41 protein-coding genes (1 of these 41 running past the window's edge) are annotated in these 43154 nt (G+C 67.0%); 26 read left to right on the top strand and 15 right to left on the bottom strand.

What is annotated here, in order from left to right; genetic code table 11:
- Positions 1 to 403 precede the first annotated feature (403 nt).
- From ACODRX_RS15485 to ACODRX_RS15475, 3 genes are all read left to right on the top strand, one after another.
- Positions 404 to 1030 carry a TRAP transporter small permease subunit gene (locus tag ACODRX_RS15485; RefSeq protein ID WP_488872413.1) on the top strand — a complete coding sequence of 209 codons (627 nt, stop codon included), beginning with the start codon at positions 404 to 406 and terminating at the stop codon, positions 1028 to 1030.
- A gap of 22 nt (positions 1031 to 1052) precedes the next feature.
- Entirely contained in the window at positions 1053 to 2879 is a 1827-nt protein-coding gene (locus ACODRX_RS15480; protein ID WP_488872412.1) for a TRAP transporter large permease, read from the top strand.
- Positions 2880 to 3021: 142 nt separating this feature from the next.
- A complete protein-coding gene (locus ACODRX_RS15475; protein ID WP_488872411.1) occupies positions 3022 to 3369 on the top strand; it encodes a hypothetical protein in 348 nt (115 codons plus the stop codon).
- Between the two features lie 322 nt (positions 3370 to 3691).
- Here ACODRX_RS15475 and ACODRX_RS15470 read toward each other — a convergent pair whose 3' ends face one another.
- A complete protein-coding gene (locus tag ACODRX_RS15470) occupies positions 3692 to 4672 on the bottom strand; it encodes a tripartite tricarboxylate transporter substrate binding protein BugE (RefSeq protein WP_488872410.1) in 981 nt (326 codons plus the stop codon).
- A gap of 135 nt (positions 4673 to 4807) precedes the next feature.
- Positions 4808 to 5779: a tripartite tricarboxylate transporter substrate binding protein BugE gene (locus ACODRX_RS15465; protein ID WP_488872409.1), complete on the bottom strand. Its 972-nt coding sequence runs from the start codon at positions 5777 to 5779 to the stop codon at positions 4808 to 4810.
- 386 nt (positions 5780 to 6165) lie between these two features.
- On the opposite strand from ACODRX_RS15465, the gene ACODRX_RS15460 reads away from it, so the two are divergent.
- Positions 6166 to 7083: an AEC family transporter gene (locus ACODRX_RS15460; protein ID WP_488872408.1), complete on the top strand. Its 918-nt coding sequence runs from the start codon at positions 6166 to 6168 to the stop codon at positions 7081 to 7083.
- Positions 7084 to 7152: 69 nt separating this feature from the next.
- On the opposite strand, the gene queG is transcribed toward ACODRX_RS15460, so the two are convergent.
- Entirely contained in the window at positions 7153 to 8190 is a 1038-nt protein-coding gene (gene queG, locus ACODRX_RS15455; RefSeq protein ID WP_488872418.1) for a tRNA epoxyqueuosine(34) reductase QueG, read from the bottom strand.
- 74 nt (positions 8191 to 8264) lie between these two features.
- On the opposite strand from queG, the gene tsaE reads away from it, so the two are divergent.
- On the top strand, positions 8265 to 8750 hold the full coding sequence (tsaE, locus tag ACODRX_RS15450) for a tRNA (adenosine(37)-N6)-threonylcarbamoyltransferase complex ATPase subunit type 1 TsaE (RefSeq protein ID WP_488872417.1): 486 nt from the start codon (positions 8265 to 8267) through the stop codon (positions 8748 to 8750).
- A gap of 17 nt (positions 8751 to 8767) precedes the next feature.
- Positions 8768 to 10339: an N-acetylmuramoyl-L-alanine amidase gene (locus ACODRX_RS15445; protein WP_488872416.1), complete on the top strand. Its 1572-nt coding sequence runs from the start codon at positions 8768 to 8770 to the stop codon at positions 10337 to 10339.
- Between the two features lie 149 nt (positions 10340 to 10488).
- Here the strand turns inward: ACODRX_RS15445 and ppsA are convergent, their stop codons facing one another.
- Positions 10489 to 12879, bottom strand: a complete 2391-nt coding sequence (gene ppsA / locus ACODRX_RS15440) for a phosphoenolpyruvate synthase (protein WP_488872407.1) — start codon at positions 12877 to 12879, stop codon at positions 10489 to 10491.
- A 207-nt stretch (positions 12880 to 13086) separates the two neighbouring features.
- Here ppsA and ppsR point away from each other — a divergent pair, with 207 nt between their 5' ends.
- From ppsR to ACODRX_RS15425, 3 genes are all read left to right on the top strand, one after another.
- Positions 13087 to 13908, top strand: coding sequence for a posphoenolpyruvate synthetase regulatory kinase/phosphorylase PpsR (gene ppsR / locus ACODRX_RS15435; protein ID WP_488872406.1), 822 nt, complete (start codon positions 13087 to 13089; stop codon positions 13906 to 13908).
- A 16-nt stretch (positions 13909 to 13924) separates the two neighbouring features.
- A complete protein-coding gene (locus ACODRX_RS15430) occupies positions 13925 to 14368 on the top strand; it encodes a hypothetical protein (RefSeq protein ID WP_488872405.1) in 444 nt (147 codons plus the stop codon).
- Positions 14369 to 14479: 111 nt separating this feature from the next.
- A complete protein-coding gene (locus tag ACODRX_RS15425; RefSeq protein ID WP_488872404.1) occupies positions 14480 to 15283 on the top strand; it encodes an enoyl-CoA hydratase in 804 nt (267 codons plus the stop codon).
- Between the two features lie 30 nt (positions 15284 to 15313).
- Here ACODRX_RS15425 and ACODRX_RS15420 read toward each other — a convergent pair whose 3' ends face one another.
- On the bottom strand, positions 15314 to 16234 hold the full coding sequence (locus tag ACODRX_RS15420) for a LysR family transcriptional regulator (protein ID WP_488872403.1): 921 nt from the start codon (positions 16232 to 16234) through the stop codon (positions 15314 to 15316).
- A 114-nt stretch (positions 16235 to 16348) separates the two neighbouring features.
- On the opposite strand from ACODRX_RS15420, the gene ilvD reads away from it, so the two are divergent.
- A complete protein-coding gene (gene ilvD, locus ACODRX_RS15415; protein WP_488872402.1) occupies positions 16349 to 18217 on the top strand; it encodes a dihydroxy-acid dehydratase in 1869 nt (622 codons plus the stop codon).
- 262 nt (positions 18218 to 18479) lie between these two features.
- Here the strand turns inward: ilvD and ACODRX_RS15410 are convergent, their stop codons facing one another.
- Together ACODRX_RS15410 and ACODRX_RS15405 are read right to left on the bottom strand one after the other, a co-directional pair.
- Complete coding sequence (locus tag ACODRX_RS15410; protein WP_488872401.1) at positions 18480 to 19676, bottom strand: MFS transporter; 1197 nt, start codon at positions 19674 to 19676, stop codon at positions 18480 to 18482.
- Between the two features lie 130 nt (positions 19677 to 19806).
- Positions 19807 to 20787, bottom strand: a complete 981-nt coding sequence (locus tag ACODRX_RS15405; protein WP_488872415.1) for a GlxA family transcriptional regulator — start codon at positions 20785 to 20787, stop codon at positions 19807 to 19809.
- Between the two features lie 321 nt (positions 20788 to 21108).
- Here ACODRX_RS15405 and ACODRX_RS15400 point away from each other — a divergent pair, with 321 nt between their 5' ends.
- On the top strand, positions 21109 to 21414 hold the full coding sequence (locus ACODRX_RS15400; protein WP_488872400.1) for a c-type cytochrome: 306 nt from the start codon (positions 21109 to 21111) through the stop codon (positions 21412 to 21414).
- A 67-nt stretch (positions 21415 to 21481) separates the two neighbouring features.
- Here the strand turns inward: ACODRX_RS15400 and ACODRX_RS15395 are convergent, their stop codons facing one another.
- From ACODRX_RS15395 to coaBC, 5 genes are all read right to left on the bottom strand, one after another.
- Positions 21482 to 22255, bottom strand: a complete 774-nt coding sequence (locus ACODRX_RS15395) for a transporter substrate-binding domain-containing protein (protein ID WP_488872399.1) — start codon at positions 22253 to 22255, stop codon at positions 21482 to 21484.
- A gap of 53 nt (positions 22256 to 22308) precedes the next feature.
- On the bottom strand, positions 22309 to 22854 hold the full coding sequence (locus tag ACODRX_RS15390; protein WP_488872398.1) for a glycine zipper 2TM domain-containing protein: 546 nt from the start codon (positions 22852 to 22854) through the stop codon (positions 22309 to 22311).
- Positions 22855 to 22917: 63 nt separating this feature from the next.
- On the bottom strand, positions 22918 to 23367 hold the full coding sequence (gene dut, locus ACODRX_RS15385; protein WP_488872397.1) for a dUTP diphosphatase: 450 nt from the start codon (positions 23365 to 23367) through the stop codon (positions 22918 to 22920).
- Between the two features lie 170 nt (positions 23368 to 23537).
- Positions 23538 to 24023 (bottom strand): hypothetical protein, encoded by a 486-nt coding sequence (locus ACODRX_RS15380; protein ID WP_488872396.1) that lies wholly within the window; start codon positions 24021 to 24023, stop codon positions 23538 to 23540.
- A 2-nt stretch (positions 24024 to 24025) separates the two neighbouring features.
- Entirely contained in the window at positions 24026 to 25252 is a 1227-nt protein-coding gene (coaBC, locus tag ACODRX_RS15375; RefSeq protein WP_488872395.1) for a bifunctional phosphopantothenoylcysteine decarboxylase/phosphopantothenate--cysteine ligase CoaBC, read from the bottom strand.
- 109 nt (positions 25253 to 25361) lie between these two features.
- On the opposite strand from coaBC, the gene pyrG reads away from it, so the two are divergent.
- From pyrG to ACODRX_RS15335, 8 genes are all read left to right on the top strand, one after another.
- Positions 25362 to 27020 carry a CTP synthase gene (pyrG, locus tag ACODRX_RS15370; protein WP_488872394.1) on the top strand — a complete coding sequence of 553 codons (1659 nt, stop codon included), beginning with the start codon at positions 25362 to 25364 and terminating at the stop codon, positions 27018 to 27020.
- 114 nt (positions 27021 to 27134) lie between these two features.
- A complete protein-coding gene (gene kdsA, locus ACODRX_RS15365) occupies positions 27135 to 27992 on the top strand; it encodes a 3-deoxy-8-phosphooctulonate synthase (RefSeq protein ID WP_488872393.1) in 858 nt (285 codons plus the stop codon).
- A gap of 17 nt (positions 27993 to 28009) precedes the next feature.
- Positions 28010 to 28300 (top strand): DUF1330 domain-containing protein, encoded by a 291-nt coding sequence (locus ACODRX_RS15360; protein WP_488872392.1) that lies wholly within the window; start codon positions 28010 to 28012, stop codon positions 28298 to 28300.
- A 220-nt stretch (positions 28301 to 28520) separates the two neighbouring features.
- Positions 28521 to 29807 (top strand): phosphopyruvate hydratase, encoded by a 1287-nt coding sequence (eno, locus tag ACODRX_RS15355; RefSeq protein ID WP_488872391.1) that lies wholly within the window; start codon positions 28521 to 28523, stop codon positions 29805 to 29807.
- 31 nt (positions 29808 to 29838) lie between these two features.
- A complete protein-coding gene (locus ACODRX_RS15350; RefSeq protein ID WP_488872390.1) occupies positions 29839 to 30117 on the top strand; it encodes an FtsB family cell division protein in 279 nt (92 codons plus the stop codon).
- Positions 30118 to 30198: 81 nt separating this feature from the next.
- A complete protein-coding gene (locus ACODRX_RS15345; RefSeq protein WP_488872389.1) occupies positions 30199 to 30723 on the top strand; it encodes a hypothetical protein in 525 nt (174 codons plus the stop codon).
- Between the two features lie 81 nt (positions 30724 to 30804).
- Entirely contained in the window at positions 30805 to 31104 is a 300-nt protein-coding gene (locus ACODRX_RS15340; protein ID WP_488872388.1) for a DUF3800 domain-containing protein, read from the top strand.
- Between the two features lie 165 nt (positions 31105 to 31269).
- Positions 31270 to 31668 carry a DUF3800 domain-containing protein gene (locus ACODRX_RS15335; protein ID WP_488872387.1) on the top strand — a complete coding sequence of 133 codons (399 nt, stop codon included), beginning with the start codon at positions 31270 to 31272 and terminating at the stop codon, positions 31666 to 31668.
- A 188-nt stretch (positions 31669 to 31856) separates the two neighbouring features.
- Here ACODRX_RS15335 and ACODRX_RS15330 read toward each other — a convergent pair whose 3' ends face one another.
- A complete protein-coding gene (locus ACODRX_RS15330) occupies positions 31857 to 33110 on the bottom strand; it encodes a urate hydroxylase PuuD (RefSeq protein ID WP_488872386.1) in 1254 nt (417 codons plus the stop codon).
- A 204-nt stretch (positions 33111 to 33314) separates the two neighbouring features.
- Positions 33315 to 34184, bottom strand: a complete 870-nt coding sequence (xdhC, locus tag ACODRX_RS15325; RefSeq protein ID WP_488872385.1) for a xanthine dehydrogenase accessory protein XdhC — start codon at positions 34182 to 34184, stop codon at positions 33315 to 33317.
- Between the two features lie 74 nt (positions 34185 to 34258).
- Here xdhC and ACODRX_RS15320 point away from each other — a divergent pair, with 74 nt between their 5' ends.
- Positions 34259 to 34729 (top strand): hypothetical protein, encoded by a 471-nt coding sequence (locus ACODRX_RS15320; protein WP_488872384.1) that lies wholly within the window; start codon positions 34259 to 34261, stop codon positions 34727 to 34729.
- Between the two features lie 205 nt (positions 34730 to 34934).
- Here the strand turns inward: ACODRX_RS15320 and uraH are convergent, their stop codons facing one another.
- Complete coding sequence (gene uraH / locus ACODRX_RS15315) at positions 34935 to 35285, bottom strand: hydroxyisourate hydrolase (protein WP_488872383.1); 351 nt, start codon at positions 35283 to 35285, stop codon at positions 34935 to 34937.
- 94 nt (positions 35286 to 35379) lie between these two features.
- Here uraH and ACODRX_RS15310 point away from each other — a divergent pair, with 94 nt between their 5' ends.
- The 6 genes from ACODRX_RS15310 to ACODRX_RS15285 all read left to right on the top strand — a co-directional run.
- Positions 35380 to 36057, top strand: a complete 678-nt coding sequence (locus ACODRX_RS15310; RefSeq protein ID WP_488872382.1) for a GntR family transcriptional regulator — start codon at positions 35380 to 35382, stop codon at positions 36055 to 36057.
- Entirely contained in the window at positions 36054 to 37013 is a 960-nt protein-coding gene (gene puuE / locus ACODRX_RS15305; protein ID WP_488872381.1) for an allantoinase PuuE, read from the top strand. The genes ACODRX_RS15310 and puuE overlap by 4 nt, the downstream gene beginning before the upstream one ends.
- A 4-nt stretch (positions 37014 to 37017) precedes the next feature.
- Positions 37018 to 38790: a 2-oxo-4-hydroxy-4-carboxy-5-ureidoimidazoline decarboxylase gene (uraD, locus tag ACODRX_RS15300; RefSeq protein WP_488872380.1), complete on the top strand. Its 1773-nt coding sequence runs from the start codon at positions 37018 to 37020 to the stop codon at positions 38788 to 38790.
- Positions 38787 to 40046, top strand: coding sequence for a M20 family metallopeptidase (locus tag ACODRX_RS15295; RefSeq protein ID WP_488872379.1), 1260 nt, complete (start codon positions 38787 to 38789; stop codon positions 40044 to 40046). Before uraD ends, ACODRX_RS15295 begins: the two co-directional genes overlap by 4 nt.
- A 352-nt stretch (positions 40047 to 40398) precedes the next feature.
- The gene (locus ACODRX_RS15290) at positions 40399 to 41886 is read left to right on the top strand and encodes a nucleobase:cation symporter-2 family protein (RefSeq protein ID WP_488872378.1); all 1488 of its coding nucleotides are present in this window, start codon (positions 40399 to 40401) and stop codon (positions 41884 to 41886) included.
- A 202-nt stretch (positions 41887 to 42088) separates the two neighbouring features.
- Positions 42089 to 43154 carry the beginning of an NADP-dependent malic enzyme gene (locus ACODRX_RS15285; protein ID WP_488872377.1) on the top strand. Its footprint extends 1247 nt past the window's final position, so 1066 of the gene's 2313 nt are visible here — the first part of the coding sequence; its start codon is at positions 42089 to 42091; the stop codon falls past the right edge of the window.

Genomic DNA, 43154 nt, shown 5'->3' with positions numbered 1-43154 from the left:
CATCGCAGCTTGCCCCAGCGCCTTCAGGCGCTGGGGTCACGGATAGCCGGGGCGCGTTTCTTTGGGTACTTTCTTGCTGCGCGGCAAGAAAGTACCTCGCCCGCCGGGGCGAGTCCCGGCCTCTGGCCTCAAAACATGGCCCTGCGCTTGCCCGCTACGCGGGGGCTCCCGAGGAGCTCATGCCGTTTACTGGCCTAAGTGAACGGCATTACCCCGAGGGGGCTCTTTTTGCCTTGGGGCGGCCCGGCGATAAAAAAACCCGCATTCCTGCGAGTTCATGCTTAAGTGCTCTCCATAATTTCGCAGTAAACGTACCGATTCGTAAAATCGGCAGGTTTTCGCAGGCGCCAGCGCAGCCCACCGGTTGCCCAACGCCCCATCAAAGCCATTCATTGGAGACACCATGCAGGCTCTTCTTGCCCTATCCAGGGCCATCGACAGGCTCAATGCCTTCGTCGGCAAATACGCCATCTGGCTGATCTTTGCCTCCACCTTCATCAGCGCCGCCAACGCCATAGTGCGCAAGGCCTTCGACACCAGCTCGAACGCCTTCCTCGAAGTGCAGTGGTACCTGTTCGCCTGGTCGTTCCTGATCGCCGCGGGCTTCACGCTGCTGCACCGCGAGCATGTGCGCATCGACGTGGTCAACAGCCGCCTGTCCAAGAAGACCCAGGTGTGGATCGACATCCTCGGCTTCGCCTTCTTCCTCACCCCGCTGTGCATCGCCATCCTGGTGCTGGCCACGCCCGAGGTGATCCAGAAATACGTGTCCGGCGAAATGTCGGGCAACCCCGGCGGCCTGATCCGCTGGCCCGTGTGGTTCGCCATCCCGGTCGGCGTCACGCTGCTGATGCTGCAGGGCTGGTCGGAGCTGATCAAGCGCATCGCCTACCTGGCAGGCAAGGGGCCCGACCCCATGGGCAAGCTCGGCGAAAAGACCGCCGAGGAAGAGCTGGCCGAGGCCCTGCGCGCCGAAGCGCAGAAGAAGCAGGCCGAAGCCGCTCAGGCCGCGCCCGCCGCCCCCCGATAAGCCCGGCCAGGAGCTCTACAAGATGGAATTCATTACCACCAACTTCGCCCCGATCATGTTCGCGGGGCTGATCGCGTTCCTGCTGCTCGGCTTTCCGGTGTCGTTCAGCCTCGGCGCCTGCGGCCTGATGTTCGGCTTCATCGGCATCGAGCTGGGCGTGTTCCCCGCGTCGGTGATGGCGTGGCTGCCCCAGCGCCTGATCGGCATCATGGCCAACGACACACTGCTGGCCGTGCCCTTCTTCACGCTGATGGGCCTGATACTGGAGCGCAGCGGCATGGCCGAGGACCTGCTCGACACCGTGGGCCAGGTGTTCGGCCCGGTGCGCGGCGGCCTGGCGCTGGCGGTGATCTTCGTCGGCGCGCTGCTGGCCGCGACCACCGGCGTGGTGGCCGCCTCGGTGATCTCCATGGGCCTGATCTCGCTGCCCATCATGCTGCGCTATGGCTACGACCGGCCGCTGGCCAGCGGCGTGATTGCCGCGTCCGGCACGCTGGCGCAGATCATCCCGCCGTCGCTGGTGCTGATCCTGATGGCCGACCAGCTCGGCAAGAGCGTGGGCGACATGTACAAGGGCGCCTTCATCCCCGGCTTCATGCTGATGGGCCTGTACGTGGTCTGGGTGGCGCTGCTGGCCGTCTTCAAGCCCAAGGCCGTGCCCGCGCTGCCGCCCGAGGCCCGCATCTACCGCGAAGCCAACGGCAGCGGCGGCTATCCCTCGCTGATCGTGGTGATGGCCCTGTCGACCGCCGTCTCCCTCTTCCTGGCCGAGCACCTGGCCAGCATCCACACCTGGTGGCAAGGCACGGAAGTCACCTCGGTGCCCACCGACGAGAAGATCGTCACCGCGATGTGCGGCGGCACCTTCCTGGCCTTTGTGCTGGCCGGCCTCAACCGCGTGTTCAAGCTCGGGCTGCTGTCGCGCCTGGCCGAGCGCGTGACCTTCGTGCTGATTCCGCCGCTGCTGCTGATCTTCCTGGTGCTGGGCACCATCTTCCTGGGCATCGCCACGCCCACCGAAGGCGGCGCCATGGGCGCGATGGCCGCGCTGGTGATCGGCTTCGCGCGCGGGCGGCTGAACATGCAACTGCTCAAGCAGGCGCTGGCCTCGACCACCCGGCTCGCCAGCTTCGTGATGTTCATCATGATCGGCGCCACCGTGTTCAGCATGGTCTTCCAGGCGGCCGACGGCCCGAAGTGGGTGGAGCACCTGCTGTCCAGCCTGCCGGGCGGCCAGGTGGGCTTCCTGATCGTGGTCAACATCATGATCTTCTTCCTGGCCTTCTTCCTGGACTACTTCGAGCTGTCGTTCATCGTGGTGCCGCTGCTCGGTCCGGTGGCCGAGAAGATGGGGATCGACCTGATCTGGTTCGGCGTGCTGCTGGCAGTGAACATGCAGACCTCGTTCATGCACCCGCCGTTCGGCTTCGCGCTGTTCTTCCTGCGCTCGGTGGCGCCCGACAAGGCCTACACCGACCGGGTGACGCACCAGCGCATCGAGCCGGTCACCACCATGCAGATCTACAGGGGCGCGATTCCCTTCGTGCTGATCCAGCTGGTGATGGTGGGCACGCTCATCGCCTTCCCGGGCATCGTGACCGGCAACCTCGACAAGAAGGTCGAAGTCAACATGGACGCGGTGGGCGCGCAGATGCTCAATAGCCTCGAAAACCAGGGCGGCTACGACACCCCGGCCGACCCGATGGCCAGCCCCGACGGCGCGGCGCCCGAGGCGCAGGACTCGTCCGCCACGCCGCAGCCCGAGGCCCCGGCCGATGGCGGCTACGGCTCGGACGACCCGGCCAAGGAACTGCAGCAGGCACAGCCAGCCGAGCCTGCCGCCAAGTAGGCCAGGCCAAGGCCTCGCCCCAGCCCCGGCTTGCCGGGGCTTTTTCCTTTTTTGACACCAGGTGCCGCCCGGCCCCGCTTGCGCGACAGCGGCGCGGCATACACAATGCACCGGGCCACCATGGAAAGGCAGGTACGCCGGCATGCATTTTCTTCTTGCCATCAAGCGCTCCGCGATCGCGTGTGCGGTGGCGCTGCTCCTTGGCTTTCTCGGCATGGGCGCCCTGGGCGCGCTGCTCTACTATGCCGCCTACCCCGTGCTGGCCCCCTTCTACCGCAGCCTGAACGACTGGCAGGGCGACTGGGTCTGGAGTGCGACCATCTGGGCCGGCATGCTGTGGTCGGCCAGCTTTCTTGCCGCCGGCTGGCTCGGGCTGCGGCTGCAGCGGCAAGGCACCCCGGCCGGATGGCGCCGCGCCGCCTACGCAGCCGTGCTGTGGCTGGGCGCGGTGCTGGCGTGGGCGCTTGTCCTGGCGGTCGCCCACGAGTAAAAAAGACACCCCACGCTCCCCACTGCGTTGGGTCGCTGCCCCTCCGAGAGGGGTGCTTTTTCATCTTGGGGCGGCCCGGCGATGAAAATGGCTCCCCACGCTCCCCACTGCGTTGGGTCGCTGCCCCTCCGGGAGGGGCGCTTTTTTATCTTGGGGCGGCCCGGCGATAAAAATGGCTCCCCACGCTCCCCACTGCGTTGGGTCGCTGCCCCTCCAGGAGGGGCGCTTTTTTATCTTGGGGCGGCCCGGCGATAAAAAAAACGCCTTCCAGCGGAAGGCGGCACAGAGAGCGGCGGCGGCAATGGCGGCCGCGGGCACGGCCTTATTCCAGCTTCAGGTTCTGCTTCTTCACCACGTCCTTATAGACCGCGAACTCGGCCTTGATCTGTTCGGCGAACTGCTCGGGCGTGTTGGCGATCACCAGCGAGCCGGTGTCTTCGATGCGCTTTTTCACCGCCGGGTCGGCCAGCACCTTCTTGACCGCGGCGTTGAGCTTGTCCACGATCTCCTTGGGCGTGCCCTTGGGGCCAAGCAAGCCGTAGAAGGCCAGGCGGTTCACCGGCTCCAGCCCCACCTCCTTGAAGGTGGGCACATTGGGCAGCACCGCCAGGCGCTGGGGTGCGGCCACCACGATCGGGATCAGGCGGCCGTCCTTGATGAAGGGCAGCGACGACGGCAGGTTGTCGAGGTTCATGCTCACCTGGCCGGACACCACGTCGTTGAGCGCCGGGCCCGCGCCGCGGTAGGGGATGTGCGTCATGTGGGTGCCGCTCAGGTTCTTGTACAGCTCCATCAGCATGTGCTGGATGCCGCCGGTGCCCGAGGATGCGTACGAGTACTTGCCGGGGTTCTTCTTCAGCTCGGCGACGAAGCTCTTGTAGTCATGCCCGGGGAACTTGGGATTGACCGCGATGACGTTGGGCGTGCCGGCGATGTTGATGATCGGCACGAAGTCCGTCTCGGGGTTGTACGGGAACTTGGGCGTGATGGCCGGGTTGGTGGCCATGGTGGAGACGGTGGCGATGCTCAGCGTGTAGCCGTCGGGCGCGGCGCGCATGGCCTCGACCGCGCCGATCGTGCCGCCGGCGCCGCCCTTGTTGTCGACCACCACCGCCTGGCCCAGCTCGCGCCCCAGCGGGTCGGCGACCACGCGGGCGATGATGTCGGTGGTGCCGCCTGCAGCAAAGGGAACGATCAGGCGGATCGGCTTGCTCGGGTAGCTGGCATCGGCCAGCGCCGGGGCGCTGGCACAGGCCGCGGCTGCGGCGATCAGGGCCAGGCCCACCAGGTTTCTGCGTTGCATAAAGGATCTCCTTATTGTGAAAAGCGGCCATGGTCTCGCGCTGGGTAAGCGCAGAGCCACATGGCCGCGAAACGCGGATGCGAGTTGCGTTTATACCGGAGAAACGCACATGGCTTTTGCGGGCAAGCCCTAGATTTATTGATCCAGCGTAATGCCCTGCTTGTCCACCACCGCCTTGTAGGCGACGTATTCATCCTTCATCTGCTGCGCGAACTGCTCGGGCGTGTTGCCGAAGATCACCGAGCCGGTGTCTTCGATGCGCTTGCGCACCGCGGGGTCCTCCAGCGCCTTGCGCACCGCCGCGTTGACTTTGTCAACAATCTCCTTGGGCAGGCCGCGCGGCCCGACCAGGCCGTAGTAGGCCGAGCGGTTGGCCACGGCCACGCCCACCTCCTTGAAGGTGGGCACATCGCCCAGCCCGGCCACGCGCTGCGGCGCGGCGACGACGATGGCGTTGAGGCGCTTTTCCTTGATGAACGGCAGCGCCGAGGGCAGGTTGTCGAAGATCATGTTCACCTGCCCGGCCACGGTGTCGTTGAGCGCCGGGCCCGCGCCGCGGTACGGCACATGCTGCACGTCCACATGCTCCTCGCTCTTGACCATCTCCATCAGCAGGTGGCCGATGCTGCCGGTGCCCGGCGAGGCGTACGAGTACTTGCCGGGGTGCTTCTTCAGCTCGGCGATGAAGCCCTGGTAGTCCTTGGCCGGAAAGCTGGGATGCACCGCGATCACGTTCGGCGTGGCCGCGATGTTGATGATGGGCGTGAAGTCGCGCTGCACGTTGTACGGCATCTTGGGGTTGACCGCCGGGTTGGTGGCGGTGGTGGAGACGGTGGCCATGCCCAGCACATAGCCATCGGGCTGGGCGCGGGCCGTCTCGGCCGCGCCCACGGTGCCGCCGCCGCCGGAGCGGTTTTCCACCACCACCGGCTGCCCCAGCGCCTTGGCCAGCGGCTCGGAGATGACGCGGGCGATGATGTCGGTGGTGCCGCCCGCGGCAAAGGGCACGAGCAGGCGGATCGGCTTGCTCGGGTAGGCGGCCTGCGCCATGGCGGCGCTGCTGGCCAAGGCCAGCGCCAGGGCCATGCAGTGGCGGCGATCGATCATGGGGGAGCTCCTGTGGTTGGGGTTCGAACGCGCAATGCTAGGGCGTGTCATCAATCAAATCCCCCCGGCGAAAGCCGTGCGGGCGGTGCAGTGCAAGGCGCCCTGAGCGCGGTGTAGCCAGCTACATGAGCGAGGGGCAACGCCGCAATGCGCCGCCCGCACGGCTTTCCCTTCGGGCTGCTCGGCCATGCGGCGTCTGCTTTGTCGCACGGCTGGCCCATAGATGGCTATGGGCTGCGCCGCGCTTCGCGCATCCATCCGCATGGCCGAGCCAGCGCCGGGGGAATTTGATTGATGACACGCCCTAAAAGTAATCGCTTCCTCGCACCGCTTCTGGGGGACAGTGTTTTCCCGAAGCCGGGCATGCCTTCGGCTATGCTCGCGCGGTGAACTACGCCCAGCTCCTGTTCCCCGATTTCGCGCTGATCCTGATCGGCCACCTCATCTGCCGCTTCACCGCGCTCAACCGCAGCATCTGGCAGCCGGTGGAGGGGCTGGTCTACTACTTTCTGTTTCCCACGCTGCTGTTCTATTCGATCATCCGCTCGCCCATCGACTGGCAGGGCACCTCGAACCTGATGGCGGCCGGCGTGCTCGGCGGCGTGTGCGCCATAGCGCTGGCCTTCAGCCTGCCGCACCTGCCCTGGCTGGGCCGGCGGCTGAACGCGCAGGATGCCGCCGCCAGCGCCCAGGTGTCGTTCCGCTTCAACTCCTTCATCGGGCTGGCGCTGGCCGACCGGCTGGCCGGCGCCCAGGGCCTGCAGCTGATCTCGGTGCTGATCGGCGTGTGCGTGCCCATGTTCAACATCGCCGCGGTCTACCCGATGGCCCGCGGCTCGCAGGCCGGCTTCGTGCGCGAGCTGGCGCGCAATCCGCTGATCGTGGCCACCATCGCGGCACTGGCCTGCAATCTGCTGGGCATCCGGCTGCCGGCCTTGGTGGAGCCCACCGTGGCCCGCATCGGACAGGCATCGATCGCGCTGGGCCTGATGTCGGCCGGCGCGGGCATGCAGCTGGGGCTGCTCGCGCGGGGCAAGTGGCTGAGCGTGTCGGTGCTGTCCATCCGCCACCTGGTCTCGCCGCTGCTGGCCCTGCTGCTGGCGCACCTGCTGCGCCTGTCGCAGCTGCAGGCCACCATCTTGCTGACCTTCTCGGCCCTGCCCACCGCCTCGACCTGCTATGTGCTGGCCGCGCGCATGGGCTTCAACGGCCCCTTCGTGGCCGGGCTGGTGACGCTGTCCACGCTCGCCGGCATTGCCAGCCTGCCGTTTGCGCTGACGCTGCTGCAGTGGTGGCCGGCCTGAAGGAGCGTTGAGCGTTATGGGTTGAGCGTATTGCGTCAAGGCCCAATGCAGCGCGTGCTCGCCAAACGCTCAACGCTCCTTCAGCCCCCAGGCCACGTGCTCGCGCACCAGCGCGCTGGCATCCTGCGCGCGGCTTTGCAACGCATCGCGATAGCGCGCATCGCCCGTCTCGCGCCAGGCATTGCCCAGCGCCACCGCGATGTTGCGCAGCCAGCGCTCGTGGCCGATGCGGCGGATCGGGCTGCCCTCGGTGCTGCGCAGGAAGGTGGCTTCGTCCCAGGCGAACAGCACGGGCAGCTGCGCATTAAGCAAGGCGCCGCGCGCATCGAAGTCGGGCAAGGCGCTGCGCCCGGCGAACTTGTTCCAGGGGCAGGCCAGCTGGCAGTCGTCGCAGCCGTAGATGCGGTTGCCCATCGCGGCGCGGAATTCCTCGGGGATCGCGCCGTGCAGCTCGATCGTCAGGTACGAGATGCAGCGCCGCGCATCCACCTCGCCCGGCGCCACGATGGCCTCGGTGGGGCAGGCCCGCAGGCAGGCGGTGCAGGCGCCGCAGTGATTGCTCACCGCCGCGGTAGCCGGCAGGGCCATGTCCACGAAGATCTCGCCCAGAAAGAACATCGAGCCCGCATCGCGGCTGAGCAGCAGCGTGTGCTTGCCGCGCCAGCCCAGGCCGCTTTGGCTGGCGAGCTGCACCTCCAGCACCGGCGCCGAGTCGGTGAACACCCGGTGCTGCAGCGGCCCCACCGCTTCGGCGATGCGCTCGGCCAGCTTTTGCAGCCGGCTGCGCAGCACCTTGTGGTAGTCGCGCCCCCGGGCATAGACCGAGACCACCGCCTCGCCGGGGCGCGCATGGCGCTGCCACTCGATATCCTGCCAGCCCCCGGGCGTGCCGGCGGGCAGGTAGTCCATGCGCGCGGTGATCACGCTCACCGTGCCCGGCACCAGCTCGGCCGGGCGCGCCCGCTTGGCGCCATGCGACTGCATGTAGTGCATCTCGCCGTGGAAACCTTTTTCCAGCCAGCGCATCAGACCGGGCTCGGCTGCGGACAGGTCCACGCCGGACACGCCGATTTGAGAGAATCCCAACTCGCGCGCCCAGCCCTGGATTTGCAACAACAATCGATCGCCCTGCGTCATCGCCCTGCATTGTAGAAACTGCCGTGAGCCCCCTGCCCCAACCCATGCCCGCTTCTTCGCCCCTTGCCACCCACCGCTGCACCTGGCTCGGCGAGGAAGACACCCAGGCCTTCGCCCAGGCGCTGGCGGCGCAGCCCGCGCTTGCCAATGCCTTCATCACGCTGCACGGCGAGCTGGGCGCGGGCAAGACCACCTTCGTGCGCCACCTGCTGCGGGCGCTGGGCGTGCAGGGCCGCATCAAAAGCCCCACCTACGCCGTGGTCGAGCCGCACGAGACGCCGCAGCTGGCGATCTGGCATTTCGACTTCTACCGCTTCGACGATCCGCGCGAATGGGAGGATGCGGGCTTTCGCGATATCTTCGCCAGCCCCGGCCTCAAGCTGGCCGAATGGCCCGAGAAGGCCGCGGCGGTAATGCCGGTGGCGGATCTAGCTATTAGAATTGAAGTAAACTTCAGCGCACAACGTCTGGTCTGCGTGCAAGCATTCACCCCTGCTGGCACTTCCATCATTCAAGGGCTATCAGCGTGAGCGACATTCCCGCACCATTGCATAAGCGATCCACCTCCGACCCGGCCGCGCCGCCCGAGAGCCGCTGGTCGCGCCGCGACCTGCTGCGCGGCGGCAGCCTGGTGCTGCTGCTGGGCACGCAGCACCTGGCCTATGGCGCGAGCATCGTGGCGGTGCGCGTATGGCCGGCCAAGGATTATTCGCGCGTCACCATCGAGTCCGACGTGCCGCTCAAGACCGAGCAGCGCTTCGTCGCCACGCCGCCGCGCCTGGCCGTCGACATCGAGGGGATCGACCTGAATCCGGCGCTGCGCGAGCTGGTCGGCAAGGTGCGGGCGGACGATCCCAACATCGCCGGCATCCGCGTGGGCCAGAATGCGCCCAAGGTGGTGCGCCTGGTGATCGACCTGAAGCAGGACGCCTCGCCCCAGGTCTTCACCCTCAAGCCGATCGCCCCCTACCAGCACCGGCTGGTGCTCGACCTGTACCCGGCCCGGCCGGTCGATCCGCTGGAGTCGCTAATCTCCGAGCGCCTGCACGAGGGCGCGGGCGGCCACGGCCAGGCCATGGCCGCCGCGCCGCCGCCCGGCACCGCGCCCGCACCGGCCGCCGGCGGCGTGGCCGGCACCCTGATCGACATTCCGCCGCCGGCCGTGGCCGGCATCGCCCCGAGCCCGCAGGACCCGCTGGGCGAGCTGATCGCCAAGCAGGGCAGCCGCCCTGGCGTCCCGCTGCCGCCCATTCCGGCTATCCCGGCTATCCCGGCCGCGCCGCCGCCCACCGTCGTGGCGGTGGCCCCGCCGCCGCCCCGGCCCTTGCCGCCACCGCCGCCGCCCGCCGCGCCGCCGAGCAGCGTGCGCCGGCCCATCCAGCGCACCGACCGGCTGATCATCGTGGCGCTCGACCCCGGCCATGGCGGCGAAGACCCGGGCGCCTCCGGCCCCAGCGGCACGCATGAGAAGGACGTGGTGCTGAAGATCGCCCACCTGCTGCGCGAGCGCATCAACAACTCGTCGGTGGGCGGCAACCCGATGCGCGCCTTCATGACGCGCGACGCCGATTTCTTCGTACCGCTCAAGACCCGGGTGGACAAGGCGCGCCGCGTGCAAGCCGACCTGTTCGTCAGCATCCATGCCGATGCGTTCACCAACCCTTCGGCCAATGGCGCCAGCGTGTTCGCGCTCAGCGAGCGCGGCGCCACCAGCTCGGCGGCGCGCTGGCTGGCCAACAAGGAAAACGAGTCCGACCTGGTGGGCGGGCTGAACATCGCCGACCTGCGCGACCAGGACCGGCATGTGCAGCGCGCGCTGCTCGACATGAGCACCACCGCGCAGATCAACGACAGCCTCAAGCTCGGCACCAAGCTGCTCGGCGAGCTGGGCGGGCTCACCCGCCTGCACAAGCCGCGCGTGGAGCAGGCGGGCTTTGCGGTGCTCAAGGCGCCGGACATTCCCAGCGTGCTGATCGAGACCGCCTTCATCAGCAACCCGGCCGAAGAGGCCAAGCTGCGCTCATCCGCCTACCAGCAGCAGGTGGCCGACGCCATCATGCGCGGCATCCTGGGCTATTTCGCCAAGAACCCGCCGATGGCGCGCAGCCGCAGCATATAGCGCAAACAGCAAAAACAAGAGCTGCCAGCGCTTGATACACCAGGGTTTCCAATAGATAAATATCTGAAAACCAAGGCAGGCAAGCGCCAGCAGCTCTTGTTTTGAAAGCGTTGTGCCTGCGGTGCACAACGCTTGCCGTTCAACGCCCTTTATTGCGCCAGGCGCTGCCAGGTGTCGATCACGCTGTCGGGGTTGAGCGAGATCGAGGAGATGCCCTGCTCGGCCAGCCACAGCGCGAAGTCGGGATGGTCCGACGGGCCCTGGCCGCAGATGCCCACGTACTTGCCCTGGCTGAGGCAGGCCTCTATGGCGCGCGACAGCATCTTCTTGACGGCCGGATCGCGCTCGTCGAAATCGGCCGCCAGCAGCTCCAGGCCCGAGTCGCGGTCCAGGCCCAGCGTGAGCTGGGTCAGGTCGTTGGAGCCCACTGAGAAGCCGTCGAAGTATTCGAGGAACTCATCGGCCAGGATGGCGTTGGACGGCACCTCGCACATCATGATCAGCTGCAGCCCGTCCTCGCCGCGCTTGAGGCCGTTGGCCGCCAGCAGCTCGGTCACGCGCTTGGCCTGGCCCAGCGTGCGCACGAACGGGATCATGATCTTGACGTTGGCCAGACCCATCTCGCCACGCACGCGCTTGAGCGCCTCGCACTCCATCTTGAAGGCCTCGCCGAAATCGGCCGAGATGTAGCGCGCCGCGCCGCGAAAGCCCAGCATCGGGTTCTCTTCCTCGGGCTCGTAGCGGCTGCCGCCAATGAGCTTGCGGTACTCGTTGGACTTGAAGTCCGACATGCGCACGATCACCGGCTTGGGATAGAAGGCCGCGGCGATGGTGGCCACGCCCTCGGCGATCTTGTCCACGTAGAAGGCGCGGGGCGAGGCATGGCCGCGCGCCACCGACTCCACCGCCTTCTTCAGGTCGGCGTCCACGGCCGGGTAGTCCAGGATGGCCTTGGGGTGCACGCCGATGTTGTTGTTGATGATGAACTCCAGCCGCGCCAGGCCCACCCCTTCGTTGGGCAGCTGGGCAAAGTCGAAGGCCAGCTGCGGGTTGCCCACGTTCATCATGATCTTGGTGGCGATCTCGGGCATGGCGCCGCGCTGCACCTCGGTGACCTCGGTCTCCAGCAGGCCGTCGTAGATGCGGCCGGTGTCGCCCTCGGCGCAGCTCACCGTCACCAGCGTGCCGTCCTTCAGGCGGCTGGTGGCGTCGCCGCAGCCCACCACGGCCGGGATGCCCAGCTCGCGCGCGATGATGGCCGCGTGGCAGGTGCGCCCGCCGCGGTTGGTGACGATGGCGCTGGCGCGCTTCATCACCGGCTCCCAGTTGGGGTCGGTCATGTCGGTCACCAGCACGTCGCCGGCCTGCACCTTGTCCATCTCGCTGATGCTGTGCACCAGGCGCACCGGGCCGGTGCCGATCTTCTGGCCGATCGCGCGGCCCTCGGCCAGCACCTGGCCCTCGCCCTTGAGCTTGTAGCGCTGCTCGGCCTGGCCCTTGGACTGGCTCTTCACCGTCTCGGGGCGCGCCTGCAGGATGTAGAGCTGGCCGTCGGTGCCGTCGCGGCCCCACTCGATGTCCATCGGGCGGCCATAGTGCTGCTCGATCACCAGCGCGTAGCGCGCCAGCTCCTGCACCTCGGCATCGCTCAGCGAATAGCGGTTGCGCAGCTCGGGGCTCACGTCGATGGTCTTGACCAGCTTGCCGCTGGCCTGCTTTTCCTCGGGCGTGGCGAACACCATCTGGATCAGCTTGGAGCCGAGGTTGCGGCGGATCAGCGCGCTCTTGCCGGCCTGCAGCATGGGCTTGTGCACATAGAACTCGTCGGGGTTCACCGCGCCCTGCACCACCGTCTCGCCCAGGCCGTAGCTGGAGGTGATGAACACCACCTGGTCAAAGCCCGATTCGGTATCGATGGTGAACATCACGCCGGCCGCGCCCAGGTCGGAGCGCACCATGCGCTGCACGCCGGCGGACAGCGCCACCACGTCGTGCGCAAAGCCCTTGTGCACGCGGTAGGAGATGGCGCGGTCGTTGTACAGCGAGGCGAACACCTCCTTCATCTTGTGCAGCACGTCCTCGATGCCGACCACGTTCAGAAAGGTCTCCTGCTGGCCCGCGAACGAGGCGTCGGGCAGGTCTTCGGCGGTGGCCGAGGAGCGCACCGCGAAGCTGGCCTGGGCATTGCCCGCCGAGAGCGTGGCAAAGGCCTCGCGCACCCCCTGCTCCAGATCGGCGGGGAAGGGCTGTGCCTCGATCCAGCCACGGATTTCGGCGCCGGCCACGGCCAGCGCGCGCACATCCTCGATATCCAGGGCAGCCAGGCGCTGGCTGATCCGGTCGGACAGGCCTTCGTGGGCCAGGAACTGGCGGAAAGCATGGGCGGTGGTCGCAAAGCCCGTGGGCACGCGCACGCCCTGCGGCAATTGCGAGATCATTTCGCCGAGCGAGGCGTTCTTGCCGCCCACGACCTCGACGTCGGTCATTCTCAGGTTCTCAAACGGTACGACCAGGGCGGCCTGGCTGTAGAGGTTGGACATATCAAAGCTCCGGAAGTTAAAAACTGGCCCGTGCGCCCATCCACCCAGTGGCGATGGCGCGCGCGCAGGCATTCCTCGGGCCTGGGCCCGGGGCTTTGTATTTCTGGTTGTAAGCCGGAATGCATGCTGGAAATTGGGAATAATGGGCGACATTGTAGGCGCGGCAATGCCCTATTGCTTGTTTCTCGGTTAACCCCCTCTTTTCCCATGCACCAGCGCACGATTTTCTTCATCTCCGACGGCACCGGCATCACCGCCGAAACCTTTGGCCGCGCCATCATGAAGCAGTTCGACCTCACCACCCGAGCGGTGCGCATGCCCTTCGTCGACACCGAGGACAAGGCCCACCAGGCCGTGCGCCAGATCAACCATGTGGCCGACATCGAGGGCAAGAAGCCCATCGTCTTCACCACACTGGTCAGCCCCGAAATCATGCAGGTGGTGCACGACCACTGCAAGGGCATGCTGCTGGACATGTTCGGCACCTTCGTGCAGCCGCTGGAGGAAGAGCTGGGCGAGAAATCGCTGCACCGCGTGGGGCGCTTCGCCGACATCAGCGAGAGCAAGGAATACTTCGACCGCATCGAGGCCATCAACTTCAGCCTGGCGCACGACGACGGCCAGACCAACCACGACCTGCAGGGCGCCGACGTGATCCTGGTGGGCGTGAGCCGCAGCGGCAAGACGCCCACCAGCCTCTACCTGGCCATGCAGTTCGGCCTGAAGGTGGCCAACTACCCGCTGATCCCCGAAGACTTCGAGCGCCAGCAGCTGCCGCCGGCGCTGGTGCCCTACCGCAAGAAGATCTTCGGCCTGACCATCCAGCCCGAGCGGCTGTCGCAGATCCGCAACGAGCGCCGGCCCGAGTCGCGCTACGCCAGCCTGCAGAACTGCCGCATGGAAGTCTCCGAGGCCGAGGCGATGATGCGGCGCGCCGGCATCCAGTGGCTGTCCACCACGCACAAGTCCATCGAGGAGATCGCCACCGTGATCCTGCAAAGCATCAAGCCCGAGGCCGCCAGCTATTGACGGCCAGCTATTGACAATGAAAACCACCATCCACACCTGCCTGATCGCCCTGCTGACCTGGGGCGCGGCCGCGGCCCACGCGGCCCAGCCCGGCGCCTTCGAGGTGACGGAGACCCGCACCGCGCTGGGCTCGTCGCAGCCCAAACCGCCGCGCACCAAGAACCGCTGCATCGGCCCGGCGCTGGTGGACAAGCAAGGCTTCCTCTACCCCGACCAGCTGCTGGCCGCGCATTTCAAGAGCTGCAAGATCACCCGCAGCAAGGCCAGCGGCAAGCAGGCGAAGGAGTGGACGGTGGCCTGCGGCCGCAGCCTCACCGCCGAGGCCTCGCAGCTCAACCGCGGCGCCGACTTCGACCTGACGGTCGATGCGCGGCTGTTCGGCTCCGTCAAGCAGACCCTGCGCTATCAGGCCCGGGCGCTGCGCCGCGCCTGCACCGAAGACGACTCGCCGCTGGAGTGAGGCACTGGCATTCATTCCATTTCGGACTGGCTCCATGAAAATCATGCGTTTGTCGCGATCAATGCGCGGCGCTAGCATGCGGGTTTGTCCACCCGCAGGAGCCTGCCCGAGATGAGCACCGCCGCCCCTATCCCCAGTATTCCCGCCTTTGCGCACAGCCTCGTGACCCGCGACGAGCGCGGCATCTACACGCTGCAGATCCACGATGCCAAGAGCCTGAACATATTGGCCACGCCCGTCACCCGCGGGCTGACCGAGGCCGCGCGCTGGATCGGCGCGCAACCCGATGCGCGCGCGGTGGTGATCCGCGGCGCGGGCGAGAAGGCTTTCGTGGGCGGCGCCAACATCCATGAAATGGCCCAGCTCGACCCGCAGGGCGGCCGTGAATTCATCACCCACCTGCGCCGCCTGTGCGAGGCGGTGGCCGACATCCCGGTGCCGACCATCGCCCGCATCTGCGGCTTCTGCCTGGGCGCGGGCATGGAGCTGGCCGCCGCCTGCGACATCCGCCTGGGCTCGAGCGACGCGGTGTTCGGCATGCCCGAGGTGCGCGTGGGCATCCCCTCGGTCATCCATGCGGTGCTGCTGCCCGCGCTGATCGGCCCAGGCGCGACCAACTGGCTGCTGCTGACCGGCGAGAACATCGACGCCGAACAGGCGCTGCGCTGGGGCTTCCTGCAGTTCGCATGCGCACCGGGCGAGCTGGACGCGCTGCTGCAGCGCACCCTCACCCCCATCGCCCACAGCGGCCCGCGCGCCGTGCGCGCGCAAAAGGCGCTGCTGCGCTACTGGAGCCAGGCCACCGAGGAAGCCGGCCTGGACCGCAGCGTAGCCGTGTTCGGCGAAGCCTTCACCACCGCGGAGCCGCGCGAATACATGGCGCCGTTCCTGGCCCGCCGGCAGGCGAAAAGCTAGCCGTACCAAGCGCCAGGGCAGCGCCCGGCCTCAGCCATCCCGCGCCTGCACCACCTGCAGCCAGCGCCGCAGCACCGGCGCCTCATGGCCGGCCGGCCACATCACGCTGGTCTCGCATACAGGCATGGCGGGCGCGCCGCGGGGCTGGCGCAGCTCCCGGTACACCACGCCGGCACGCTGCAGCCGGCACACGCTTTGCAGCACCCAGGCCAGGCCCAGCTCGGCCGACACCAGGTTGACGATGGTCTGCATCTGGATCGCCTCCTGCGCCACGTTCAGCGCCCGTCCGGCCGCCGCATAGCGGGCCTGCAGGCCGTCGTGCACCGCGGGCAGGATGGCGCGCGGAAACAGCACCAGCGGCTCGTCGCACACCTGCTCGAAGCGCAGGCTGCGCACCCGCGCCAGCGCATGCCGCTCGGGCAGCGCCAGCCACAGCGGCTCCCGGCCCAGGCCGTGGCGCGCCATGCCGGGCGGCGCGGGCTCATCCAGCGCATGCAGCACGATGCCGGCATCAATGCGCCCCTCGCGCAGCAGCTGCAGCTGCACATCGCTGGTGGCCTCGGTCAGCTCCAGACGCACGCCGGGGCTGGCAGCGCGAAAGGCCCGCACCCACTGCGGCAGCCCGCCAAAGCCCACGGTGGAGACAAAGGCCAGCCGCAGCCGCCCTACTTCGCCGCTGGCTGCGGCGCGGGCCTGCTCGGGCAGGGCCAGCGCCCGCGCGATCAGCTCCTGCGCCTGCGGCAGCAGCGCCGCGCCGGCAGCGGTGAGCTGCACGCTGCGCTTGTTGCGCTCGAACAGGCGCACGCCCAGCTGGCGCTCCAGGCCCGCGATGGCCTGGGTCAGCGGCGGCTGGGTGATGTGCAGGCGCTGCGCGGCACGGCCGAAATGCAGCTCCTCGGCCACCATGGCGAACTGGCGCCAGGCCCGGATGTCGATCAGGGGCAGACTCATATGCAAAACATATTAATCAAGAATTTGAAAGGTATTGGATCAAATTACCCGGGAGTCGCATACTAGGAGCGCTATTTTTTGACAACCCCACTAGACAACCATCCGAGACCCACGATGCCTGCCTACCGTTCCAAGACTTCCACCGCCGGCCGCAACATGGCCGGCGCCCGCTCGCTGTGGCGCGCCACCGGCATGAAGGACGACGACTTCTCCAAGCCCATCATCGCGGTGGTCAACTCGTTCACCCAGTTCGTGCCGGGCCATGTGCACCTGAAGGACCTGGGCCAGCTGGTCGCGCGCGAGATCGAGGCCGCGGGCGGCGTGGCCAAGGAGTTCAACACCATCGCGGTGGACGACGGCATCGCCATGGGCCACGACGGCATGCTGTACTCGCTGCCCAGCCGCGAGATCATCGCCGACAGCGTGGAGTACATGGTCAACGCGCACTGCGCCGACGCCATGGTCTGCATCAGCAACTGCGACAAGATCACGCCCGGCATGCTGATGGCCGCGATGCGCCTGAACATTCCGGTGGTGTTCGTCTCGGGCGGGCCGATGGAGGCCGGCAAGGTGCGCCTGGCGGTGCCCGGCCAGGGCGGCGAGAAGACCATCCAGATCAAGAAACTCGACCTGATCGACGCCATGGTGATGGCCGCCGACAGCAAGGTCAGCGATGCCGACGTGGCCGAGGTGGAGCGCTCCGCCTGCCCCACCTGCGGTTCGTGCTCGGGCATGTTCACCGCCAATTCGATGAACTGCCTGGCCGAAGCGCTGGGCCTGGCGCTGCCGGGTAACGGCACGGTGGTGGCCACGCATGCCGACCGCGAGCAGCTGTTCAAGCGCGCCGGCCGCCGCATCGTGGAGCTGGCCCGCCAATACTACGAGCAGGAAGACGCGCGCGTGCTGCCGCGCGCGGTGGGCTTCAAGGCCTTCGAGAACGCGATGACGCTGGACATCGCCATGGGCGGCTCGACCAACACCATCCTGCATTTGCTGGCGATCGCGCAGGAGGCCGGCATCGACTTCTCGATGGCCGACATCGACCGCCTCTCGCGCAGCGTGCCGCAGCTGTGCAAGGTGGCGCCCAACACCAACAAGTACCACATCGAGGACGTGCACCGCGCCGGCGGCATCATGGCCATCCTGGGCGAGCTGGAGCGCGCCGGCAAGCTGCACACCGACGTGCCCACGGTGCATGCCAAGACCATGGCCGACGCGCTGGCGCAGTGGGACATCACCCGCACCGGCGACGAGGCGGTGAAGACCTTCTACATGGCCGGCCCCGCGGGCATCCCCACCCAGGTGGCCTTCAGCCAGAACACGCGCTGGCCCAGCCTGGACCTGGACCGCGCCGAGGGCTGCATCCGCTCGTACGAGCACGCCTTCAGCAAGGAAGGCGGGCTGGCGGTGCTCACCGGCAACATCGCCAAGAACGGCTGCGTGGTCAAGACCGCGGGCGTGGACGACTCCATCCTGGTGTTCGAAGGCCCGGCCCATGTGGTCGAGTCGCAGGACGAGGCGGTGGAGAACATCCTGGCCGACAAGGTCAAGGCCGGCGACGTGGTGATCGTGCGCTACGAAGGCCCCAAGGGCGGGCCCGGCATGCAGGAGATGCTCTACCCCACCAGCTACATCAAGTCCAAGGGCCTGGGCAAGGCCTGCGCGCTGCTGACCGACGGGCGCTTCTCGGGCGGCACCTCGGGCCTGTCGATCGGCCACTGCTCGCCCGAGGCGGCGGCCGGCGGCGCGATCGGCCTGGTGAAGAACGGCGACCGCATCCGCATCGACATTCCCAAGCGCAGCATCGACGTGCTGGTCAGCGACGAAGAGCTGGCCAAGCGCCGCGAGGAGCAGAACGCCAAGGGCTGGAAGCCGGCCCAGCCGCGCGCGCGCCAGGTGTCGACCGCGCTCAAGGCCTATGCCAAGCTGGTGATGTCGGCCGACAAGGGCGCGGTGCGCGACCAGTCGCTGCTGAACGACTAGGGCCTGTTCACACAAAGCACGGGGATCGCGTTGAGTCCTCTTGGGATGGGCTGCAAGGCGCTGGCCCGCAGCAAGGTAGGTACCTTGCAAGAGACAGCAACGCAGCAGACCGCCCAAGAGGGCTCAACCCTTCGGGCAAGTGCGGCAGGGCCGCCACTGCGTCGTTGCGCTCCTTGTGCGGGTGAGCACACGCACGGCGTCGCGTGCCTAGCATTGACAGCCCTGTCGGGCTTGCGCGACCCCGTATTGGTGTGAACAGGCCCTAAGCGGCCAGCCCGCCCGCCGCGATTCGGCGGCCGCGCCACAGGCCGGCCGCCAGCAGCGCAACCACCGCCAGCATGGCCAGGTTGATGGCCTGCCAGCCCAGGGTCTGCACCAGCACGCCGCAGCTCAGGGACATCAACGCCGCCATGGCGCTGTTGGCCCACTCCATCAGCGGCTGGGCCGCGGCGCGCTCGTCGGGCGCATGGGCTTGCGACAGCATCGTGGTGCCGGCCAGCAGCATCAGATTCCAGCCCGCGCCCAGCAGCAGCGAGCTGCCCAGGAAATAAGGCGGCGTGAGGCCGCACAGGGCCAGTGCCGCGCTGGCCGCCAGCAAGGCCGTGCCCAGCCAGGCCACGCGCCGCGCGCCCAGCCGGTCGATGGCCGAGCCGGCAAACAGCGAAGGCGCGAACATGCCCAGCACATGCCACTGGATCACCGGGGTGGAGTGCGCCAGCCCCATGCCCAGCCCGTGCATGGCCAAAGGCGTGGCGTTCATGGCCAGAATCATCAGCCCGTGGCCGCCCGCGGTGATGAGCAGCGCCTGGCGTATGGCCGGGCGCCGCAGCAAACCCTTGCGCTGGCGAGCCAGCGCGGCCACGGTCGCTCCGGACTGCGCCGTGGCCGTCGTCGCCGCGGGCGCCGGCAGCCAGTGCAGCAACGCCACGGCGCAGCCGGCCAGCAGCGCGATGGCCAGGTAGGCGCCTGCCATGTGCACCGGCAGCCAGCCCTGGGCCCGCAAGGCCAGGCCCGGCGCCAGCAGCGCGGCCAGGATGCCGCCCGCCACCACCCAGGATGCCGCGCGGCCCTTGTGCTCGGCATCCACGCCATCGAGCGCGGCAAAGCGGTAAAAGCCGCTGGAGGCCTGGTAGGCCCCCAGAAGCAGCATGCCGGCGCAAAACAGCACAAAGCTGCGCTGGTAGAGCGCGGCAACGGCCACCAGGCCCGCGGCCACGCCGAACATGGCTCCGCGCTGCAGTCCGCGACTGCGTCCGCGTTGCTGCATCCAACGCGCCAGGCGCCCGATGGCCAGCAGGTTGCCGACAACCAGCAGCGTCAGCGGCAGCGTGGCCAGCCAGGGCCAGGGCGCGAGCTGCTGGCCGACCAGGCCGGTGAGCGCGATCCCGATGATGGAGCACGACCAGTACAGCGCCTGGGCCAGGCTCAGCAGGCCCAGGGCGGGATGGCGGATCAGCATGTTTTCTCTCCTCTCGTCATGGCGGGGTGAAGTGCAGGGGCCACCGATGGCAAACCCAAGGGCACGAGCGCCCCCTCGGCGCGCGAACGGCGCCCTGCAAACCCACGGGGGCTGCGAGTCTGCCGTACGCTCAGCCGGTGCCGAAGCGCTCTGCAAACGCCTGCGGGCTGACGCACAGGTGCTTGTGGAAGCTGCGGCGCAGGCTCTCGGGGTGGCCAAAGCCGCACAGCCTGGCCACCGTGGCCACCGATGCCTGGCGCTGCCCCAGCAAGGTGGCGGCAGCCTGCACGCGCACCTGCTCCACATAGCGCGCGGGCGTGGTGCCCAGCTCGCGCTGGAAGACACGCGCCAGCGTGCGCGGCGGCAGGCAGGACTGCTCGGCCAGGCGCTCCACGCTGAGGTCGCCGCCCAGCTGCCCGGGTATCCACTCCAGCAACCGGGCCAGGCGCGGCGCATGCGAGGGCTCGGGCGCCAGCAGCGGCGAGAACTGGGCCTGCCCGCCGGGGCGCCGCACATACATCACCAGCTGGCGCGCGACGGCCAGCGCCATCGCGCTGCCCAGGTCGTCCTCCACCAGCGCCAGGCACAGGTCTATGCCCGCGGTAACGCCGGCCGAAGTGAAGACATGGCGGCCCTGCGGATCCGAGGCCTCGTAGGTATGCAGGCGGTCCGGCTGCACCGTGATGCCGGGATCGATGCCGCGCAGCTCATCCATGCGGCACCAGTGCGTGGTGGCGGTGCGCAGATGCAGCAGGCCGGCGCGGGCCAGCACCAGGGCGCCCGAGCACACCGAGCCCAGGCGCTGCACCACCGGTTCCGCCCGCTGCAGCCACTGGCGCAGGCTGCCGTCCAGCTGGGCCTGGTCCACGCCATCGCCGCCGGGCACCAGCACGGTGCAGTTGCCATGCGGCGCGCATTCGCCCCAGGCCTGCTGCGCCAGCAGCTGCAGGCCGCAGCTGGTGGTCACCGCGCCGGCCCGCGCGGCCAGCAGCGTGAGCGCGTAGAACGGCTCCAGGCCCTGGCGCCGGCGCACATCGTTGGCGCTGGCGAAGACCTGCATGGGACCGGTGATGTCGAGGCTCATGGCGCCGTCATAGGCGGTGCAGAGTATGCGGTGCCCGGGCCGGGCCCGGGGCAGATCCGGGGCGGGCCTGGCAGCGAGGCGGGGGCTGGGGCGCTGGGCGTGTGATGGCATGGCGGCAGTGTGCGGGCAATCGCCGCTGGCAGCAATGACATTGATCGCACAGTTTCTGCCACGGCTGCGCCACCGTGGAATAACAGATATCTCGGCGCCTGCACATGCCGGCCCGTGGCGCTCGCCGATGCCTGCCAATACGGCGCATCGGCCCGTTTTTGCTTGCCGCGCCCACGCCACACCGCCCGGGGTGATGACGGTAGAATGCCCGATAACCCAAGCAAAGGAGAACACACGATGAAGCGTATTTTGGTTGCCTCGGTTCTGGCGGTTGCCGCATCGGCGCCCGCATGGGCCGACCAGGCCCTGGCGCAATCGAAGAACTGCATGGCCTGCCATGCGACGGACAAGAAGCTGGTCGGCCCCGCCTACAAGGATGTGGCCGCCAAGTACGCCGGCCAGAAGGACGCGGTAGACAAGCTGGCGCAGAAGATCATGAAGGGCAGCTCCGGCGTCTGGGGCCCGGTGCCGATGCCGGCCAATGCGCAGGTGAACGAAGCGGACGCAAAAAAGCTTGCCGCCTGGGTGCTGTCGCTGAAATAAGGCCCTGCAGAACCTCAAAGAAAATGGCGCGCAAGCGCCATTTTTTATCGCTTATGCGCAGACGCGCTCACTTGAGCCACTGCTGCGCCGCCTTGCGCAGCTCGCCGCGGCTGTCCTGCAGCCCCCAGGCGAACTGCATCACGCGGGTGTAGTCGGCATCGTCCTTGGGCAGCATGAAGCCCAGCTGGTTGGGCGGCGTGAGCGGCCGCTCCACGAATACCGCGGCCAGGCGCGGATCGGCCTTGCTGTAGTGCAGCGCCTCGTAGGTCTCGGTGATCATCACGTCGCCCTTGCCTTCGGCGATCAGGCCGGGGATCTCGGCATTCTTGTCGTGCGTGCTCACCTGGGCGTTCTTGAGGTTTTCGAGCACATAGGCCTCGTTGGTGCCGCCCGGGTTCTTGATGACGCGCACGCCCGGCTGGTTCAGGCTTTGCGGCGTGGCGAACTTGTCCTTGTCGGCCGCGCGCACCAGCGCCACCTTGCCGAAAGGCGCATAGCCCGGCAGCATTTCGGCCTTGGCGATGCGCGCCAGGTTGCGGGTGATGCCGCCCACCGCCAGGTCGAACTTGTCGGCCTGCAGGTCGTCCATCAGCCTGGGCCAGGTGGTGTCCACGTACTGCACCTTCACGCCCAGATCCTTGGCCATGTGCTCGACCACATCGATGTCGTGGCCGCGGTAGGCGCCATCGGCCTTGATCGCGAAGGGCCGGTAGTCGCCCGGCGTGCCCACGCGCAGCACCTTGGTCTCCAGGATCCGGTCGAGCCGCGGCCCGGCGTGCGCAGGCACGGCCAGAGCTACAGCCGCCGCGGCCAGCGCCAAGGCTGCCATTCTTGCTTTCATCGTCTGCCTCCAAAAGCATCCATGGTAGCGGCAATGGCGCGGCCGCAGCCCGCTCAGTAGCGCGAGATCTGGCCCTGGTTGATCTGCACGCGGTCGCCCGGGCGCAGGTCGCCGGGATGCGGCACGTCGTAGATGCGCTGGCCGCCGTTTTGCAGGTTGATGACGATGCGGTAGCCCTGCTGCTGCTCGTAGCGCGGGGTTTGCGACTGCTCGATGGCATTGCCCGCCACCGCGCCACCCACCGCGCCCGCGGCAGTGGCTGCCGCGCGCCCGAAGCCGCCGCCGATCTGGTTGCCCACGACACCGCCCACCACCGCGCCCAAGATCGCGCCGATGCCGCTGCTGCTGCCGCGCGGCGCCTGGGCGTTGAGCACCTCGATGTTGGCCACATAGCCGTATTCGACGCCTTGCGGCGCCTGCGCGGCCGGCGGGTACGAGGGATAGGCCTGCTGGCCCTGCTGCGGATAGGCGGGATAGCCGGGCTGCTGGCCGGGGTAGTAGCGCTGGGGAGGCGCCTGCACGCAGGCGCTGAGCGCCGCGGCCAGCCCCAGGGCGGCCACGAGGCGAGCGGCGGGTTTTGCTTGCAAGGTATAGGCCATGTTTTTCTCCGTGTTGCTAGGCGATAGGAAAGCGTTTTGAAGGGTTTTGGACTGGCGCGGGCGCTATTTGGTTCCGGTGGAGCCGTAACCGCCCTCGCCGCGCGCGGACACGGCATCAAAGTCCTCGACCAGGTTGAAGCGGGCCTGCACCACCGGCACGATCACCATCTGCGCCAGCCGCTCCATGGGCTGCAGCACATAGGTGTCGGGGCTGCGGTTCCAGGCGCTCACCATCAGCTGGCCCTGGTAGTCGCTGTCGATCAGGCCAACCAGGTTGCCCAGCACGATGCCGTGCTTGTGGCCCAGGCCCGAGCGCGGCAGGATCATGGCGGCATAGCCGGGGTCGCGCAGGTGCATGGCCAGCCCGGTGGGCACCAGCTGCCAGGCGCCGGGCGCCAGCGTGAGCGGCTCGTCGAGGCAAGCGCGCAGGTCCAGGCCGGCGCTGCCGGGCGTGGCGTACTGGGGAAGCTGCTCGCGCATGCGCGCATCCAGCACCTTGATGTCAACGATCATGGATTTCTCTTGGCTTTCAGGGTCGATCAAACAAAGACAACGCGCCAGGGGCGCGCCGCGTGCACCGCCATGCTAGGGGCTATGCGGCCCGGGGCCGGCGGATGGGCGGATGAATGGGCAGGTTTTTACCGCTGCTTACGCCTGCCGGCAAGGCGCTTGACGCGCGCTTTTCACTTTTTCGCCGCGCGCATTTGCTTGGCGATGAAGTGCAGCACCAGCATGATGCCCAGCGGCGGCAGCGCAATGCCCAGGCCGGTCAGGAACAGCCAGCCCAGCAGCTTGGCCCAGCCGGGGAAGGCCGCGCCCGCCCGCGCCGCCGGCTCGCGGCCGAAGGCCTCGGGCCGAGCCACGCCGGTGCCGGCGCCTGGGCCCTTGCCTGCCTTCTCGGCCTTGGCCGCCTTGGCCGCATCCTTGGCAGACTGCTTGAGCCGCTCCAGCATCTGCGCGGCGGCATCCACCGTGCCTTGGGCCTGCTGGGCGCGCCCCTGGCGCGCCGGTCTGGCGGCAGGCAGGGCGGGCGGGCTGGCGGCCGCGCCCGCGCGGCGTGCGTTGTCGGCCAGCAGCTGGTCCACATAGCGCACGAAATCGCCGTTCTTCGGGCCTTCGTACATCTTGCCGAGGGGCGTGGAGGAATGGTTGTGCGCGACCAGGTTCATGTTCAGCCTCCGGCGCCGCCCTTCAGCCGGGCGGCGATTTCCTGCACCAGCTGCTGGGCCAGCGCCTGCTTGCTGGCGCGCGGCAGCTCGCGGTGGCCGTGCTCGTCGACCAGCAGCAGCGCGTTGTCGTCCTGCCCGAAGGTGGCCGGGCCGATGTTGCCCACCAAGAGCGGCACCTGCTTGCGCCGGCGCTTGGCATCGGCATTGGCCAGCAGGTCCTGGCTCTCGGCGGCAAAGCCCACGCAGTACAGCTCGCCGCTTTGCGCGCGCGCCGACTGCGCCACGGTGGCGAGGATGTCGGGGTTCTCCACGAAGGCCAGCTGCGGCACCTGGCCGCTGCCGTCCTTCTTGATCTTGTGCTCGGCGCTGGCGGCGGGGCGCCAGTCAGCCACCGCGGCGGTGGCGATGAAGATGGTCGCCGCGCCCGCCTGCTGCTGCACCGCGCCGAGCATGTCCTGGGCCGAGCGCACATCGATGCGCCGCACGCCGCGCGGCGTGGGCAGGTGCACCGGCCCGGCCACCAGCGTGACCTCGGCGCCCGCGGCGCTGGCCGCCCGCGCGATGGCAAAGCCCATCTTGCCGCTGGAGAGGTTGGTGATGCCGCGCACCGGGTCGATGGCCTCGAAGGTGGGGCCGGCCGTGACCAGCACCTGCTGGCCGCGCAGCAGCTTGGGCGCGAAAAAGCGCTGCAGCTCCTCTTCGATCTCGGCGGCCTCGAGCATTCGGCCGTCGCCGGTCTCGCCGCAGGCCTGGTCGCCATAGCCCACGCCCAGCACCTGCGCGCCGTCGGCCTGCACCTGGCGCAGGTTGCGCTGGGTGGCCGGGTGCGCCCACATCTCGCGGTTCATCGCCGGCGCCAGCAGCAGCGGCACGCGCTCGATGGGCCGGGCCAGGCACAGCAGGCTCAGCAGCTCGTCGGCGCGGCCCTGCACCAGCCGCGCGATGAAGTCGGCGCTGCACGGCGCGATCACGATGGCGTCGGCCTCGCGGCTGAGGTTGATGTGCGGCATGTTGTTGGGCTCGCGCGTGTCCCACTGCGACAGGTAGACCGGGCGGCCCGACAGGGCCTGCATGGTCACCGGCGTCATGAACTGCTGGGCCGATTCGGTCATCACCACCTGCACCGTGGCGCCCGCCTTGACGAGGCGCCGGCACAGCTCGGCCGACTTGAAGGCCGCCACGCCGCCACTGAGGCCAAGAACGATATGTTTGCCGCTGAGCTGATTCATGCCAGGGAATGTAGCAGACCCCCGGCCGCCGCGCCGCCGCCGCATGCCCCCGAGCCGCGCGGGTGATCGGCAGGCATCTATAATCGCAATTTCCCACCACCTCAAAGACATGACCAAATTTGTCTTCGTTACCGGCGGTGTGGTGTCTTCCCTGGGCAAGGGAATCGCCTCTGCCTCGCTCGCCGCGATCCTCGAGTCGCGCGGCCTCAAAGTCACCCTGATCAAGCTGGATCCCTACATCAACGTGGATCCGGGCACCATGTCCCCCTTCCAGCACGGCGAAGTGTTCGTCACCGACGACGGCGCCGAGACCGACCTGGACCTGGGCCACTACGAGCGTTTCATCGAAACGCGCATGAAGCAGTCCAACAACTTCACCACCGGCCGCATCTACCAGAGCGTGCTGGAGAAGGAGCGCCGCGGCGACTACCTGGGCAAGACGGTGCAGGTGATCCCGCACGTGACCAACGAGATCCAGGAGTACATCAAGCGCGGCGCCGGCATCGGCACGAGCGATGAGGTGGACGTGGCCATCTGCGAGGTCGGCGGCACGGTGGGCGACATCGAGTCGCTGCCCTTCCTGGAGGCGGTGCGCCAGCTGGCGCTCAAGCTGGGGCCGAACAACTCGGCCTTCGTGCACCTGACCTACCTGCCCTTCATCGAGGCGGCCGGCGAGCTCAAGACCAAGCCTACCCAGCACACGGTGCAGAAGCTGCGCGAGATCGGCATCCAGCCCGATGCGCTGCTGTGCCGCGCCAAGCATGCGGTGCCCGACGAGGAGCGCGACAAGATCTCGCTGTTCACCAACGTGCCCGCCTGGGGCGTGATCTCCATGTGGGACGTGGACACCATCTACAAGGTGCCGCGCATGCTGCACGAGCAGGGCCTGGACGGCATGATCTGCGACCGCCTGCGCCTGAACACGCCGCCGGCCAGCCTCAAGCGCTGGGACGACCTGGTCTACGAGACCGAGCACCCGCAGGGCGAGGTGCAGATCGCGATGGTGGGCAAGTATGTCGAGCTCTCGGATGCGTACAAGTCGGTCAACGAGGCGCTCAAGCACGCCGGCATGCAAAGCCATGTGCGGGTGAAGATCACGCATGTGGATTCGGAGACCATCTCCGACGCCAACGCCCGCGAGCAGCTCGCGCGCTACGACGCCATCCTGGTGCCCGGCGGCTTCGGCTCGCGCGGCGTGGAGGGCAAGATCTCCACCGCCCGCTTCGCCCGCGAGAACCGGGTGCCCTACCTGGGCATCTGCCTGGGCATGCAGGTGGCGACCATCGAATACGCCCGCCATGTGGCGGGCCTGCAGGGCGCCAACTCCACCGAGTTCGATCCGCGCTGCCAGCACCCGGTCATAGCCCTCATCACCGAGTGGAAGGACGAGGACGGCACCATCAAGACGCGCGACGAGAACTCCGACCTTGGCGGCACCATGCGCCTGGGCGCGCAAAGCTCCGATGTGCAGGCCGGCACGCTGGCCCACAGCATCTACGGCGACGTGGTGACCGAGCGCCACCGCCACCGCTACGAGGCCAACACCCAGTACCTGGACCAGCTGCGCGCGGCCGGCTTGGTGATCTCGGCGCTGACCCAGCGCGAGCACCTGACCGAGATCGTCGAGCTGCCGCAGTCGGCGCACCCCTGGTACATCGGCGTGCAGTTCCACCCCGAGTTCAAGTCCACGCCCTGGAGCGGCCATCCGCTGTTCAACGCCTTCGTCAAGGCCGCGGTGCAGCACCACAAGGCCGCCAAGAAGGCCTGATTAAAAAGTGAGCTGCCAGCGCTTGCTCCTCAACGGTTTTCAATAGTTTTCATATTGAAACTCTTATGAAACAAGCGCCAGCAGCTATGATTTTCAATCCACCAGGAACCCACCATGAAACTCTGCGGCTTTGACGTCGGCCTCGAGCAGCGCTTTTTCCTGATCGCCGGACCCTGCGTCGTGGAGTCCGAACAGCTCCAGATGGACGTGGCGGGACAGCTCAAGGAGATGACTGCCGCACTCGGCATCCCCTTCATCTTCAAGAGCAGCTACGACAAGGCCAACCGCAGCTCGGGCGCGAGCTTTCGCGGCCCGGGCATGGACAAGGGCCTGGAGATCCTGGCCAAGGTCAAAAAAGAGCTGCAGGTGCCCATCCTCACCGACGTGCACACCGAGGCCGAGATCCCTGCGGTGGCCGCCGTGGTCGACGTGCTGCAGACCCCCGCCTTCCTGTGCCGCCAGACCGACTTCATCCGCGCCGTCGCCCAGTCGGGCCGGCCGGTGAACATCAAGAAGGGCCAGTTCCTCGCGCCGCACGACATGAAGAACGTGATCGACAAGGCGCGCGCCGCCGCCTGCGAGGCCGGCCTGCCCGAAGACAGCTTCATGGCCTGCGAGCGCGGCGCCAGCTTCGGCTACAACAACCTGGTCTCCGACATGCGCAGCCTGGCCATCATGCGCGAGACGGGCGCGCCGGTGGTGTTCGACGCCACCCACAGCGTGCAGCTGCCCGGCGGCAACGGCACCAGCAGCGGCGGCATGCGCGAGATGGTGCCGGTGCTGGCCCGCGCCGCGATCGCGGTGGGCGTGGCCGGCGTGTTCATGGAGACCCACCCCAACCCGCCCTGCGCGCTGTCCGACGGCCCCAACGCGGTGCCGCTCAAGCACATGAAGGCGCTGCTTGAAACCCTGGTCGCGCTGGACAGCGTGACCAAGAAGAACGGCTTCCTCGAAAACGACTTCCAACCCTGAGACCAGGAGACTCCAGCATGCCCAGCGCCTACGTCATCGCCTCCGTCAGCGTCACCAACCCCGAGCAGTACCAGGAGTATGTCAAGCTCAGCACCCATGCCATGCAGGTCCATGGCGCCGAAGTCTGCGTGCGCGGCGGCAAGGTCGAGGTGCTCGAAGGCGACTGGAACCCGGGCCGCACCGTCGTGCTCAAGTTCAAGGACAGCGACAGCGCACATAAGTTTTATAACTCGCCGGAATACACCAAGGCCCGCCACGCGCGCGATGGTGCCGCTATCATGCGCATGGTTCTGGTCGAAGGGCTCTAGAGCCACTAACACAACCCTTGATACGTCGTTGCTTCGCCTTGTCGTACTACCGTACTATCGTACTGCCTGCGGCTTGCCGATCGCGGCCCGGCGCCTCGTCTCAACCGCAAATCTTCGATTTGCTGGGTGGTGTTAGCAGCTCTAGGCCCATCAGCGCCCTGCGCCCCGGTTTGCAGCAAGGCACGGCGCATCCGTTTTCAAAAAACCTGAAAGGCTCAAAGTGAGTGCAATCGTTGATATCGTAGGCCGCGAAATCCTGGACAGCCGCGGCAACCCGACCGTGGAATGCGACGTGCTGCTGGAATCCGGCGTGATGGGCCGCGCTGCCGTGCCCTCGGGCGCCTCCACCGGCTCGCGCGAAGCCATCGAGCTGCGCGACGGCGACAAGGGCCGCTTTCTCGGCAAGGGCGTGCTCAAGGCCGTGGAGCACATCAACACCGAGATCTCCGAAGCCATCCTGGGCCTCGACGCGGCCGAGCAGGCCTTCCTCGACAAGACCCTGATCGACCTGGACGGCACCGACAACAAGAGCCGCCTGGGCGCCAACGCCATGCTGGCCGTCTCCATGGCCGTGGCCCGTGCCGCAGCCGAGGAAGCCGGCCTGCCGCTGTACCGCTACTTCGGCGGCATGGGCGGCGTGCAGCTGCCGGTGCCGATGATGAACGTCATCAACGGCGGCGCCCATGCCAACAACAGCCTGGACCTGCAGGAATTCATGATCGTGCCGGTGGGCGCGCCCTCGTTCCGCGAGGCGCTGCGCTGGGGCGCCGAAGTGTTCCACGCGCTCAAGAAGATCATCGACAGCCGCGGCATGCCCACCGCGGTGGGCGACGAAGGCGGGTTCGCTCCGTCGGTCGAGAACCACGAGGCCGCGATCCAGCTGATCCTCGAAGCCATCGCCCAGGCCGGCTACACCGCCGGCGAGCAGATCGTGCTGGCGCTGGACTGCGCCGCCAGCGAGTTCTACAAGGACGGCCAGTACGTGCTCGAAGGCGAAGGCGGCCTCAAGCTCAGCGCCGAGCAGTGGACCGACATGCTGGCCAGCTGGTGCGACAAGTACCCCATCATCTCCATCGAGGACGGCATGGCCGAAGGCGACTGGGACGGCTGGAAGGTGCTGACCGAGCGCCTGGGCCAGAAGGTGCAACTGGTGGGCGACGACCTGTTCGTCACCAACACCAAGATCCTCAAGGAAGGCATCGACAAGCGCATCGCCAACTCCATCCTGATCAAGATCAACCAGATCGGCACCCTGAGCGAGACCTTCGCCGCCATCGAGATGGCCAAGCGCGCCGGCTACACCGCGGTGATCTCGCACCGCTCCGGCGAAACCGAGGACAACACCATCGCCGACATCGCGGTCGGCCTGAACGCCGGCCAGATCAAGACCGGCTCGCTGTCGCGCTCGGACCGCATGGCCAAGTACAACCAGCTGCTGCGCATCGAGGAAGACCTGGGCGACGTGGCGGTGTACCCCGGCCGCGCAGCCTTCTACAATCTGCGCTGATTAGCCCTTTTCATCGCCACGACCGTTTTCCATGACATCGCGCATCGTTCCCTTTGTGCTGCTGGCCCTGCTGGTCACGGTGCACGCCCAGCTGTGGAACGGCCGTGGCAGCATCCCCTATGTGCACGAGCTGAAGCAGCAGATCGCCACCCAGAAAACCGCCAACGAGGCCGCCAAGCGCGAGAACGCGCGGCTGGAAACCGAGGTGGAGGACCTCAAGCAAGGCATGGACATGGTGGAAGCCAAGGCCCGCGCCGAGCTGGGCATGGTCAAGCCCAACGAGGTCTTCGTGCAGTACACGCGCAAATAGCCACGGTACGGCCTTCATCACACGCAATCGCACGCCATCGCGCACAATCAAACGCTCCTGAACCAGGAGCGTTTTTTTCATATGGACTCCCCACCCGCCGTCTACCTGCTCGCAGCCGATGCGCCGCGGCTGCAGGCCTTCGCGGCGCAGCTGCGCCCCCACCTGGCACAGGGGCTGCAGCTGCACTGCGTGGCCGATACGGCTGATGCGGCCCGGCTCGCCGCCCGCCCGCACGCGCTCTACCTGCTGCTGGGCCTGCCCCTGCACCCGGCCCCTACGGGCGCCACCGCGGCCCGCGACCAGGCGCTGCGCGCCGCGCTGCTGCAGCTGGGCATCGGCTTTCAGGTGATCCATGCCGGCGCGCCCCCAAGCCAAACCGACCCAGTCGACCAAGCCCGGCAAGCCCACCAGGCGCTCGGCGCGATCGCGCAGCGCCTGGGCCCCGGCTGCGTGCAATCGTGGCCGGCGCTGCCGCGGCCCGCGCTGCGCCAGCGGCGCTGGACGGGCCCGTGCGAAAAATGCAGCGACCCGGACTGCGAGCACCAGCTGTTCCAGTCGCTGCTGGCCGCGGCGCAAAAAGCACCGGGCCAAGGCCTGGAGCAGTAGCGCCCGCTCATGCCACTGGAGGAGATGCTAGGATAGCCCGGCAGCGCAAGGACCACCGCCTCTACAGTGGAGACAACGTAATTGGGAACAGAAAAATTGGCTCAGCAAATCGATCTATTCCAAGATCCGCCAACGCTAACCAAACCCAGCACCAAAGTCACGGCAAAGGACGAAGACAGTCCCTATATTGTCTATGTTGATGAAAGTGGCGATCATTCACTTGTAAGCGTCGACGAGGGATACCCAATATTCGTATTGGCATTTTGTGTTTTCCACAAAGAGTATTACGCCAACAAAATAGTTTCAGCAATGGAACACCTTAAGTTCCGCAACTTCGGCCATGACATCATCGTACTTCATGAAGCCGATATCAGAAAATAACTTGCGCCATTCAACAATTTTGCAAGTAAATCACACAAGGATTTTTTCATTGAGGAACTCAATGGACTAATCTCGGATTCGAAGTTCGTTCTGATCAGCTGCGCGATTCTCAAGAAAGAACTACCATCAAAGACAGCTCAAGAGGCTAATTCCTACCATATTGCATTGCTTTCGTGCCTTGAAACACTTTATGAGTTTTTAATTGAAAAAGGCCAGGAACAAAAAACAACCTATATAGTTGTTGAATACAGAGGAAGAAAAGAAGACAATGCGCTGGAATTAGAGTTCCGTCGAATTTGCGATGGTGCAAATAAATTTGGAACGAGTCTTCCATTTAAAATCATCTTGGCAGACAAGAAGACCAACTCGACGGGGCTGCAGTTCGCCGATCTTGTGGCTCGCCCGATTGGCCGGCACTTGCTCAATCGTACGCAGAAGAACAGAGCATTCAATATTCTGCGCGCCAAATTCTTCTGCAAGGGCGGCAGATCCCATGCAGGCAAGGACTACGAGGGCTGGGGATTGAAAACCGTCCCGGCTCCGGAAAGCGAAAAGCCCCGATGAAACTCACCGAGGCTATGACGCCGACCAGGAACCCCCGATCCATTTAGCCGCTAGTCTAGCGCACCCCCCTGGATCGGGCAAGCGCCTTGGAAAAAAGTCCAGCGTGCGCCCCTGCCCCCAAAAAACAAAATGCCCCGGCCAGGCCGGGGCATTGTTGCGCAGCAGCGGCGCGGCCGCTGGGCGGTAGCTTACTGCGCCGTTGGCGCGCCGCCTTCGAACCAGCGCTTGATCTGCTCGCGCTCGTCGGCGCTGATGCCGTCGGGGTTGCCAAAGGGCATCTTCTTCAGGATCACCACCTGCTGGTAGATCTGCTGGGTGTGCGTGGCCACCTCGGCGGCGGAGTCGAGCTTCACGTTCTTTTGCGCCAGGCTGGTGGAGTTGTGGCACACCACGCAATGCTGGGCAAAGATCTTCGACACCTGGTCGTAGCCCACGGCGCCAGCGGCGGCCGCGGCAGGAGCGCCGGCTGCGCCTGCGGCCGCCGGTGCAGGCGCCGCGGCTGCGGGCTTGTCGGCGGGCTTGAGCCAGATGCCGACCGCGATGATGGCGATGATGCCCACGACGGCATACGGCCAGGGATGGCTGTTGCGGCCCAGCTTGTAGCCGTGGCGCAGCACGAAGAACTGGCGGATGGCGGCGCCGGCGAACATCATGCCGATCAGCACCAGCCAGTTCTGCGGATGGTTGTAGAGCCAGCCGTAGTGGTTCGACAGCATGGCGAACAGCACCGGCAGCGTGAAATAGGTGTTATGCACGCTGCGCTGCTTGCCGCGCTTGCCGTAGATCGGATCGACCGGCTTGCCCTCGCGCAGCGCCCGCACCACGGTGCGCTGGCCGGGGATGATCCAGAAGAACACATTCGCGCTCATCGAGGTGGCGAGCATCGCGCCCATCAGCAAGAAGGCCGCCTGGCCCGGGAAGATGTGGGTGGCCAGGTAGGCGGCAATGCACACCAGCACCAGCACCATGCCGCCGACGATGGCGTCGCCGTTCTTCTTCTGGCCGAAGCTGCGGCAGATGCCGTCGTACAGCAGCCAGAACACCACCAGGAACGACAGCGCAGCGGCAATCGCGGCGGCCGAGCTCATGGCGTTCGGGTCGGCCGGGTTCACCAGGTAGATCTTGGCATTCCACAGGTACGACACGGTCAGCAGCGCAAAGCCGCTGAGCCAGGTGGTGTAGCTCTCCCAATAGAACCAGTGCAGGTGGTCGGGCAGCTTCGGGGGGGAGACGTTGAACTTGACGGGGTGGTAGAAGCCGCCGCCGTGCAGCGCCCACAGCTCGCCGCTGACGCCTTGCTTCTTGAGGTCTTCATCCTCGGGCGGGGTCAGGCTGCTGTCCAGAAAAACAAAGTAAAACGACGAACCCACCCACGCAATGGCGGTGATGACGTGCAGCCATCGCAGCAGCAGGTTGGCCCAATCGAGAAGATAGCTTTCCATCGCTCTCATCCTTGGCAGCCGTGGGGGCTGCCTGTGTTGAACCTGCTCACCACGGCGGGCGCTCTGAGCAGCAATTTCGGCCGCGCACGCATGCCAGGAAGGGCATGGGCTCCGCTGCGACCATTTTGTAAACCGTAAGTGTATACAAAAACGGTGTTCAGCGGCGGCCAAATTGCGGCCGCACACCTAGAGCTTTCCCTGATTTCAAACGGGCGCCAATGCGGCCTGCAGGCGGCTGCGGTACTGCAGCAGCTGGGCCGCCACCGCCACCGCGATCACCTCGGGCTCCTTGCCGTCCACGCCGGGAACGCCTATGGGGCAGGTGATGCGGTCGATCTCCTCGTCGCCAAAGCCGCGGGCCTGCATGCGGTGGCGAAAGGTCTGCCACTTGGTGCGGCTGCCGATCACGCCCACGAAGCCGAGGTCGGCCCGCTTGCGCATGCGCTGGAGCACCGCGAGCAGGATCTGGAAATCCTCCTGGTGACTGTAGCTCATTGCCAACAGCGAGCTGCCCGGCGGCAGGCCCGCGACCGCCGCCTCGACCGGATCGGAGTATTCGCACTGCACGTTCTCGGGCACCTGGGCGGGAAAGCCGTGTTCGCGGCTGTCTATCCACCGCACCTGCAGCGGCAGCGGCGCCATGGCCTGGACCAGCGCCCGCCCCACATGGCCGGAGCCGAACAGCGCCACCGACATCCAGGCCTGCGACAGGGCCTGGCGCAGCGACCCGATGTCGCCCGCGGCCACGCGGCGAAAGCGCAGGTGCACCACGCCGCCGCAGCACTGGCCCAGCGAGGGGCCGAGCGCATAGCGCTCGCGCAGCTCGCCGGGCAGCGGCTGGGCCAGCAGGCGCAGCGCCTGCTGTATCGCCATCCATTCCAGGTGGCCGCCGCCAATCGTTCCCACGGTGGCGCTGTCGGTGGCGCATTCAGTGGCGCCAAGCTTGCCGCCCGGCGCGAAAACGGCCATCCACGCGCCTTTTTCGCGCGGCACCGAACCCTGTGTAGACTCCACTTCGACCAGGCATGCCGGCTGGCTTGCCAGGCGGTCCAGAAACTGTTGCAAAGCCGTCACACTGCGTCTCCTTGGGGGATCAACCCTCAGCCCATGTCCACGGCGCCTGCGGCAAGCGAAACCATTTCCTCACCATGAGCACCTCTTGCACTCCCCCCCCCGAGCCCGGCGAGCCCGGCCTGCTGGCGCGCATCCGGTCCTGGCTGGCCCCGGCGCCTGCGGCGGCCGTCGACACGCCGGCCAGCGGCGCGGCATCGACCACCGTGTCGCAGGCGGAAGACGAGATCGCCTACCGCGCCGAGGCCGCCGCGCACCTCTATGCCTGCCATGCGGCCCGCATCTTCCACGGCATTCTGCCCTCGCCGCTGTACGCCATCGCGGTGCTGCGCACCGATATCGACGCGGCAGGCCGCATCCGGCGGCTGCACTGGCTGCGCGAGCCCGGCCATGCACCGGAGGTGACGGCGGAAATCGAGCAGCTGCTGCACGCGGCCGCGCCTTTTCCGGCCGCCGCGCAGCTGGGCGCGGTCAGCTATACCGAGACCTGGCTCTGGGACGAATCCGGCCGCTTCCAGCTGCAGACGCTGACGGAAGGTCAGGAGTGAAGGCCCATCTTAGGCGGGCAGACGGCGGGCGCTATACGGCCAGGCATAGTGCGCCTATCCGCGCTTCGATCTAGCGGAATTTGAGTGTTTTTGGCCACCAGAGCTTATGCATAAAGCGCTGGCAGCTATTATTTTTGAATATCCGCAGGCGCGGGCGCGCACCCCCGAGCGGGGGCGCGCCACCTAGCCGGGCTCGGGGCCGGGCTCAGGAGCCGCGGTAGGTGCCGTAGCTCCAGGGGCTCACCAGCAGCGGCACGTGGTAGTGCTGGTCGGTGTGGGCCACGCCGAAGTCGATGCTCACCACGTTCAGGAAGTTAGGCTCGGGCAACTGCACGCCCTTGGCCGCGAAGTAGGCCGCCACATCGAACGACAGCCGGTAGGTGCCGGCCTTGATGCTGTTGTTATCGAACAGCGGGGCGTTGGTGCGCCCGTCGTGGTTCAGGGTCTCGCGCTTGATCAGCGTGGCCTGCTCGCCCTGCGTGGCGTAAAGCGCGATCTGCATGCCCGCGGCGGGGCAGCCGTTCATCGTGTCGAGTACATGAGTGCTCAGTCCCATAGGGGTATCTCCTATTCATTGTCAACCACATCCGGATCATGATGTGCACCGAAAGTGTATACACTTTTTGCGCAACACGTCTATGATGCAAACCATGGAATCGACATCTACCTCTGCGATCGCCCAGGCGCTGACCCGCGCCATTGTGGAGCACAAGCTCCTGCCGGGCACGAAATTGGCCGAGCAAAAGTTGGCCGATCACTTCGGCGTGTCGCGCACCCTGGTGCGCCAGGCGCTGTTCCAGCTGTCGCAAAACCGCCTGGTGACGCTGGAGCCGGCGCGGGGCGCCTTCGTGGCCACGCCATCCGCCGAAGAGGCGCGCCAGGTGTTCGCCGTGCGCTACATGCTGGAGTCGGAAATGGCCCGCAGCTTCGCGCGCCAGGCGACGCCCGCCAAGATCAAGGCGCTGCGCGAGCATGTGCGCCAGGAGGCGGCGGCCGTGCACCGCGCCGACGTCAGCAGCCGCACCGAGCTGCTGGGCGACTTCCATGTGCGCATCGCCGAGCTGATGGGCAACGAAGTGCTGGCGCAGATGCTCGGCGACCTGATCTCGCGCAGCGCCCTCATCACGCTGATGTACCAGACCGAAAGCGCGGCGGCCCACTCCCACGAGGAGCACGAAGACATCGTCAACGCGTTCGCAGCCAAGGACGCGGAACGCGCCGTGCAGCTGATGCAGGAACACCTGCAGCACGTCGAGCATGGCCTGACCTTCACGCGCGACGTACCCGCCAACGACCTCTCCATGGCCTTGTCCACCATCTCACTATGACCCTCTACGACGCCACCCAGCCCTATCCCCGCGACCTTGCCGGCTACGGCCCCAGGCCGCCCCATGCCCAATGGCCCCGGCACGCCCGCATTGCGGTGCAGTTCGTGCTCAACTACGAAGAAGGCGGCGAGAACTGCGTGCTGCACGGCGATGCCGCGTCGGAACAGTTCCTCTCCGAAATGTTCAACCCCGCTGCCTACCCCGAGCGCCACATGAGCATGGAGGGCATCTACGAATACGGCTCACGCGCCGGCGTGTGGCGCCTGCTGCGCGAATTCGAGCAGCGCGGCCTGCCGCTGACCGTGTTCGGCGTGGCCTCGGCGCTGCAGCGCTACCCCGAGGTGGCCCAGGCCTGCGTAAGCCTGGGCCACGAAATCGCCTGCCACGGCCTCAAGTGGATCCACTACCAGGGCGTGCCCGAAGAGGTGGAGCGCGCCCACATGCGGCAGGCGATGGAGATCTTCCAGCAGCTGTTCGGCAGCCGCAACGAGCACGGCCTGGGCTGGTACACCGGCCGCGACAGTCCCAACACCCACCGCCTGGTGGCCGACTTCGGCGGCTTCGCCTACGACAGCGACTACTACGGCGACGACCTGCCGTTCTGGATGAAGGTGAAGAAGAGCGACGGCAGCAGCGCCAACCAGCTGATCGTGCCCTACACCCTCGACTGCAACGACATGCGCTTCGCCCTGCCCCAGGGCTACTCGCATGCCGACCCGTTCTTCCAGTACCTGAAGGACAGCTTCGACGTGCTCTACAAGGAGGGCGATCCCGCCGGGGACAACGCGCCCAAGATGATGAGCATCGGCATGCACTGCCGCCTGCTGGGCCGCCCCGGCCGCATCACCGCGCTGCAGCGCTTCCTCGACCATATCCAGCAGCACGAGCATGTCTGGGTGTGCCGCCGCATCGACATCGCCCGCCACTGGGCCGCCACCCACCCCTGCAAGGACTAATGCCATGGCCTACACGCTTGAACAACTCAACCAGGCGAGCCCCGCCGAAGCCGCCAAGATGCTCGACGGCCTGTACGAACACTCGCCCTGGATCGCCGAGGCGGCGATCGCACAGCGCCCCTTCCAGTCGCTGGCGCAGCTCAAGTACGCGATGGTCCAGGTGCTGGCGAGCAGCAGCGACGCGCAAAAGCTCGAACTGATCCGCGCCCACCCGGAGCTGGCCGGCAAGGCGATGGAGACCAATACGCTCACCGCCGAGTCGAGCAACGAGCAAGGCAGGGCGGGCCTGACCAACTGCACGCCCGAAGAGCTGGCCCACATCCGCCAGCTCAATGCCGACTACCAGGCCCGCTTCGGCTTTCCGCCGGTGCTGGCAGTGCGCGGCCCGCGCGGCCTGGGCCTGCCCAAGGCCGAGATCATCGCCACCTTCGAGCGCCGCCTGCACAACCACCCGGCCTTTGAGCGCGATGAGGCGCTGCGCAACATCCACCGCATCGCCGAAATCCGCCTGAACGACAAGTTCGGCTACGAGCCCCTGCTTGGCAACGACGTCTGGGATTGGCAGGAGCGCCTCGCCCAGCACAGCGACGAAGGCTATGCCGAGAAGGGCCAGCTCACCGTCACCTACCTCACCGACGCGCACCGCGCCTGCGCCCAGCGCATCAGCCACTGGATGCGCGAGAGCGGCTTCGACGAGGTCGAGATCGATGCCGTGGGCAACGTGGTGGGCCGCTACCACCCTGCCCAGCCCGATGGCAAATACCTGTTGACCGGCAGCCACTACGACACCGTGCGCAACGGCGGCAAGTACGATGGCCGCCTGGGCATCTTCGTGCCCATGGCCTGCGTGCGCGAGCTGCACCGCGCCGGCAAGCGCCTGCCCTTCGGCATCGAGGTCGTCGGCTTCGCCGAAGAGGAAGGCCAGCGCTACAAGGCCACCTTCCTGGGTTCGGGCGCGCTGATCGGCGACTTCAACAACGACTGGCTGGAGCAGAAGGACGCGGACGGCATCACCATGCGCGAGGCCATGCAGCATGCCGGCCTGTGCATCGCCGACATTCCCAAGCTCCAGCGCGACGTCGCCAAGTACCTGGGCTTCATCGAGGTACACATCGAGCAGGGCCCGGTGCTCAACGAGCTCGATATCCCGCTGGGCATCGTCACCTCGATCAACGGCAGCGCCCGCTATGTCTGCGAGATGATCGGCATGGCCAGCCACGCCGGCACCACGCCCATGGACCGCCGCCGCGACGCCGCCTGCGGCGTGGCCGAGCTGATGCTGTACGCCGAAAAGCGCGCCGCGCAGGACGGCGACTCGGTGGCCACCGTCGGCATGCTTCAGGTTCCCAACGGCTCGATCAACGTGGTGCCCGGCAGCTGCAAGTTCAGCCTGGACATGCGCGCGCCCACCAATGCGCAGCGCGATGCGATGGTGAACGACATCCTCGCCGAGCTGAACGCGATCGCCGAGCGCCGCGGCCTGCGCGCCAGCACCGAGCTGACCATGCAGGCAGCGGCCGCCCCCAGCGCCCCCGAATGGCAACAGCGCTGGGAAGCCGCGGTGGATTCGCTGGGCGTGCCGCTGTTCCGCATGCCCAGCGGCGCCGGCCACGACGCGATGAAGCTGCACGAAGTCATGCCCCAGGCCATGCTCTTCGTGCGCGGCATCAACAGCGGCATCAGCCACAACCCGCTCGAATCCTCGACCGCCGACGACATGCAGCTGTCGGTCGATGCCTTTACCCACGTCATTCAACAACTTGCGAGCCAAGCATGAGCAACACCACCTATACCGCGCTGGACCAATGGATCGACCAGCACTTCGATGAGCAGGTCCGCTTCTTCCAGGATCTGGTGCGCGTGCCTACCGACACGCCGCCCGGCAACAACGCGCCGCACGCCGAGCGCACCGCCGAGCTGCTCAAGGATTTCGGCTACGAGGCCGAAAAACACGTGGTGCCCGAATCCGAGGTCAAGGCCTACGGCATGGAGTCGATCACCAACCTGATCGTGCGCCGCCCCTTCGGCAGCGGCGGCCGCACGGTGGCATTGAACGCCCACGGCGACGTGGTGCCGCCCGGCGAAGGCTGGACCAAGGACCCCTACGGCGCCCAGATCGAGGACGGCAAGCTTTTTGGCCGCGCCGCCGCGGTGAGCAAGTGCGATTTCGCCACCTTCACCTATGCGCTGCGCGCGCTCGAAGCCGTGGCCAAGCCGGCCAAGGGCGGCGTGGAGCTGCACTTCACCTACGACGAGGAATTCGGCGGCCTGCTCGGCCCCGGCTGGCTGCTGGCCCAGGGCCTGACCAAGCCCGACCTGATGGTCGCCGCCGGCTTCAGCTACGAAGTGGTGGTGGCGCACAACGGCTGCCTGCAGATGGAAGTGACGGTGCACGGCAAGATGGCGCACGCCGCGGTGCCGCACACCGGCGTCGATGCGCTGCAGGCCGCCGTGGCCGTGCTGAACGCGCTGTACGCCGAGAACACCAAGTACCGGCAGATCACCTCGAAGGTGGCGGGCATCAAGCACCCGTACGTCAACGTCGGCCGTATCGAGGGCGGCACCAACACCAATGTGATTCCCGGCAAGGTCGTGCTCAAGATCGACCGCCGCATGATCCCCGAGGAAAACCCGGCCGAGGTGGAAGCCAGCATCCGCGCGGTGATCGCCCAGGCGATTGCCGGCTTCAACGCCCAGGGCGGCTACAGCGGCGAAGACGCGGTGACGGTGGACATCAAGCGCCTGCTGCTGGCCAATGCGATGACGCCGCTGCCGGGCAACCAGCCGCTGGTGGACGCGATCCAGACCCATGCCGAGGCGGTGTTCGGCGAAAAGCCGCCCGCCGTGGGCACGCCGCTGTACACCGACGTGCGCCTGTACGTCGAGCAAGGCATTCCCGGCGTGATCTATGGCGCCGGCCCGCGCACCGTGCTGGAGTCGCATGCCAAGCGCGCCGACGAGCGCCTGGTGCTCGAAGACCTGCGCCGCGCCACCAAGGTGGTCGCGCGCATGCTGCATGACCTGCTGGCATAAGAGCTATGCGCTGGCGCGGCAGCGCCGGCGCAACACACGGCACGGGCACCTTCGGGTGCCCGTTTTTTTGCCGCCAGGCCGCCCCCATGCCGCCAAAGGCTGCGAAGATGGGCGCCATCTCCTTGTTCCACAAGGCTTCGGCGGCTCGGCCGGCGCGCCCAGGAGCCAACGCCGCGGAGGGTTGCCATGCGCTTCGGCCACCGTCGGTTGCAGCAGCAACGAACAACATTTCAGGGTTTCCCGGGAGACGGCAATCCATATAACGTGTATACACTTTTTGTATGGATTGATTGCGCGCATTTTATGCGCACCACCTCTACAACACCGATGATCCGCTATTAGGAGAGAAACGATGCAGCCGCAAGTACACCCCGTCGATGAAATGCTGCCCCTGGGAAGATTGACCGCGCTCGGTCTGCAACACGTGCTGGTGATGTATGCCGGCGCGGTGGCGGTGCCGCTGATCGTGGGCCGGGCGCTGAACCTCTCGCCCGACCAGATCAGCAAACTGATCTCGGCCGACCTCTTCGTCTGCGGCCTGGTCACGCTAATCCAGGCCTGGGGCGCCACCCAGTGGTTCGGCATCAAACTGCCGGTGATGATGGGCGTGACCTTCGCCAGCGTCGCGCCGATGATCTCGATGGCCCAGACCACCGGCGGCACCTACGGCGCCGGGCTGATCTTCGGCTCGGTGATCGGCGCGGGCGTGGTCTCGATCATCATCGCGCCCTTCATCAGCCGCATGCTGCGCTTCTTTCCGCCGGTGGTGACCGGCACCATCATCGCGGTCATCGGCATCAGCCTGATGCGCGTGGGCATCAACTGGATCTTCGGCAACCCGGTGGGGCCGACGGCTCCGGCGGTGGCCAACCCCGAGCACCTGAAGTGGCTGCAGGCCGCGCAGGCCGCCGCCGGCGCGCCGGGCTCGTCGCTGCCGCCGGTGCCCAGCGGCCTGGCCATCCTGCCCTCGGTGCCCAACCCCAAGTACGCCGACCTGACCGGCGTGGGCATCTCGGGCGTGGTGCTGGTCTCGATCCTGCTGATCGCCAAGTTCGCCAAGGGCTTCCTGTCCAACATCGCGGTGCTGGCCGGCATCGTGATCGGCGCCGTCATCGCCTCCGCCATGGGCCTGATGAACTTCGACAAGGTGGCCAAGGCCGGCTGGTTCGACATCGTGATGCCGCTGGAAATCGCGATGCCGGTGTTCAACCCCATCCTGATCCTGACCATGTCGCTGGTGATGGTGGTGGTGATGATCGAATCGGTAGGCATGTTCCTCGCGCTGGGCGACATGACCGAGCGCGAGATCAGCCAGGCCGACATGACCCGCGGCCTGCGCACCGACGGCCTGGGCACGCTGCTGGGCGGCATCTTCAACACCTTCCCCTACACCAGCTTCTCGCAGAACGTGGGCCTGGTGGCGGTGACCGGCGTCAAGAGCCGCTGGGTCTGCGTGGCGGGCGGCTTCATCCTCATCATCCTGGGCGTGCTGCCCAAGCTCGGCGCACTGGTGGAATCCCTGCCCACCGTGGTGCTCGGCGGCGCCGGCCTGGTGATGTTCGGCATGGTGGCGGCCACCGGCATCCGCATCCTGGGCAACGTGGACTTCCGCGGCAACAAGCACAACGGCATGATCGTGGCCGTGTCCATCGGCGTCGGCATGATCCCGCTGATCGCACCCAACTTCCGCCAGTGGATGCCGCACTCCATCCACCCGCTGATCGAATCGGGCATCTTGCTGGCCTCCATCTGCGCCGTGCTGCTGAACGTGTTCTTCAACGGCGCCAAGAGCAGCACCGAAGACATCATCGCCGCCGCCAAGCAGGCCGATGCCCACTGATTCTCACCGATGAAACACGGCCCCGCAGAATGTTGTCCAACACAGCATCTGCGGGGTTTCACGCCGCTACACTTCTCAGGGAATCTCCGACGAGACAGCGTCCGCGAACCAGAGCACGATGTTTCTTGATCGGTGACGACCGAGAGCCGATTCGACCCGAGAGGCGCCACGCCTCTTTCTGTTTTTTTGATGAGCAACACCTATGGCACAACAACTGTCCGCCGCTGAACAAGCATTGCGCGAAGCCGCCCGTGAATACCACCGCAGCCCCAGCAAGGGCAAGATCTCGGTCAACGCCACCAAGCCCCTGTCCAACCAGCGCGACCTGTCGCTGGCCTACTCGCCGGGCGTGGCCTATCCCTGCCTGGACATCCAGGCCGACCCGTCGCTGGCGGCCGAGTACACCTCGCGCGGCAACCTGGTCGGCGTGATCACCAACGGCACCGCGGTGCTGGGCCTGGGCGACATCGGCCCGCTGGCCGGCAAGCCGGTGATGGAGGGCAAGGGCTGCCTGTTCAAGAAGTTCGCGGGCGTGGATGTGTTCGACATCGAACTCGATGCGCGCGACCCCGACAAGATCATCGAGATCGTGGCCGCGCTCGAGCCCACGCTGGGCGGCATCAACCTTGAGGACATCAAGGCGCCCGAGTGCTTCTACATCGAGCGCGAGCTGTCCAAGCGCATGAACATCCCGGTGTTCCATGACGACCAGCACGGCACCGCCATCATCTCCAGCAGCGCGCTGCTCAACGGCCTGGAGCTGGTGGGCAAGCAGATCGACCAGGTCAAGATCGCGGTCTCGGGCGCCGGCGCCGCCGCCATCGCCTGCCTCGACGTGATGGTGGGCCTGGGCGTCAAGCGCGAGAACATCTACGTGGTCGACTCCAAGGGCGTGATCTACGAGGGCCGCCCCGGCGGCTTCGACGAATCCAAGGCCCGCTACGCACAGAAGACCGAAGCCCGCACGCTGGCCGACGTGGTCAACGGCGCCGACGTGTTCCTCGGCTGCTCGGCCCCCGGCGTGCTCACCGCCGAGATGGTCAAGACCATGGCCGACAAGCCCATCATCCTGGCGCTGGCCAACCCCGAGCCCGAGATCCGCCCCGAGCTGGCCAAGGCCATCCGCCCCGACTGCATCATCGCCACCGGCCGCTCCGACTACCCGAACCAGGTCAACAACGTCCTGTGCTTCCCGTACATCTTCCGCGGCGCGCTGGACTGCGGCGCCACCAAGATCACCGAGGCGATGAAGCTCGCCTGCGTGCGCC

The sequence above is a fragment of the Comamonas sp. FG99 genome (assembly GCF_057808605.1).
Note: the sequence above shows the minus strand (reverse complement) of the source record. Positions and strands in the feature narration are given on the sequence as shown.

Excerpts from the sequence above, each read along its gene's own strand:
- ACODRX_RS15485 (WP_488872413.1), top strand. The coding sequence starts at position 404 with ATGCAGGCTCTTCTTGCCCTATCCAGGGCCATCGACAGGCTCAATGCC.
- ACODRX_RS15480 (WP_488872412.1), top strand. The coding sequence starts at position 1,053 with ATGGAATTCATTACCACCAACTTCGCCCCGATCATGTTCGCGGGGCTG.
- ACODRX_RS15475 (WP_488872411.1), top strand. The coding sequence starts at position 3,022 with ATGCATTTTCTTCTTGCCATCAAGCGCTCCGCGATCGCGTGTGCGGTG.
- ACODRX_RS15470 (WP_488872410.1), bottom strand. The coding sequence starts at position 4,672 with ATGCAACGCAGAAACCTGGTGGGCCTGGCCCTGATCGCCGCAGCCGCG.
- ACODRX_RS15465 (WP_488872409.1), bottom strand. The coding sequence starts at position 5,779 with ATGATCGATCGCCGCCACTGCATGGCCCTGGCGCTGGCCTTGGCCAGC.
- tsaE (WP_488872417.1), top strand. The coding sequence starts at position 8,265 with ATGCCCGCTTCTTCGCCCCTTGCCACCCACCGCTGCACCTGGCTCGGC.
- ppsA (WP_488872407.1), bottom strand. The coding sequence starts at position 12,879 with ATGTCCAACCTCTACAGCCAGGCCGCCCTGGTCGTACCGTTTGAGAAC.
- ppsR (WP_488872406.1), top strand. The coding sequence starts at position 13,087 with ATGCACCAGCGCACGATTTTCTTCATCTCCGACGGCACCGGCATCACC.
- ACODRX_RS15430 (WP_488872405.1), top strand. The coding sequence starts at position 13,925 with ATGAAAACCACCATCCACACCTGCCTGATCGCCCTGCTGACCTGGGGC.
- ACODRX_RS15425 (WP_488872404.1), top strand. The coding sequence starts at position 14,480 with ATGAGCACCGCCGCCCCTATCCCCAGTATTCCCGCCTTTGCGCACAGC.
- ACODRX_RS15420 (WP_488872403.1), bottom strand. The coding sequence starts at position 16,234 with ATGAGTCTGCCCCTGATCGACATCCGGGCCTGGCGCCAGTTCGCCATG.
- ilvD (WP_488872402.1), top strand. The coding sequence starts at position 16,349 with ATGCCTGCCTACCGTTCCAAGACTTCCACCGCCGGCCGCAACATGGCC.
- ACODRX_RS15410 (WP_488872401.1), bottom strand. The coding sequence starts at position 19,676 with ATGCTGATCCGCCATCCCGCCCTGGGCCTGCTGAGCCTGGCCCAGGCG.
- ACODRX_RS15400 (WP_488872400.1), top strand. The coding sequence starts at position 21,109 with ATGAAGCGTATTTTGGTTGCCTCGGTTCTGGCGGTTGCCGCATCGGCG.
- ACODRX_RS15395 (WP_488872399.1), bottom strand. The coding sequence starts at position 22,255 with ATGAAAGCAAGAATGGCAGCCTTGGCGCTGGCCGCGGCGGCTGTAGCT.
- ACODRX_RS15390 (WP_488872398.1), bottom strand. The coding sequence starts at position 22,854 with ATGGCCTATACCTTGCAAGCAAAACCCGCCGCTCGCCTCGTGGCCGCC.
- dut (WP_488872397.1), bottom strand. The coding sequence starts at position 23,367 with ATGATCGTTGACATCAAGGTGCTGGATGCGCGCATGCGCGAGCAGCTT.
- ACODRX_RS15380 (WP_488872396.1), bottom strand. The coding sequence starts at position 24,023 with ATGAACCTGGTCGCGCACAACCATTCCTCCACGCCCCTCGGCAAGATG.
- coaBC (WP_488872395.1), bottom strand. The coding sequence starts at position 25,252 with ATGAATCAGCTCAGCGGCAAACATATCGTTCTTGGCCTCAGTGGCGGC.
- pyrG (WP_488872394.1), top strand. The coding sequence starts at position 25,362 with ATGACCAAATTTGTCTTCGTTACCGGCGGTGTGGTGTCTTCCCTGGGC.
- kdsA (WP_488872393.1), top strand. The coding sequence starts at position 27,135 with ATGAAACTCTGCGGCTTTGACGTCGGCCTCGAGCAGCGCTTTTTCCTG.
- ACODRX_RS15360 (WP_488872392.1), top strand. The coding sequence starts at position 28,010 with ATGCCCAGCGCCTACGTCATCGCCTCCGTCAGCGTCACCAACCCCGAG.
- ACODRX_RS15350 (WP_488872390.1), top strand. The coding sequence starts at position 29,839 with ATGACATCGCGCATCGTTCCCTTTGTGCTGCTGGCCCTGCTGGTCACG.
- ACODRX_RS15345 (WP_488872389.1), top strand. The coding sequence starts at position 30,199 with ATGGACTCCCCACCCGCCGTCTACCTGCTCGCAGCCGATGCGCCGCGG.
- ACODRX_RS15330 (WP_488872386.1), bottom strand. The coding sequence starts at position 33,110 with ATGGAAAGCTATCTTCTCGATTGGGCCAACCTGCTGCTGCGATGGCTG.
- ACODRX_RS15320 (WP_488872384.1), top strand. The coding sequence starts at position 34,259 with ATGAGCACCTCTTGCACTCCCCCCCCCGAGCCCGGCGAGCCCGGCCTG.
- uraH (WP_488872383.1), bottom strand. The coding sequence starts at position 35,285 with ATGGGACTGAGCACTCATGTACTCGACACGATGAACGGCTGCCCCGCC.
- ACODRX_RS15310 (WP_488872382.1), top strand. The coding sequence starts at position 35,380 with ATGGAATCGACATCTACCTCTGCGATCGCCCAGGCGCTGACCCGCGCC.
- puuE (WP_488872381.1), top strand. The coding sequence starts at position 36,054 with ATGACCCTCTACGACGCCACCCAGCCCTATCCCCGCGACCTTGCCGGC.
- uraD (WP_488872380.1), top strand. The coding sequence starts at position 37,018 with ATGGCCTACACGCTTGAACAACTCAACCAGGCGAGCCCCGCCGAAGCC.
- ACODRX_RS15295 (WP_488872379.1), top strand. The coding sequence starts at position 38,787 with ATGAGCAACACCACCTATACCGCGCTGGACCAATGGATCGACCAGCAC.
- ACODRX_RS15290 (WP_488872378.1), top strand. The coding sequence starts at position 40,399 with ATGCAGCCGCAAGTACACCCCGTCGATGAAATGCTGCCCCTGGGAAGA.